This is a genomic window from Pseudoneobacillus rhizolycopersici (assembly GCF_054786815.1).
Map to the genome: position 1 here is coordinate 1 of NZ_JBTOOE010000012.1, position 57671 is coordinate 57671.

General features: G+C 36.1%; 49 protein-coding genes (1 of these 49 running past the window's edge). 37 read left to right on the plus strand and 12 right to left on the minus strand.

Annotated features, from left to right (window positions below; genetic code table 11):
• From ACX9YW_RS13300 to ACX9YW_RS13310, 3 genes are all read left to right on the plus strand, one after another.
• On the plus strand, window positions 1-388 hold a 388-nt coding region (locus ACX9YW_RS13300), incomplete at its 5' end, for a hypothetical protein (protein WP_460347122.1).
• A 389-nt stretch (window positions 389-777) separates the two neighbouring features.
• On the plus strand, window positions 778-1026 hold the full coding sequence (locus tag ACX9YW_RS13305; protein ID WP_460347124.1) for a 3-ketosteroid-delta-1-dehydrogenase: 249 nt from the start codon (window positions 778-780) through the stop codon (window positions 1024-1026).
• Window positions 1027-1218: 192 nt separating this feature from the next.
• The gene (locus ACX9YW_RS13310; protein WP_460347126.1) at window positions 1219-1359 is read left to right on the plus strand and encodes a hypothetical protein; all 141 of its coding nucleotides are present in this window, start codon (window positions 1219-1221) and stop codon (window positions 1357-1359) included.
• A gap of 362 nt (window positions 1360-1721) precedes the next feature.
• Here the strand turns inward: ACX9YW_RS13310 and ACX9YW_RS13315 are convergent, their stop codons facing one another.
• Together ACX9YW_RS13315 and ACX9YW_RS13320 are read right to left on the minus strand one after the other, a co-directional pair.
• Window positions 1722-2534, minus strand: coding sequence for a hypothetical protein (locus tag ACX9YW_RS13315; RefSeq protein WP_460347128.1), 813 nt, complete (start codon window positions 2532-2534; stop codon window positions 1722-1724).
• 19 nt (window positions 2535-2553) lie between these two features.
• Window positions 2554-3402 (minus strand): tyrosine-type recombinase/integrase, encoded by an 849-nt coding sequence (locus ACX9YW_RS13320; RefSeq protein ID WP_460347309.1) that lies wholly within the window; start codon window positions 3400-3402, stop codon window positions 2554-2556.
• Window positions 3403-3671: 269 nt separating this feature from the next.
• On the opposite strand from ACX9YW_RS13320, the gene ACX9YW_RS13325 reads away from it, so the two are divergent.
• Both ACX9YW_RS13325 and ACX9YW_RS13330 read left to right on the plus strand, forming a co-directional pair.
• Entirely contained in the window at window positions 3672-4073 is a 402-nt protein-coding gene (locus tag ACX9YW_RS13325) for a hypothetical protein (protein ID WP_460347130.1), read from the plus strand.
• Window positions 4074-4209: 136 nt separating this feature from the next.
• Complete coding sequence (locus ACX9YW_RS13330; protein ID WP_460347132.1) at window positions 4210-4557, plus strand: YolD-like family protein; 348 nt, start codon at window positions 4210-4212, stop codon at window positions 4555-4557.
• 478 nt (window positions 4558-5035) lie between these two features.
• Here ACX9YW_RS13330 and ACX9YW_RS13335 read toward each other — a convergent pair whose 3' ends face one another.
• Both ACX9YW_RS13335 and ACX9YW_RS13340 read right to left on the minus strand, forming a co-directional pair.
• Window positions 5036-5242: a hypothetical protein gene (locus ACX9YW_RS13335; RefSeq protein WP_460347134.1), complete on the minus strand. Its 207-nt coding sequence runs from the start codon at window positions 5240-5242 to the stop codon at window positions 5036-5038.
• Window positions 5243-5416: 174 nt separating this feature from the next.
• A complete protein-coding gene (locus ACX9YW_RS13340; RefSeq protein ID WP_460347136.1) occupies window positions 5417-5980 on the minus strand; it encodes a lecithin retinol acyltransferase family protein in 564 nt (187 codons plus the stop codon).
• Between the two features lie 122 nt (window positions 5981-6102).
• Here ACX9YW_RS13340 and ACX9YW_RS13345 point away from each other — a divergent pair, with 122 nt between their 5' ends.
• Window positions 6103-6456, plus strand: a complete 354-nt coding sequence (locus ACX9YW_RS13345; protein WP_460347138.1) for a hypothetical protein — start codon at window positions 6103-6105, stop codon at window positions 6454-6456.
• A gap of 68 nt (window positions 6457-6524) precedes the next feature.
• On the plus strand, window positions 6525-7823 hold the full coding sequence (locus tag ACX9YW_RS13350; RefSeq protein ID WP_460347140.1) for a hypothetical protein: 1299 nt from the start codon (window positions 6525-6527) through the stop codon (window positions 7821-7823).
• 146 nt (window positions 7824-7969) lie between these two features.
• On the opposite strand, the gene ACX9YW_RS13355 is transcribed toward ACX9YW_RS13350, so the two are convergent.
• Window positions 7970-9082, minus strand: coding sequence for a hypothetical protein (locus tag ACX9YW_RS13355; RefSeq protein ID WP_460347142.1), 1113 nt, complete (start codon window positions 9080-9082; stop codon window positions 7970-7972).
• 139 nt (window positions 9083-9221) lie between these two features.
• On the opposite strand from ACX9YW_RS13355, the gene ACX9YW_RS13360 reads away from it, so the two are divergent.
• The 4 genes from ACX9YW_RS13360 to ACX9YW_RS13375 all read left to right on the plus strand — a co-directional run bounded on the left by ACX9YW_RS13360 (window position 9222) and on the right by ACX9YW_RS13375 (window position 15232).
• On the plus strand, window positions 9222-9557 hold the full coding sequence (locus tag ACX9YW_RS13360; RefSeq protein WP_460347144.1) for a helix-turn-helix domain-containing protein: 336 nt from the start codon (window positions 9222-9224) through the stop codon (window positions 9555-9557).
• Between the two features lie 122 nt (window positions 9558-9679).
• On the plus strand, window positions 9680-9985 hold the full coding sequence (locus ACX9YW_RS13365) for a helix-turn-helix domain-containing protein (protein ID WP_460347146.1): 306 nt from the start codon (window positions 9680-9682) through the stop codon (window positions 9983-9985).
• A gap of 490 nt (window positions 9986-10475) precedes the next feature.
• Window positions 10476-13334 carry a DEAD/DEAH box helicase family protein gene (locus ACX9YW_RS13370; protein WP_460347148.1) on the plus strand — a complete coding sequence of 953 codons (2859 nt, stop codon included), beginning with the start codon at window positions 10476-10478 and terminating at the stop codon, window positions 13332-13334.
• Between the two features lie 11 nt (window positions 13335-13345).
• On the plus strand, window positions 13346-15232 hold the full coding sequence (locus tag ACX9YW_RS13375) for a DNA methyltransferase (RefSeq protein ID WP_460347150.1): 1887 nt from the start codon (window positions 13346-13348) through the stop codon (window positions 15230-15232).
• 601 nt (window positions 15233-15833) lie between these two features.
• On the opposite strand, the gene ACX9YW_RS13380 is transcribed toward ACX9YW_RS13375, so the two are convergent.
• On the minus strand, window positions 15834-16103 hold the full coding sequence (locus ACX9YW_RS13380; protein WP_460347152.1) for a hypothetical protein: 270 nt from the start codon (window positions 16101-16103) through the stop codon (window positions 15834-15836).
• A 590-nt stretch (window positions 16104-16693) separates the two neighbouring features.
• Here ACX9YW_RS13380 and ACX9YW_RS13385 point away from each other — a divergent pair.
• Window positions 16694-17119 (plus strand): hypothetical protein, encoded by a 426-nt coding sequence (locus ACX9YW_RS13385; RefSeq protein ID WP_460347154.1) that lies wholly within the window; start codon window positions 16694-16696, stop codon window positions 17117-17119.
• Between the two features lie 72 nt (window positions 17120-17191).
• Window positions 17192-17542: an MOSC domain-containing protein gene (locus ACX9YW_RS13390; RefSeq protein WP_460347311.1), complete on the plus strand. Its 351-nt coding sequence runs from the start codon at window positions 17192-17194 to the stop codon at window positions 17540-17542.
• 238 nt (window positions 17543-17780) lie between these two features.
• Here the strand turns inward: ACX9YW_RS13390 and ACX9YW_RS13395 are convergent, their stop codons facing one another.
• The 4 genes from ACX9YW_RS13395 to ACX9YW_RS13410 form a co-directional block, all read right to left on the minus strand.
• Window positions 17781-18032, minus strand: coding sequence for a hypothetical protein (locus tag ACX9YW_RS13395; protein WP_460347156.1), 252 nt, complete (start codon window positions 18030-18032; stop codon window positions 17781-17783).
• 171 nt (window positions 18033-18203) lie between these two features.
• Window positions 18204-18479 (minus strand): hypothetical protein, encoded by a 276-nt coding sequence (locus ACX9YW_RS13400; protein WP_460347158.1) that lies wholly within the window; start codon window positions 18477-18479, stop codon window positions 18204-18206.
• Between the two features lie 187 nt (window positions 18480-18666).
• Window positions 18667-18969: a hypothetical protein gene (locus tag ACX9YW_RS13405; protein ID WP_460347160.1), complete on the minus strand. Its 303-nt coding sequence runs from the start codon at window positions 18967-18969 to the stop codon at window positions 18667-18669.
• Between the two features lie 1465 nt (window positions 18970-20434).
• Window positions 20435-20566, minus strand: coding sequence for a hypothetical protein (locus ACX9YW_RS13410; RefSeq protein WP_460347162.1), 132 nt, complete (start codon window positions 20564-20566; stop codon window positions 20435-20437).
• A 195-nt stretch (window positions 20567-20761) separates the two neighbouring features.
• Here ACX9YW_RS13410 and ACX9YW_RS13415 point away from each other — a divergent pair, with 195 nt between their 5' ends.
• Window positions 20762-20896: a hypothetical protein gene (locus ACX9YW_RS13415; RefSeq protein ID WP_460347164.1), complete on the plus strand. Its 135-nt coding sequence runs from the start codon at window positions 20762-20764 to the stop codon at window positions 20894-20896.
• 227 nt (window positions 20897-21123) lie between these two features.
• On the opposite strand, the gene ACX9YW_RS13420 is transcribed toward ACX9YW_RS13415, so the two are convergent.
• The gene (locus ACX9YW_RS13420; protein ID WP_460347166.1) at window positions 21124-21837 is read right to left on the minus strand and encodes a RipA family octameric membrane protein; all 714 of its coding nucleotides are present in this window, start codon (window positions 21835-21837) and stop codon (window positions 21124-21126) included.
• Between the two features lie 27 nt (window positions 21838-21864).
• Window positions 21865-22281, minus strand: a complete 417-nt coding sequence (locus ACX9YW_RS13425; protein WP_460347168.1) for a TIR domain-containing protein — start codon at window positions 22279-22281, stop codon at window positions 21865-21867.
• A gap of 1350 nt (window positions 22282-23631) precedes the next feature.
• On the opposite strand from ACX9YW_RS13425, the gene ACX9YW_RS13430 reads away from it, so the two are divergent.
• The 23 genes from ACX9YW_RS13430 to ACX9YW_RS13540 form a co-directional block, all read left to right on the plus strand.
• Window positions 23632-24780 carry a ComEC/Rec2 family competence protein gene (locus ACX9YW_RS13430; protein ID WP_460347170.1) on the plus strand — a complete coding sequence of 383 codons (1149 nt, stop codon included), beginning with the start codon at window positions 23632-23634 and terminating at the stop codon, window positions 24778-24780.
• A gap of 6 nt (window positions 24781-24786) precedes the next feature.
• Complete coding sequence (locus ACX9YW_RS13435; protein ID WP_460347172.1) at window positions 24787-24990, plus strand: DUF3006 domain-containing protein; 204 nt, start codon at window positions 24787-24789, stop codon at window positions 24988-24990.
• An 84-nt stretch (window positions 24991-25074) separates the two neighbouring features.
• On the plus strand, window positions 25075-25986 hold the full coding sequence (locus tag ACX9YW_RS13440) for an endonuclease domain-containing protein (RefSeq protein WP_460347174.1): 912 nt from the start codon (window positions 25075-25077) through the stop codon (window positions 25984-25986).
• 613 nt (window positions 25987-26599) lie between these two features.
• Window positions 26600-27352 carry a conserved phage C-terminal domain-containing protein gene (locus ACX9YW_RS13445; RefSeq protein ID WP_460347176.1) on the plus strand — a complete coding sequence of 251 codons (753 nt, stop codon included), beginning with the start codon at window positions 26600-26602 and terminating at the stop codon, window positions 27350-27352.
• On the plus strand, window positions 27345-27671 hold the full coding sequence (locus ACX9YW_RS13450) for a replicative helicase loader/inhibitor (RefSeq protein ID WP_460347178.1): 327 nt from the start codon (window positions 27345-27347) through the stop codon (window positions 27669-27671). The genes ACX9YW_RS13445 and ACX9YW_RS13450 overlap by 8 nt, the downstream gene beginning before the upstream one ends.
• 2 nt (window positions 27672-27673) lie before the next feature.
• Entirely contained in the window at window positions 27674-28972 is a 1299-nt protein-coding gene (locus tag ACX9YW_RS13455; protein ID WP_460347180.1) for a replicative DNA helicase, read from the plus strand.
• Window positions 28973-29342: 370 nt separating this feature from the next.
• Window positions 29343-31112 (plus strand): DUF262 domain-containing protein, encoded by a 1770-nt coding sequence (locus ACX9YW_RS13460; RefSeq protein WP_460347182.1) that lies wholly within the window; start codon window positions 29343-29345, stop codon window positions 31110-31112.
• 166 nt (window positions 31113-31278) lie between these two features.
• Window positions 31279-31428, plus strand: a complete 150-nt coding sequence (locus tag ACX9YW_RS13465) for a hypothetical protein (RefSeq protein WP_460347184.1) — start codon at window positions 31279-31281, stop codon at window positions 31426-31428.
• 1034 nt (window positions 31429-32462) lie between these two features.
• Entirely contained in the window at window positions 32463-35105 is a 2643-nt protein-coding gene (locus ACX9YW_RS13470) for a class I SAM-dependent DNA methyltransferase (protein ID WP_460347186.1), read from the plus strand.
• A gap of 1002 nt (window positions 35106-36107) precedes the next feature.
• Window positions 36108-36545 carry a YkvA family protein gene (locus tag ACX9YW_RS13475; protein WP_460347188.1) on the plus strand — a complete coding sequence of 146 codons (438 nt, stop codon included), beginning with the start codon at window positions 36108-36110 and terminating at the stop codon, window positions 36543-36545.
• 175 nt (window positions 36546-36720) lie between these two features.
• The gene (locus tag ACX9YW_RS13480) at window positions 36721-38484 is read left to right on the plus strand and encodes an S-layer homology domain-containing protein (protein ID WP_460347189.1); all 1764 of its coding nucleotides are present in this window, start codon (window positions 36721-36723) and stop codon (window positions 38482-38484) included.
• Between the two features lie 574 nt (window positions 38485-39058).
• Window positions 39059-39364, plus strand: a complete 306-nt coding sequence (locus tag ACX9YW_RS13485) for a hypothetical protein (protein WP_460347191.1) — start codon at window positions 39059-39061, stop codon at window positions 39362-39364.
• Window positions 39365-39811 carry a conserved phage C-terminal domain-containing protein gene (locus tag ACX9YW_RS13490; RefSeq protein WP_460347193.1) on the plus strand — a complete coding sequence of 149 codons (447 nt, stop codon included), beginning with the start codon at window positions 39365-39367 and terminating at the stop codon, window positions 39809-39811.
• Window positions 39804-40100 (plus strand): replicative helicase loader/inhibitor, encoded by a 297-nt coding sequence (locus tag ACX9YW_RS13495; protein ID WP_460347195.1) that lies wholly within the window; start codon window positions 39804-39806, stop codon window positions 40098-40100. The genes ACX9YW_RS13490 and ACX9YW_RS13495 overlap by 8 nt, the downstream gene beginning before the upstream one ends.
• A gap of 231 nt (window positions 40101-40331) precedes the next feature.
• Window positions 40332-40460: a hypothetical protein gene (locus tag ACX9YW_RS13500; RefSeq protein WP_460347197.1), complete on the plus strand. Its 129-nt coding sequence runs from the start codon at window positions 40332-40334 to the stop codon at window positions 40458-40460.
• Between the two features lie 1146 nt (window positions 40461-41606).
• Window positions 41607-44564 (plus strand): PD-(D/E)XK nuclease family protein, encoded by a 2958-nt coding sequence (locus ACX9YW_RS13505; protein WP_460347198.1) that lies wholly within the window; start codon window positions 41607-41609, stop codon window positions 44562-44564.
• Window positions 44557-47757, plus strand: a complete 3201-nt coding sequence (locus ACX9YW_RS13510; protein WP_460347200.1) for a UvrD-helicase domain-containing protein — start codon at window positions 44557-44559, stop codon at window positions 47755-47757. Before ACX9YW_RS13505 ends, ACX9YW_RS13510 begins: the two co-directional genes overlap by 8 nt.
• Before the next feature lie 355 nt (window positions 47758-48112).
• Window positions 48113-48520, plus strand: coding sequence for a GIY-YIG nuclease family protein (locus ACX9YW_RS13515; RefSeq protein WP_460347202.1), 408 nt, complete (start codon window positions 48113-48115; stop codon window positions 48518-48520).
• Window positions 48421-48999 (plus strand): DUF4357 domain-containing protein, encoded by a 579-nt coding sequence (locus tag ACX9YW_RS13520; RefSeq protein WP_460347204.1) that lies wholly within the window; start codon window positions 48421-48423, stop codon window positions 48997-48999. Before ACX9YW_RS13515 ends, ACX9YW_RS13520 begins: the two co-directional genes overlap by 100 nt.
• A gap of 231 nt (window positions 49000-49230) precedes the next feature.
• Complete coding sequence (locus ACX9YW_RS13525; RefSeq protein ID WP_460347206.1) at window positions 49231-53583, plus strand: PDDEXK-like endonuclease domain-containing protein; 4353 nt, start codon at window positions 49231-49233, stop codon at window positions 53581-53583.
• Between the two features lie 156 nt (window positions 53584-53739).
• Window positions 53740-54732 carry a TM2 domain-containing protein gene (locus ACX9YW_RS13530; protein WP_460347208.1) on the plus strand — a complete coding sequence of 331 codons (993 nt, stop codon included), beginning with the start codon at window positions 53740-53742 and terminating at the stop codon, window positions 54730-54732.
• A gap of 346 nt (window positions 54733-55078) precedes the next feature.
• Window positions 55079-57001 (plus strand): McrB family protein, encoded by a 1923-nt coding sequence (locus ACX9YW_RS13535; RefSeq protein WP_460347210.1) that lies wholly within the window; start codon window positions 55079-55081, stop codon window positions 56999-57001.
• Window positions 56979-57671, plus strand: partial view of a DUF2357 domain-containing protein gene (locus ACX9YW_RS13540; RefSeq protein ID WP_460347211.1) — the beginning only. 903 nt of this gene lie beyond the right edge of the window; the window shows 693 of its 1596 coding nt (coding positions 1-693); its start codon is at window positions 56979-56981; its stop codon lies off the right edge, out of view. The genes ACX9YW_RS13535 and ACX9YW_RS13540 overlap by 23 nt, the downstream gene beginning before the upstream one ends.

Consider the following 57671-nt stretch of genomic DNA (forward strand, 5'->3'; position numbering starts at 1 on the left):
TAAGAGTGTTCAAAATAAATTAGCAAAAAGTGTTCAGAACTACTTGACGGTTACAACAAATAATGACATTAAGGAATTAAAGCTAATGAGAGCTTATTTTAAAGCCTATAAAAATAGGCAAGCAGCAGCACTTTATTATAAGACTATTGGAACTTCATTTCTTAGTTTAGTAATATTTAGTGTTCAAGCGATAATGCAAGGGAAAATTACCGACCAAAATATTTTAGAGCTATTTCATCCCATTAACTCGTGGGGTCTTATATTTTCTATAGTTATGATTTCATTATACTATTTCCTTTTACCTCATAGAGGAGAGAATAGACTTAATTTGGTTATTAATATACTTGATGAGTGTATAGATGAAAAAGTGCATAAAAGTAAAAAATAATTGATAAAAGTGTCTGGTACTGCAAAAGGTAAATCGTCGCCCTTCCCCACCTTAGCCGAAACGTTGAGTGGCGACAAAATAAATAGCCATTGCTGCCGACTTAAGAGAAAACTGCCAAGGGACAAAGGGAAGGTCCATCGTCCGATTGATTTAGTAATCCCTAGTAATATATAGTGTGTATGGACAGAACCTGGCCCATGTTCAGGGACAAGGAATATAATTATTTAGGAGTCTTTTTTCCTTTGCTTTAGTAAATTATACACAAAAATGTACATACACCAACGAAAAAATGTTAAAAATTTACAAAAATAAATTGATAGACATAAATGCCCACCCTGTATGATTTTCCATGCAGTTTTTAAGCGAATTGCTTTATTTGAGGTGATACTGTGGAAGAAAGAAGAAGTATTAAAGTTAATGGTTATGGGGATAAGTATGGTGACTTATACGATATCACAAGATCAGGCAGGATTATAATAAAAAGAAATAACCGGGTACGTCATAGAAATGGTGATGAATATGGATATGCTAATGTCCATCTGACTAAAAATGGTGAAAGAATGCTTTTTAAGACTTTTGAAATATGGAAAGCAACATTTCATGATGCAGATTTAAATGAATATAAGGGTCAAAAGTGAAACTCATGTTGAACTGATAACCAATTGTATAAACCATCTTTTGGTGATTAAAGTGGAAATGATTACTGACATAAGAACAAGCTGCTTCGGCAGCTTTTTATTTTCAGATAGAATTCAAAACCTTGTAACAATTAAAAACAAAAACTAATGAATTAATAGTTAAAATAGACTTGAGTAGAGAGGAGGCACTTTATGGAAGTCTATAAAACAAAAGAGGGTTTTGTGCTCGGTGTTGAAGGTGGAAATATTAATAATCTAAAAAGTGAGCCAGAAGCGGTTCTATTAGTAGATCGTCCAGTTCCAACTAAATGGTGGACCGTCTCAACAGTTTAAGATAAGACACTAGTTAAAGATGAAGAATGGTTCGTAGATTTTGAATGTAGAAGCTTTTCGTGAGATGGGAAGGATGTATTTATTCTTCAGTTTAGTTATCATAGAGAATTCCCCGGATATTGTAGGGGAAATGCAGAGTTCTTTGTATCAGATGATTATGCAAAGCAAAAAATAAATGAACTCAGGAAATTAAAAAAAATCACAGAATATTCATGGGATAAAAATAAGGGCACTTGGGAGGAAGTTCAATATAAGAAATATTACAGAAGTGCCAAATAAAAAAGTGTCTGATAGTTCAGTAATAAAAAAAAATGACGCTCAGGTACAATTAAATATACTCTGAGCGATAATGATATTTATCATTATCTATTGTTACTTTCTGAAAGAATTAAGAAAATCAAATCTGTCTTTACTCCAAATCCTATTCCTATTTGAATGGCTACTGATGATAATTTAAAACAAGTTTTTCGGCATAATAAATTATTGGATTCTACTCTTCTTAACTGTTTACGATAAACTCTAACTAAGTCTTTGTAAATTGTGTGGTGGGCTTTCTTTCCAATAACAGCGTGATCTTTTAATTTCTCATTAAAACCTAATAAACCCTCAATAATACCATTGTACCTATTGTCAATAACCTCGTGTGGACTTGGTAATACATATATGTGATGTATAACTGGAGTTTCTCCTGTTTCAGTAAGTGTTTTGTGTTGCTTTTCTAACATCTTATTTAAATCCCTAATTACCCCACCTTCTTGTCCAACTCTCTTCTTCCACTCTCTATGATTCTCCTTCCATATGTTGTCTTGGGGGGAAAGTAATTCAATAGGAGCATTTTCTTTATCAATAATCCAAGATGGTTTTGTAAATTTTAACTCGATTATGGTTTCGGGAAAATATACAATATCATCCTTTTTAATACCCCTTCCACCTTTTCTTTTTCCATACAAAATACTGACATCATGTTTTTTGTGTTCATGGCTTACATGGATTTCCTTACCATTAAGGTTTTGAGGATTATTGTTCCTAACATAATCACTAATTTCCCAGGTTAAGAGGTTTCGAATAAGTTTTTCGTCTTTTCTGGTTAGCAAATGTTCTGCAAGATACTTGTTTTCATTTAAGTTTTTTGCATTTTTTATTATCTTTATTAATTCGAGTTGAGTAAGTTTCAAATTAATCCCCCTATTGGTATTATAATTTGTTTATTATTTCTAGTAAGTCTTTTTTACTTGGGTTGGTATAAAGCAAGGTTGTATGGATATTGCTATGGCCCGCAAGATTGGCAACTTCGTGAACGCTAAAGCCATTTGAAATTGCATAGCTGCAAAAGAAATGTCGTAGATCGTGAGGGGTGATTTCCTTCTTAAGCAAAGTGGAATACTCCTTAAAAAGCTTATTAACGACAGTCCGATTTAACGCAGTCCCCCGGTTGCTGACAAAAAGATATTCACTGTCAAGGTGTTTCCTCTCCTTAAGCCATTCCTTCAATGAGGTAATTACTTTATCGTTTAAGAAAACTGTCCTTGTTTTATTGCCTTTACCCACGATGATCAGTTCCTTAGATGTAAGATTAAAGTCATTCATTTTGATGTTTAGAGCTTCACTAATTCGTAATCCTGTGTATGCCATGAGTGTGATAAGAGCATGGTTTCGTTTACTTTTTTCATTATCGAGTAATAGCTGACGGAATTTCTCAACATCTTTCAATTCTACCTTGGCAAGGGAGGCATACTGGTTTTGGATTTTGACGTTATCTTTCTTTGAAACCACTAGGTCGTTTTGTATGCCTTTATCTATTAGGTATTCATTAAACATTATTAGAGAACTGATTTTTGCATTAACGGTGCTAGGTTTCGCTTGTTTTATAGTTCTTAGGTAAGAAACGTAATCCTTCACATTTTCTCTATGTAGTTTAACAAAGTTTGTACCTTTTGACTCATCAATCCATCTCATGAATCCCTTAATATGTAACAGGTAACTATGAATAGTGTTTTCACTCTTTTCCGCTTTGTTTAGGTATTGTTCAAACTGTTCAGTCAATACCTGTTGTTTTTCCATTTGTTCTAAAATTTGAAGATCCTCTTGTAATTGCTCTATCATGTTGTCACTCTCCTAAATTATGTTGCAATTTATTTCCTGTGATTCTCGTAAGTTATGTTACATATTTGACTAGTATTCTATCAATCATCATGCAAAAATGCAACATAAATGAAATTATGTAGCAAAATTCCTAGGTCGTCAGTATAAAACTTAATTATTCAACCCATACAGTTAGTGTGCAAATTATTCTTATGAATTGGGGTTGTGTAATGTTAATTGAGGCAAAGGTGAAAAAGGGTTTGGTAGACGATTTGGAAGTTGGACGAATAATAAGTGTAATATTTTTCCCAACTTTAGGTGATGTATATTTCAGACAAAGTACGCAACTCCTCTGGGAAGAAGGCTATAAAGCGTTCGAACTTTTTTCTTTTGAGAAAATAACGTTTCAATTTGAAGCCGAGGACGAAGTAAAAATACTTAAAGAAGTAGCTAACTCAAAAACCAAGATACTATACGGCTGTATTGTTGACCCACCAATAAATGGGGCATATTATGTCACTTTTCATAAAGATTCAGAAATTATTCACGAATTGGCTAGAGTCACCATAGAATCACGCAAAAATATGTTATTAGAAATACAAAATAAGCGTTTGTATGATCGTCATGGGTGATTCTTCATTCGCTACATGATGTTATAGGCAGTACTGTTTTGTCTTATTTTTAGTCACTCTCATGTTTGAGGGTGATTTTTTATTTGGAATTGGATATAATAAGAACGTGTGTTCCTAACTTAGGAGGTGTGTAATTATGGCAATTCGAGATCGAGGTAAAATTAAATGGGGTTCTGCTTTCTTTATGCCTGAACATGTGAAAATGCTCAAAGAAATGAGATCAGATTATCATAAGCAGCAAAAACCGATTCTCGATACTTATCAGGTAGAGGAAATTGAAAATAAGATTCATGAGGCTATGGAGTTTGCTATCAGTGTAGCTATCACGGTATGGCATGATGGCTTTTTTACCAAGTACGAAGGAATGATTAATCGGTTAGATGGAATCGGTAGGTATATCTATTTAGCAATAACAGATGGTGGAGGTTCTTTGGAAAGAATAAGGTTCGAGGATATTGTGTCAATTGAACTCAAAGGGATGTAACATTTTACATTCCTGTTACGATCTTTGTAAAATTACGAACTTGACTGTAACAATACTCGCTTTTTGTTAGCTCAAAGCGTTCCCAATTAAATTGATTGGACCCGGGGGTAGGCCCATTAAAGGGTACTTTGGCTAATATACCCACCCCCGCCTCACATTATTAGAAACTTTCCTCTTAGTTTCAATTAGAATTTTTCACTAAGACGAGAATCATAGTCATTTTTGGGATTTTTAGGTTAGAAATTTAATGTATAACCCCTGTATTAAAAATTCAACGATTAGATAGCGTTAAGGAACTAAGGAACTAAGGAACTAAGGAAAACAGGTTAGTGGAAGAAATAACAATTAGGTCTGACCGGGGAAAAAGGGGGAGAAATAAAAAAAAGACACCGAAGTGTCTTATGTACTTTCAAATCAAGCTCACCGATAAACTGGAATTTATACTTCAATCTTATCGGAACTTGCATTGTAGTTGGGTTTATCTTCTATGGTGCTGATATGTGCAGTCTCTTACCCACCATTTTTTTTTCAAAGAGCAATAATCTTCGTAAGCATTATCAACATCTCCATACTCACGAACTACTTCTTTGTGATCATCAGGATTGTCTGATTGAACGTCAATGTATGAAACAGTCCAATAATCATTCTCATCGTAAGTTCCTGCAGGCGTTTTAGTATGTATCATCTAAATTCCCTCCTGAAAAATTTATTATTGTAATTCGAGTTTTTTCATTCTAACCGTATTATATCAAAGGGTTTCATTAGTGAATACATTGGAAAGAGAAAAATTCTAATTTGTCTGTCAATTTGCCTGTATAATATCATATGTTTGTGAGATATATATATTAGCTGGGCAATTTTAGAATCGGGGGAGTTTGTTAACAAAACGTTCCAGTTTATCAGCAAATTTTGCTAACGGTTCAGCAATAATTATTTCTGAAGCTTTTTCAATTATACCCATATCATCGTTTTTAAAGTTTATTTGCCTTGATGTTTTTCTCCCTCTGGCACACCAGTTTGCAAAGTGCTCGCAGTTGTTATCAAATAAATTATAGCCTCCAAAATCAGAGCCAACTTTTGACAAAGCCCTCTCAACAATTTCATCACGTTTATATGTAAGTGGGGTTGCTAAATCCACTTCAAGGTCACCGCCTTTTAGGAATTTATCTAATGATGTATGTTGAATCAAGTTAGACTTAGAGAAAGCTTTTTCTCCAGTAAAATGAACTACAGTACCATCCCCAATATCAATTCCGAAATGTCTAAATGACAGTGGACCGTCTGTTATTTGTTGTAGCACTGAAAAACTTTGCATTCCAGGAATATTATGACTAGGACTTCCAAATACCTTCATTAGTTCTTCCTGATCGGATTTAACGAAGTCTCTCCAAGACCTAATAACATAAATAATATCGCCTTTCACTTTATCCACATCCTTTTTAATACATAATAATATTACTATTCTATTAATCTATAAAAACCCCTCCTAATATTTTGGATATTCCATGGTAAAATTGAACTATTAGTAAGATTGGGGGATTCTTAATGAAGATTACTTTGGAAATGAGTATAGGTGCGTATGAAATCGCTAAGAAAGTACATTCGGGACAACTGACTAGAACTGAAGGAAAAGTGAAAATTAATAGAGTTACAGGAATGAGTGAAGGTTCTGCTCATGATTTTATAACGATTTTTCTCTCAATGATGAATGGGCAGGAATATAAAAGAGCATTCAATAATGATGCCAATAAATTTTTACTTGAAAGTATAAGAAAAGATTTCGGTGATGTTTACTTTCAAAAAGCTTTAAAGGCAGTGCAAGGACATATCGATTATTACTCAACACTTGGCAAGGGAAATCTATCGGGCTTACAAACCATTGTCAACCAAATGAAGTAATGCTTAGAGGAATGTGTTTCTTAGTATCGAAAGTAGAATAACCAAAAATGTATCAGGGGATGAAACCCATGGTTAGACCACTAGGGATGGATTTAACAGGAAGACGGTTTGGAAAGTTGGTTGTGTTATCGGCTCATCAGGTACCAATTGGGAAAGACCGCTATCGTACCAGGTGGATATGCTTGTGTGACTGTGGAAAAGAAAAGATTATTGATGGCTCAGCATTGTTAGCAGGAAAAACACAAACATGCAACGGCTGTTTTAGAGATTTGGTGTCTATTGGACAACAATTTGGAGAATTAACTGTCCTAGAAAATGTAATAGTTGCTGAGAAAAAGGGTAACCGCTCGATGTGGAGATGCAGATGTGAGTGTGGGAATGAAATTACTGTAAGGGGTACTACTCTGTTAAAAGATAAAAAGAACTGCGGTAAATGCCTAAAGAGTCAAGATTTAACGAACAGAAAGTTTGGGAAATTGATAGTTCTAAATCCTAATGCGAAAAATGGATTTTGGGACTGTGTATGCGATTGTGGGGCATTAACTACAGTTCATTATCACAATCTACTTCGAGGGATTACCCAAAGTTGTGGTTGCCTTTCTAGGGAAATCCTAGTGGCACGAAACAAAAGAAATGCTACACACAATATGAGAAACACCCGACTATATCATATATGGGACACAATGAAAGCACGTTGCTACCGATCTTATAGCAAGGATTTCAAAAATTACGGAGCAAGGGGAATTAGCATTTGTGAGGAATGGAAAAGTAAGTTTGAATTATTTTATGAGTGGGCAATGGAAAATGGATATGCTGAACACCTAACAATTGACCGAATAGATGTGAATGGAAATTATGAGCCATCTAACTGTAGATGGTTAACTGTAAAGGAGCAGGCAAACAATAAAAGAGTAAACCGCTACATTACTATTAAAGGGGAAACGAAGACAATAGCAGAGTGGTCAGATAAATCAGGCATCAGCCAAAAAGCCCTTCGGTATCGCATTGAGTCTGGATGGAGCGAAGATGACTTACTTGTCCCAGTAGGGGTACAGAAAATTTACATCACTATAGGGGATGAAACTAAATGCATTAACGAGTGGGCAAGGGAGAAAGGCGTTTCAGAATATATGATAGGAAGTCGTTATAAAGCAGGGATTCGAGGAGAGGCGCTGTTTGAGAATAAACGTAAAGACATTTTTGTGGAAATTGAAGGAGTGACCAAATCCCTATCAAAATGGGGAAAAGAGAACGGAATTAAACGGAGTACCATATGGAGACGGTATAGGAATGGGATTAGGGGTAAAGAACTCATTGCCTCTCCAATGGGGAAAAAGAATACCGACCAGTTATCGTTTGATCTGTAAACATCCCTTTTAAATGTTTAACTCTTAGATTTAGATGCAAAAGCGAAGGTTACAAGCCTTCGCTTTTGGTATTTCATAACTCTAAGCAAATTATTTTTCCACTTAGTTTTGGATGGTTTACCTTTTGCAGTGTTCCCTTTATTAAACTAAGATTTTTTCGAATTATTTCCTCTTTTGTATTTGGAAAAATGAATGTCACCGTATCGATATTGCCTTGTATAGTGTTTCTCACACAAATTTTTCTTGCTAGTTATATTATTGCAACCATCAACCAAGCAAGTAAGCACCTTCTCTTCTTTACTTAATCGCCTCCCAGGTGTATTATTCTTTTCTTTAGTCCTATATAGGGTTGTTAAAGGCACACCTGTTATTCTACTAATTTCCTTAACTTCAATTAAATCAGTATTATATAATTCCAATGCAATATTCTTAACTTTTTCATAGTAGGCTAGCTTTTCTTGTAAATACATTGATCGAAAGTATTTTCTGTCTAAATAAACTGTTGAGTCTTTATACATCTCGTCAATTAGCCTATTAGCATTTTTACCATAAAACCATATGCAGTATGCTCTTCCTTCTCTCCCCCAATTCGGTTCGGTTAGCTTGTAATAATCCACTATGTAATCTAAAAAATCCTTCGTACCTACTAGTTCAATACCCATTTTTTCTCTTTTTATATGACCATCACCGTCAAAGTAACCTCTAACAAAATGGTTAATCAAATTCTTAGGCAGATGCTTTGGAAATTGTAATGCTAGGGATTTCCTTGGTGTACAGCCCCAATTAATTAAGTCTTGGCACATTTTCTTTGAATGGATGTTTAGGACACATTGATGCCTAATAGCTCCACCAGTAAATTTTTCTTCATACACCACAGGGCTTGTTGTTTGAGTAAATTCTTTAAACTTGTACAAATGTTTTATATCTTGAACATGGAGCCTTAAGGAGACAGTGTACCCCTTTTGTTGATAATTATCTTTGCTCTCAGCAGTTCGTACATTCCCATCCGCATACAAAAAGCCTAACCAGTATGCCTTCTCTTCATTATCGATTACTTCAAATACATCATAGTTAGCAGTGTATTTATTTGAAGTGTTATAACCTTTTTCGTGATAATAATTGTATGTATCCCTGGTGCTCATTTTTAATAACTTTGAGGCTTCATTAGCATTTATACCTTGCTTTGCCAGTTCATCCATCTTTTTTTGTTTTTCTAGCGTTTTGGGAGTTACCTTTTTCTTTATATCTTCTCTTGGCAAAATACAATCACCTCACTTAATGTAAAATAATATTTCAGTAACTTTAATCATTTTAATGATTATTATACTATCAAATAATCATTAATGTATGTTCAAGTGTGAAGGAATGTAGGTTTTACTACCCTTAAGGGGTGGTCAAATGGACAATCTAGTTAAAATTGTTGGCGAGCAAATCCGCATAATTCGAAAGAATAAAGAGTTAAGCCAGGAAGAGTTGGCTGAGATATCGGGTTTACATAATACACATATAGGCAAAATTGAACGAGGCGAAATGAATCTCACCCTTGAGAGTTTGGTAAAAGTTACTAAGGCTCTAGGGGTTTCCTTAGAAGAATTTTTTAGTCTAATCGATCCAAAGTTAAACGTAGACAATGAAGTATTGCTTAAGTTAATAGAGTTGATTAAAAGTAGGAGCTTAAAGGAACAATCGAAAATTTTAGAAATATTGAGTAATATAACTGAGATGGTGGATTAAGTAAAACGAAGCGAAAAATGTAAGAAAAGGGGTGGTTGTAAACTATCCCTTTATTTTAATTATTCTCGTTTTCGTTGGAAAAGTTGAAAAATTTGTACTCCTAAATTAGAAAATAAAGAGGGATGACCCAAGAAAAATTAGCAGAAGTAACAGGTTTACAGAATACTTATATCGGTGGTATTGAGCTTGGGGAACGTAACATATCATTGGAGACATTTGAAAAGGTCGCAAAGGGACTTAATATTGAAGCCAGGTCATTATTGGACTTCCAACATATTGAAATAGAAGAAGATATGACACTTTCAATAAAAGGTTTACTAGATGTCCATAAAAGACTACTGGAAACACGAAGTGAAGATGAGGTAATATTAGTGCATCAAACTGTAAAAAATATATTAAACTTGTTGGACGGAAAAAGGAACAAATAATTGGTAACGCTATGCTAAAATAATGCAGAGCGTTTTTTTTTTGTTTATGATTTCCTTGAAAATGATTTCGTGTTGATATGCTAGCTGTATATACCTTCGTGTTAATTGATATTAAATAGAACTTCTTGGTTAGTAGGAAAAAATTACCTGATAACATTTACTTTTAACAGGTAGGGTATTATTTTAGGCTGACTTGTAAAGAGTTGTAGAAAAAGAATAAAAACCCTTATATAAATGAAGAGGTTAAGCCAAGAGGAAATAGCCCATTTCTTCTCTTAGTACAACTTACTATGGGCAAGTTGAACATGAGAAAACAGATTATTCATGAATTACTTAACAATGTTAAACGGTTTTATTGATTTCTTAAAATTGTTGGGATAGTACGCATTAAGTAAATTTTAATATATAATATTAGGGTCGCTGTTTTCTACTATTTGATGTTAACAAAATAATTAAAGTTTATTTCTTTTAAAAAAAAGTGGGTGTAATAATGTTTTATAAAATGATTAATAAGAAGAGTGAAATGTGGTTTAATTCAAATGATTGTACCGTAAAAGAAGTAATTAATTACATTATCGAACAAGGAAAGTTACGGGATGCTCAAATTGAAGCAATAAAAACATATCTCTTTTTAAAAATTGCTTGTGATAACAAACCTTTATGGGAGTTATTTTGTGAAGGCTATTTTAATAGTGATATTAATCTCGACAAACTACCTATACCATTGTCTACCAGAGAAGTGTTAATGGAAAATAAAGCTGCAATGGCTCTTTATGAATACTCAATAACAAAAAAGGAAAACGGTGAACAACTTTCAAAGTCCTTGGAAATGGAAATTACCAATAATCCAACTTCAATTGACTATACTGATGTATTTCAAAAATTCTTCTATGGAAAATCATATACAGACTATATATTTAGTTTACCAATGGGGGCGGGGAAAACATTTTTAATGTCTGCATTTATCTATTTGGATCTTTATTTCGCGATTAACGAGCCCGAAAATAGATCATTTGCACATAATTTCATAATTTTTGCTCCGTCGGGTTTAAAATCTTCTGTAGTACCGAGTCTTAAGACAATTAAGAACTTCAATCCAACATGGATATTACCAGAACCGTCTGCTAGCAGAATAAAAAGATTGGTGAAATTCGAGGTACTAGACCAACAAAAAACTGCTTCAAAGTCCACTACCACGAAGAATCCGAATGTATCAAAAGTTAATAATTATCAGCCATTTAACGAATTGCTTGGGTTAGTTTTAGTGACAAATGCTGAAAAGGTTATTCTTGATAGAATTGAATTATCAGAGGGACAGATAAACCTTTTTGAGGATAGTGAAGATGAAAAAGATAGGCAGGCAAATGAGCTCAGAAACTTAATAGGAAAAATACCCAACCTTGCAATTTTCTTAGATGAGGTGCATCATGCTGCAAATGATGACATCAAATTAAGAAGGGTAATTACAAAATGGACTGAAGGTAAAACGATTAATTCAATAATTGGTTTTACAGGGACACCATATCTTTCAAAAGTTGAAGTAGTTGATGTTAAAGCAAACCTAGGATTAAAAAATGGGCAACTATCTAATGTGGTTTATTATTATCATTTAATTAATGGTATTAATAATTTTTTAAAACAACCAGTAGTGAAAGTTTCTCATACTAAAGATAGTTTAAAAATTATTGAACAAGGTCTGAGGGATTTCCTTGATAGATATAAGGATAAAAAATACAGTAACGGGACAACAGCAAAGCTTGCAATTTACTGTGGTAAAATACCTACCCTAGAAGAAGTAGTACAACCAAAAGTGATGGAAATAGTTAATGAATATGGTCTTAATCCTGATGAAGTTATATTAAAATATCATAAAGGGAATAAGGAGTATAAAATTTCAAAAGAAGCAGAATTAGAATATTTATCTCTTGACACTCCTCTAAGTAAGAAAAGGATAATCTTATTAGTGCAGATTGGCAAGGAGGGTTGGGATTGTAAAAGCCTTACAGGTGTTATACTATCACAAAAAGGCGATTCCCCAACAAATATGGTTTTACAAACTTCATGTCGATGTCTAAGACAAGTAGATAAAGGTTCAAATGAAACAGCCCTTATCTGGTTAAATGAATATAATTCTAAGATATTAATTAAACAATTAGAGGATGAACAAGATATTACATTAGAGGAATTTACTAGCGGTCGAGAAGGCAACAAAACATTAATTAATAGGTATTCTAGAATTGAACACTTAAAGTTACCACCCGTTGATTTTTATCAGTTAAAGGTTCAATATAATTCCCTGATTGTTGAAAAACCTCGGCTACTAAATAATTTTACTGACGTGCTTTCTCTTGGTGAAAAACAAGCAATAGTAACCAAAACACAAGATTTTAATATGGAGATAATTGAAACCGACATTACAACTGAGTATGGAGATTCAATTGCTAATTTGAATACATGGTTGTTGCAAATTACTAAAGAAAGTTTTGGATTTGTTCCAATGAAGCAGTTAAAGAAATATGAGTTAACTTTAAAGACTATTTTTGATGAAATTACTTATATAAAGGGTGGAGAAAGGTATTTTAACGATGTCTATAATCAATCCTTAATTCGGGAAAATATTCGTAAAGAATTTTATGAAAAACGCTCTTTCCTAATTAATGAGGAGTTGATTCCTAATAATGCTTCCCTTTTGAAGGTGGATAATTTTATTACACCTTTTCAAACTGAAGAGCCTTTAAAGTTTTATCCTAATCAAGATGTGGTTAATAAAATTATCGAGGCCGATAAAGGTATAACCCTTGTAGATGAAGACACAAATAATGCTATTAAAGCCCTTGAAAATATAGGGGAATTTGCTGCAGCTAATGCTCTTAGAAATAAAAAAGGAGCTCCTAATTATAAAGATAAAACATTTCATTACATTCCATACAAAATGGATAGTACTTTTGAGAAATATTTCATAAATCAGGTCCTGAACCTTAGATTATTTAATGAAAAACAACTTGAAATTTATTATAACGGGGATAGGGCTCTTACTGAATTTAAAATCAAGTGTTATAAAAACAGTAATGGTAGTTGGAAGTATATAGGTAAGTACACTCCTGACTTTTTAATAGTTAATCGAGATGAAGAGAAAATTATTAAGTTATTAATGATTGAAACAAAGGGATCAGGCTATTCAAATGATAAAGATTTTCTTTGCAAAAAAGAGTTTGTCGAAAATAAATTTTTAGAAATGAACAATATTGAATTTGGTTATAACCGTTTTGATTATCTTTATTTGGAAGATAGCTTAAGTGAATCAAACAGAATTGAAGCAGTAATTAACGCTATAAATAAATTTTTTTAGGGGGAGTATAGATGGCAATAAGATATGTTCCTTATTTTCCAGAAACTATAGAAGGACAAGCTATTTTAGATGAATTTATCCGAACTAGACGCTTTTTAAAATATAGAGATAACGAAAAGGTTGTTGAGAAAGTTAAAAGGGGTATGCCTCTATATGAACTTGAAAAGGTCGAGGTAATAGGAGACGGTGACAACAGCAAAAACATGGTGATTCGAGGCGAATGTGTATCTGCCTGTGCATATCTTAAAGATCAAGGGATAGAAGTTGACCTCGTTTATATTGATCCACCTTTTGCAAGTGGAGCAGATTATGCAAAAAAAGTGTATATTCGTAATAATCCTGAAGTTGCTAAAGCTATAGAAAAGGCTGAGGATGAACTTGAATTTGAAGATTTAAAAGTATTTGAAGAAAAGATGTATGGAGATGTATGGCAAAAGGAAGCGTATTTAAATTGGATGTACGAAAACTTAATGGCAATTAAGAGTATTATGAGTGAAAGAGCAACTATTTATGTCCATCTTGATTGGCATATTGGCCACTATGTTAAAATATTGCTTGATGAGATATTTGGTGAAAAGAATCTAATAAACGAAATCATTTGGAGTTACTTTGGTTTTAAAAGGAAGACATCCAAAAAATTCCCACAGAAACATGATGTAATATATTCTTATTCGAAATCAGCAGAATATGTTTGGAACACTCAATACAAACCTCATAGTGAGGACTATAAAAAAAGATTTAAGAAAGATAAAGATGGAAGACTTTATAGAGACGATGTAAACCCTACTGCAGGCGGGACAAGAATTATTTATTTAGACGAGATTCCTGGGGATATTGTTGATTCCGTGTGGAATGATATACCTCCTGTAAACCCGGTAGCGGCTGAAAGGCAGGATTATTCGACCCAAAAGCCTGAGGCATTACTAGAACGTATTATAAAAGCTAGTACAAATGAAAATATGATTGTTGCAGACTTCTTTGGCGGTAGTGGTGTTACTGCGGCAACATCAAAAAAACTTAACCGAAGTTTCATTCATGCAGATATTGGAATAAATAGTATTCAAACGACACGCGACAGATTAGCTTTGAATAAAGCTAGTTTTAATGTTTATGAGATAAAAGACGGTGTTTCTCTATATCGTAATCCAGCCCAAACAATGGATAAATTAAAAAGCTTAATACGAGGATTAAAAAACGAGGACAAACTTGATAAGTTCTGGGGGGGAGCAATACAATCAACAAAGGACGGGCTGATACCTGTGTATATTCCCAATCTGTTAGACAGTTCTTCTAAGTTACTTGATGAGTATTTAATGAATCAAATTATTAATGAAGCCATACCTGATTTACCCAATAATATACAAAAAATAATCGTATATTACATTGATATAACTGATAGAAAAGAAATTGAAAAATTTATTAATGACTATAATGATACTGGTAGGGAAATTGAACTACATGATCTAAAAGAAATTCTTGATGATGTAATAGTAAATGATTACGTTGAATATGACCTGATTGACCATCTACAAGAAGATTCAAAGGAATTTATTGTTAAGTTTACAAAATTCATAAGCGAAAGAATAGAAAGGAAAATAGATGAGTACAATCAAAAGGGGAAACTAAATGCAACAAAGAACAAGAAGTTTATTCCTATTACAATAAGTGATAACGGTTTAGAGCTTATTGAATATATTAGTTTAGATTGTAGGAATTCTAAAGGTGTTTGGTGTTCGGATTATGAATTAAAAATCACTAAAACTGGTTTAGTAATAAGAAATGGTGTGCAAACAAAGGATTTTTGGGACGGTACGATTCAATTTCATGAAGCTCCTAAAAGGATTAAAATAAGAAACATTTGTGGGGACGAAACTATCCTATCGATTGAGCAAGACTAACACCTTTTATATCAGACATTTTAACCAATTGCAAAAAAATGGTTATTTTTATTTTCATTATGGAAAACAACCTTAATAATTTGGTAATATTTATATCTACGGCAAAGCCCTAACCATTGGTTAAGGCTTTTTTGTTAGGTCTCTTATTATTAACCAAGGTCATATTTATAACATTTATCACATTATTAAAGTAAAACTTTGGAAAAGCTCTTAATGGTCACATCGTGGTCACGAAATAAAAAATATCGGAGGATATCGAAGGATACTAAAGGAAAATAAAAAAAACGAAAACCTAGTAATACCAAGGGTTTTCGGATGTTATGGGATAATAGAGGATATAAACTTCCTACCTTGACAGGGAAGGGGTCGGGGGTTCAAGTCCCTCACAGGTCATACGGTTGAGAAACCCCAATTCATTGGTAGACCAAGGGATTGGGGTCTCTTGGTATTCTAAAAATTTTTTGCAACTATTCAATACTACTTAGGAATTGCACAATTATTGCACAGATATATTTTTCTATGTTCTTCAGAATACTGTCCTCAAACTTCTTTGCACAGTTTCTTTGCATTTGTATGTTGAAATGTGTATATGTATCCAGAGTTACTTGGACACGTGAATGACCAAGTCTCTCTTGAACAACTTTTGGATTTTGCCCATTTCTATCAGAAAGGTTGTATGAAGATGGCGCAAATCATGGTAAGTAATTTTTGGAAGGTTAGCTTCTTCCATCAATTTGTAGAATTGGCGTAATAAATTTCGTGGATCGATTGGTTTTACATCTTCTGTACAATTAATAAGTCCAAAATCATTATACGATGGACTTAATAGGGCTATTTGTTTCTTTTGCCACAACAAGCGTTCATTTAACATTTGAAGAACATATTCCGAAACAGCTATTACCCGTTTTGAACTCTCAGATTTTTAATCTTTAAAGATGATTCCATTTGTTTTAGTACGAGTTAAACTATGCAGAATATGAATAGTGCCATGTTCCAAATCTATATCAATTCATTTTAAGCCCAGATTTTTCCTCGGCGCATTCCTGTAAAAATAGTTGGAATATACTTGCTTCCCTTATTTCTTGCTGAAACCTAAGACATAAATTTTTTAGTTTGTTCTTCAGTTCAAAGATCCTTATGTTTTGAATTCTTTACAATAGGAGGAAAGTCATCAACCACAGGGTTGACATATTGAGGATTCATATCCCTGGGGGATTATAAGGGATTATAAGATTTTACCCGGCAAAAACTGATGGTTTAGAAGGCACTTTCCCACACCAGAATTACAACGGAAAAGGAAGAAAGGAAGCACCTTGGACTACAGGAAACCTTTGCTTAGACACCAGCTACAATAATTTAAGACACTTGGGATTGGACACAGAGCCGTTTAATTCGGAACAACGGTTATTATGGCATTTTGAAAGAGCGATAAATTGGCTAATGGATGCGAACGAGGGGAACTTGATTAAACCCGGAGATAAATTTGAACTACCAGACTTTAATAAAAGCTTAAACACAATTGCCTTTTGTGAAAGTCCAGAAACCTTCTTGCAATGGCAGGATAGCAAAAAGACTTATGAGCTCGCTGAATTAGTATTTTTAAACAAAGAAGACCCCTTTATTATGGTTCCAAAAAAGTTTGCAACAGTTACCGGAGAAGTAATTTATGAACCAGCTTGGGGTGCGGGCAAATGTGGCAACGTATCTGAGTTAGATAGTGTTTTAGCGTGTTGGGTACTATTAAAAGGTGTGCCAATCATTTCCTCTTGGCAAGCGTCAATGACTGAATACTCCGGGAAATTTATGATTAGGAAGAGTTCTCCATTATTTGGCGATTTTTTCATTTTTAAAGTTAGATATGGATTGGAGATGGTTAGTTTCAGTTAGGGGTTAAACATTTAGAATATTAACGAATTTGTAGGGATAGTTAAGGATATCCGTCGGTACCCTGTAAAATCAATTTTAGGAGAGTCTTTATCATCAACTTCAAGTGACAAGAGAGGTCTCTTTGGAGACCGTCTGTGGGCAATAAAAAAGATGAATCGAAAGTTTAGTAGTGGTAAAACAACACGTCGTTTTCAACAAATCGAAGGTTTATTTAAATATAAAGCAAGATGTGAGGGGACTACTCCAATTCTAACTATGCCTAATGGAACAGATTATCGAGGTGACGATGATACCATCTATGAGGCATTGACTAGGTTGCTCGGATTTCAAGTAACTTTGACAAGAGAAGATTCAATATCTCATTTTGATGAGGGACCAATTAGTATAATTACCACCTCTTCATTATGTATGTTGAGTCAGTAGTTAGGAGAGCCAGTGGAACCTCGGCGTTTTCGAGCAAATTTTTTTATTGATACAGTATCAACGGGTTACCTCGAAAAAGATTGGGTGGACAGACGAATCAAAGTCGGACCCAAAATTATCCTAAAGTTATTGGTCCGCTTGAAAGGTGTATTAAGGAATAAGTTCTATTTAAAACGAATGAACAAAAACCAAAAAGAATAAGACGAGATTCGTAAGATACGAATCTCGCCTATTCTATTTAGTCCTCATATTGGTAATAATTTAAATCACTTAGTTTCCAAATGGCTACATGTGGAACAACTCTAACCCCATCTCTGTGTCGGATTGTAATTCCTGATAGAAGTCCAATCCGAATTTCTCCATTCAAATTATTAATTTCAGGAATTTCCTTTTCAATTAATAACTCTAATTCTTGGGTTTGGATGGGCCGATTTTCTCGTTTTAGAATCATGGGCAACACATTAATGATTTTTTCTGTAGTTGTCAACATACTTACATCACTCCCGTTATTTATTATTTGAACTTTTCCCTTACGAGTTTACTAAATCACTCAGCGTGATGATTTCTTGAACCAGTAGATGGTACTGATTTAGTTTCTCTTTACTTAGTGACATCATGTTTTGCTTAATAGCTGTTTTTCCTCTACTATTTTTAGAAACTGTTAGATTTCTTTTGTTAGAAGATCTACCTTGTCTTCGATATATTCAAAATATAGGACATCGTTAAATTTCGATAAGGTCACATGTGGGATAGGAATTTGATTTGACTGGTGTTTACGAACAATTCCCTGAATGATTCCTGTTCGTTCTTTGCCATCGTCTACATAGCCTGTTACTTCCTTAGCGATTAAGGCACTTAGTTGTTTGGTGGATAACGGGTGTTCTTCCCTCTTTAGAATTTGAGGAATAACTTCCCTTGCCTTTTCTGTGGTTGTCATCCCATGTTGGAACCTTTCTTTAAACGTTTTATAGGTTGTATTCGAGGTATATGTCTTTGAAAGTAGAGTTAGAACTCTAAATTTCAATTTTTATAGAAGGGCAAGTTTTGAAAATTTTTTCTAAAAACTTGCCGGTTATTGAGTTTTAATTAGTTAGATTAGATATTCTTAGCATTGTAATGTTTTCCTAAAAATTTCTTCTATGTTTTGTCTTTTTCAAATATCTAGCTCTCACAAGCCTATGTAATTCATCAGCGCTTTTACTTTTTAATAATGTTACTACATAATCTCGGTCGACCTTACTATCTTTAATTGAGTAACCGGCGTCATTTACCGCCCTAAGAGCTTTATCTATGCTGTTACATATTGCATATTCTTTAATGATGAACTTATCAAGGGTGTTTGGAACATAAGATTCCACAAGATCAATGTACATTTGAATTCTTATTATCTCTGCTTTTGCCTTCTCAACGGTATTAAAAGTTGCCATTTAACTTCCTCCTTTTATGGAGATAGTTCTACACAACCTTCATAGTTCCTTCCGAAAATATTGTGACAAAAAAGTAAATCAGGATTCAATTAGTTTATTAATATGGGTAGGGGTGATTCATAATTCTATTTGAGTCTTATATCAAAATTGTCATATTTCTGACGTAAATATGTTAAAGTTTAAGTAGGAGCTTACTGTTTATACCTATATTTGGAAAGTGTTCGGGGGTTTAAAGTGCTAACAAAATATCGAATATTAACAACTATTTTAGTTCTGAATATTACCAAAGATTATGTATAAACCTAACTATTTATAAATTATTGGCACTGTTAAAAATGGATGCTGAGTTTATGGCATTGAAAAATAGGCGGAAAGCTTCTTACTAAATCAGGAAATTCAAATATTTCCCTTTAAATAAGCGGAACATTTCTTGTTAATCTATACATTTCCGTGATTATAAGGCTTTTCAGGTTATTTAAACGGAAAATCTCTGCCTGTTTTATCTCCTAACCAATACTTTTAAAAATAAACGGAATTCCTCCGATTAAGTGAGCATACCTGCCGAAAATCAACAATGAACAGTAACATAGCCAAATTATTATTAAAAGTTAGGAGTAAGAATAATGACAAATATCTCACGTGATGAGGCTATATATTATTCTTAAATAATTCCTAACCGTCAGCCGATGGGTAAAGGAAACCATTCTATACCTTCTTAAGGATAGGGAATCAACGGAATATAAAAAGTTTATTGAAATATACAAAGGAATAAAAAGCATTCTTTCGGAAAGAGAATGCCTTGTTTTAGACCAGCTTTATGGAGTAAATCAAGAAAGTGTCCGAATGCATACTATTGCTGTGGAGTTCAATATAAAAGCGGAACGTGTGAGTCAAATTAAACTAAGGCAGAATTTCGTTTAGCAGAAGAGATTACTAGAAGGGTTAATATAAAAACGGGTAACTTTAATGCAATTAACATTGATTTTTTAAGGATTTATACAAGATTTATTTTTATGATTTGTAAATAAAAAGTCTTGTTTTTTACAAAAACCTAATCCATTATCATCATTTATTTATCGCTAATTAATCCGATTTCAATATCATTAGGATTGATGACAGTTTTGAAAAGTTAAGAATATATAAACCTTATAGAAAAAGGAATGTGTTTAGCATGTTATTGGGAACAATCTGAATTTGACAAATCTGGGGTGAGTTTTAAAGAACTTTATGATTAAAAAAATGTGGAATTGTCAATATACCCAAAAGAGCCAAAAGACCAATTCCTTAAAGATAAACTCTTCTCAATAAAAAGACCATTAGATAAAGGGATGAATGCACTGTGCAGACTCATCTCGAACGTGCCGAAAAGAAAATTGAATTAAGCAAACATGAGAGCCTTTTTCTAGTTTCGTGAAAAAGGCTCAATTATTGTCATACAAATGATAGTAGTAATTTAATTAGTAAATTAATTATCAGTATTAGCTTCGATGTTACTTGTGTGGATTCTTATCCATTCATTTTCTGATTTAATGCTATCTAATTTATTATCGATAGACTCTAACAATTTTATTATCTTTTCGGCTTGTTCTTCGTTCATGATATACACCTCCTTTTATTACAATATTCGGCAAAAATATAGGTAATTCCCCCCATTTGTCGAATCTCTTTGTTATGAAGGGGAAGGGAAATTCTAGTAAAAAGTATTCTCCCTAGCTATGTTATTAAATCCCACATAGGAATTCCTTGTAATAATATAGGGTAGTCCTTAACTTTATCTTTGAGGAGGATATAAATGTTAGTTTTTGATGGTGGGGGAGTAGTATATGACATAGGTAACATCGCTGACTGGTTACCGGCAATTGGAACCATTTCTGCTGTAATTACGGTGTTATACTTAACTAAGAGGGAAACTGCTTACGGCCAGTGAAATTTACCATCCTTGACATATTTTTTACCACAGTGTGTCAAAAGTGTACCAATGAATGACAGCCTGTTTACCACTTCGTACCATCTGGTTTGATGAACAAAGGAAAAAATCGTCGTATTTGGGATCAATAATGTTAAGCCATATTGGAAGCAACAATTTTTGAGTAAAAAGCCTTATTACATGATAAACAAAAGAGCTAGATACCTACAAAGATACCTAGTTCTTTGCTACTGCTTACTATTTTCGGGTAAAGTATGGTTGGGTGTAATGGCTTTCTTTTTTTCTGGTAGTTCACGGTACTCCTTAGTGAAGCCAATCTTCTCAAGAATAGTCTTAGGCTCAGTAGTTTTCTTAGAAATATCATTAGAACTGAACATTAATATAATTGCCAACATAACATAAATAACAGAAAATATTTTAGGTATCCAGTTCTCAACACGAGTTAGCGGTCGGTATTTTTTAGGATCTTTTCCTTCTCCTAGAATAACCCACTCAGCTGCATATGGTTTAATAGGCAAGTAATTCTCCAATTCATTAACTACTTGATATTTACCTGAGTTAAGTTGTCCATATGATTTCACCATACGCCACCAAGCAAAACAAAGTGTTAATTCAGCAATAAGAGAAGGAAGGAGCCAAGTCAATGAAACTTCTAATTTAGAAATTAATGCTGTTAGCACGGTCACTAGCATCGTATTTACTGTTAGAAAGAATGTGTTAGCAAGCATCCTTCTTGAACTAACTCTATCGGCCATCTCAACATAAAGCTTGTACTGTTCAAAACAATGGATGCTATAGTCTCCCCCATATGTTTCTTTACTAACTGACAATAAATCCACTTTGTCTTCTACTTGTGTTTGCACGGATTGAGCTTGTCCAATTGCTGGATGCGCCTGATTACCTGGTGAATCAGTTTGAATTTCAATATTTCCTTGTGTCATATGATTGTTTCCTTATTTACAATTTATTTATAGTGAATGTTCTCGTATTGCTGCGATTATTGAACTTGTGTTCCACTTAACCATTTCAATTGCAACATTTTGTACCTCAGTAGGAACTTTTTCTTGTCCCCAGGGAACAATACCGATAATAGGCTTATTATACTTTTTTGCAATTTCAATTTCTTCTTGAATCCATTTTCGGTGATTAACATACATTCCTGAAACAACAAGCACACAGTTTACTGGTTGGATTTGTCTATCTAATGCATCACGAAGGTCTTTATCAGTTTTTACTCCTAGTGGGTCATGTTCCGGTACTGAATAATTGCGCCATTTGAAATTATTTGCTTCATTTAGCAAATTCACCAGACGATAATACTCCGAGTTTTGCTCCTTTCTCCAAACATGGCTTATAAATATGTCACGAGTCTTAAGTTCTGGCATCTAATCTTCCTCCTAGTCTATTTTTCATAATTATCATATCATATTAAATTCATATAAATTAACAGTATTTCCTTATTTTTGTTAATTTATTATTTTTTTCAAAAGAATATATACAAAACGGAGGAACTGTAGAAAATCTAAATATCGAACTAAAAAAAAGAGTGGTGGGATTTTAAGCAAAGTAAGGGGGAAGAAGAATTTATCAAGGATGTAACAGCTATGGCAAATACACAGGGAGGGATGGATATATAATTATAGGACTAGATGGAAAAACTGAACTGGTGACTTCTTTAATTTACCTTTTCCACAAGGTAATTATGACGATTCTTCTAGGATAGTTGGTTTAGTATATAAAAAGGTTGTTGAGCCAATGGATGTTGGGTTCTATCAAGAAGAAGTTGAAGGGAAGAATATTGTAATTGTTCATATCCCGAAAAAATAAACCACATCTAATTAAATCTTTTAATGGAAGAGATCATTTTATTCCTGTACGTAAAGGTACTAGTATAAATGCAGCGACAAAATATGATATAGATTTAATGTACAGTGAAAGAGATAAAATAGTGGTTCCACCCATAGGTTAGGAATTCATCTATCTCAGAATACAACTTTTACATAAATTCCAGCGGTTGGGGAAAAAAGAAATAGAACTTTAGGGGTTAGTGGTCATATATTAAATACAGGTCAAAACATAAACATGGTCAAGGATGCAAAATTAGTTTTAATTGAAGCTCAAAGTGAAATATATATGTTTAAACACAATAGCTTTTACAATAAGCCAGACGGTCGTTGGTATCGTTTAGCATATGATGAATATTAAGATACCACCTAATGAAATATTAAAAAGTGAATATGGGGTTTAAATATGAAGGAGTAGAAGAATACTCTGAATTTATGAATAGGGATTTATCAAATACAACAGGGTTTCTTGAGTTAACTGATGTAAGTGGATCAAAAGCTCATGTTGCTATACAAAGACTTTATGATGTGTCAAGGTAGTAGTTTATCTCCATATTTGGACCTCTTTACAGTTCCTTGTGATTCATTTACCCCTAACTTGACTATAACAGATTCATAACAGATAGATTGTGAAGCTTACGTGAATATACTGATACTATCACTATCTACATGTTTCAAATATGCTTAAGTTAATTTACCTTTCAATATAATAGGTATTTTGTTGATTTATCTTTATTAATAAAATTGGAGCTTTACAGTTATTTCAAACTTTGAACGAACTTTAAGTTTATGTAGCCGTGAATATACTTTGGACCTTAACATCTCTATTATACTTGTACTTTATATGATATTATTTCCTTATTAAGTAAATTTTAGGGGAGATTTGGTTATATGAGAAAGATTCATGGTATCTTGATCTTAATTTTATTATTTGCGGTTTTTCCTACCCAGTCAATTGCACATAATGGGGCTAGAGATGAATTAGGAGGTCATTTTAGAACCTCTGATTGCATGTATCTTTTACATTCACCTACTGCACTAGCAAGAACAGCAGCAAATATAGACGAACTTATTGCTTTGATTAAGATCCACAATTCTAATAAAAAATGTGGGGCTACTTTAACTGCCGATAAAATAGATTTGGAGGGATATAAATTTCCAAGTCCACCAAATTCAGAGGATCAGCCAAACACTGACCCACCAAAATCAGATGAACCACCAAAAACTGATTCACCAAAATCAGATGACAAGGTTCAAGTTCAGCCAACCAAAGGCTTGAACATCCATTATATTAATATCGGCCAGGGTGATTCAATCTATATAAAAACTCCAGCTGGTGATGATATTTTAATAGATGGTGGAAGTAAAGCAAGTGGTTCTAAGGTAGTAGCTTACCTCAAAAAACAAAAAGTCGATGACATTGAGGTTTTAATATCAACTCATCCTGATGCTGACCACATAGGTGGACTAGATGAAGTATTGGCTGCTTTTAAGGTCAAAAATGTGTATGCCCCGAAAGTACAACATACTACACAAGCTTTTAAAGATTTCTTGACTGCCGTGAAAAATCAAAAATTAACAATCAAGACAGCCAAACTTGATGTACCTTTACCACTAAATGATAAGAGTATCCAGGCGAAGTTTATTGGGCCAGTTAAGGATTACAATAAAACTGACTTAAATAATTGGAGTGCCGTTCTACAATTAACCTACAATAAGAATAAATTCTTATTTATGGGAGATGCCGAGACTCAAGCTGAAAAGGATATGTTAGCAAAAAAATTAATATCCAAAGTAGATGTTCTTAAAGTGGGTCATCATGGAGCAAAGGAAACAACGACTAGTGAATTTTTAAAAGTAGCAAAACCTACCTATTCCATTATTTCAGTCGGTGCAAAAAATTCTTACAAGCATCCTACAAATGAAGTTCTTACTCGATTAAATACTATTAAGTCAAAGGTTTATAGAACAGATCAAAAAGGAACGATTATTGTTACTAGTGATGGAGAAAAGATTACTATTTCTACAGAAAAGAAGTGATGAAGAATGAAAGGTATTATTGATCGGTTCGAAGGAGACTTGGCAGTAGTCGAAATAGATGGTCAAACGAAGGATTTACCAAGAGAAATTCTCCCATCTGACGCTCAAGTGGGAGATGTCCTAGAAATTACGATAACTTTGCTTAAGGAAGAGACCAAAAAGTTAAAAAGTGAAATTGACCAACTAATGCAAGATGTTTGGGAAGATTAGCACTACAATGCAAAAGGATGAATAATTATTTTGATTCATCTTTTGCCTGTATTGGTTATTCCTTTGTAATATTTGAGGTGATATATGGATAATCAAGCAACTGAACTAGAAGTAATTATGAGGGAAGCTCTTCTAGAAAGCGGTTTTTTCTTTGATGAACAGGTATATGTAAGAAAAGAACAAAAACATTTTCAGTTTGATTTCGTTGTTTACGGGGATTATTGCCGAGTGGTGGTTGAATGTGACGGCCCGCACCATTACCAACAAGAACAATGGTATAGAGATTCGCTTCGAGATGTATGGACAATAACAAACGGTTATCAAGCTGTGTTACGTTTTAACCGCAACCAACTCCGAAACGGAATCAACACCTGTATCCAAGAAATATCTCAAACTATTACAAAACTTGACCAAGCTTTATCTCATGATCAAAAAAGAAAAGAACTAATTGAACAGGAAAAGAGGAAAATTAGGAATAGAAAAAACTCAGTCTTTTTTATTGGAGAACGTGAAAAGAATCCTTTTACGAATAACAGAGTAGAAATTCCTAAGAAAAGTCCAGAAGCAATTCGACAGAAAGAAAAGTTTCGAATGCTGGATGAGAACCCAACACTTTATTGGTTGGAGGAAAGAATTCGAGTAAATTTAATTAAGATGAATTTAAGAAGTAAACTTCAACCAGAACAACACCGTGAAACGAAGAAGAAGCTTGTGATTTCCGAAGAGAAGCTTGAAAGAATGATAAAAAACATAACAACACATGAAATGGAAATATTGTTAAGAATGCTAGAGGGAGCAAGTAAAGATGGGTATTATATCTATCACGGCAGTATCGAATCAATTCATAATTTATTTTCCATAGGAGTTATTGAGAATAATCCAATCTATCGAAGTATTAGACGGGAAATAAGCGTAAGAGTTCTTCCTAATGCTCCTCTACTAAGGGATTATGTGAAAAAAATAATTCAAAAAATTTTAAGCAGGAAACAATTTTGAAAAATCCAGATAGTAAATACCAAAAGTGTAGCGTAAACGGTTGTATAGCTAAAATTCCAAGTCAAAAGGTAATAGAATGGAATGGTCGTTGTCCTCGACATAAAGATAAACATTAAAATATAATTGTAGTGCATGAACAACGATGGTTATTGGAAGAACATTAAATTAGCGCCGCTTTTGAAATCGCGAGTCAGGTACCTCCCGTGGACAAATTACCTGAATTTGTCCACGGGCGGAGGACAGAAAGGACCGTCTTTGTTCCAAAGAAAAAATGCCTATCAAATGTATCACGTAGCATTACCTAATTTTGCTGCTCATAGCGGAAAGAAAATCTCCTACTCCTTATTGCCAATTACAAACCGCGAGAATCTCTGGTGTCACCAAAACTTTTGGTGTCTTCAGAGATTTTTTAATTTTTATGAGAAAATAGTTTCCAGTTATTAGGGTAATGGTGACAGGCACCAAAATTTTTAGAGATTTTTTTATTTTTCAAAAGTTCACCCTGTCCGTTTTGCCCTCTTCATTTGTATTTATAAGGTGAGAGGAGTGGACGGGTCGAGTCGACCATGCACCGATTCGTGGCTCTATCCGAAATAACAAGGAGGAAACAGAGATGAGTAAGCTATTAATCAGTGAGAGTCCGATTATGATTTTGCCGTCCTTGGCGGTGCGGATCGGGGTGAATGAAGCTGTTGTGATGCAGCAGGTTCATTATTGGTTGGTGAAAAGTTCGCATGTGAAGGAAGGGAGAACATGGATCTACAACACGTACAAGGATTGGCAGGAGCAGCTGCCGTTTTGGTCGGAGAGTACGATTAAGCGGGCCGTGAAGTCACTGGAGGAAAAGGGATTGTTAATGACCGCTAATTGGAATAAGGCCAAGCTTGATAATACAAAGTGGTACAGCATTGATTATCAGAAGTTAGCAACTTTTGAGAATGCAAACTCTCTGACGGCTGACCAGACCTCTGTTCAACCTGATTTGGCTAATCGGACAAACTGGAACGCTACAGAGTCCAATTTGACCACACCAATACCAGAGAATACTTCAGAGAATTCAACAGAGAAAAAGAATCCTGTGCCATTCGAGGAGATTATTGATTATTTGAATGCTAAAACCCAATCCAACTACAAAGCGAAATCCAAAAAAACGCAAGAGTTGATTGTCGCCCGTTGGAATGAAGGCTTTATGTTGGAGGATTTCAAGAAGGTGATTGATTTAAAAACGGAGGAGTGGCTAGATGATCCGTATTGGAACAAATTTTTACGACCGCAGACCTTATTCGGACCGAAGTTTGAAGCATATGTAAACCAAAAATCTCCAATTCAAATGTATCGTGATGAGGAGTTTGATCTCAATGACTAAACAGGAGACGTTTGATTTATTAAAATTGATCCACGAGTCGTATCCAAGTTTCCAAATTTCGCAAGCCATTATTGATGAATGGAGTAAAAAGTTTAAATATGCAAGCTTTGAAGGAATGAAGAAAAAGTTAGCGGAGATTGTGGCTGAAGCGAAGCTTCCTCCTCGGGCGGTTGATTTCATGCTCGTTCCCCCGGCAGGTACATATCCAACACCAGAGGAAACGAAGTCGTATCTCTATCTACCTTACAAGCCTGCCTCCGAAAGCAGCATAAGAGAATCGCGAAAAATCATCTCGAAAATTTTAGGGATTCTGAGATAAGTATGGAGGATTTTGGACTTTATCATTTAGAGGCGGAGCAAGCGGTCGTTGGGGCGATTTTTAAAGATGAATCATTGATAAAGGAGTGTACTATTGAGTCGGAGCATCTTTATTCTCGGAAGCTACGAAAATTGTTTATGGTGATGAAGGAGCTTGATCGAGATGGTAAACCGATTGATATCGTATCGGTTGTCGAAAGAGCTGGTTTAATGCTCTTGGATGAGATAGGTGGAGTTAGTTTTATTATGGAGGTTGCGAGAAGTTGTCCGACTACAGCTAACTTTTCTTACTATGAAGGCTTAGTGATGGAATATTTTCAAAAGCGTAAAACGGTCGAGGTTGCCAATCAAATTTTACAAGAAACTTGGACCAATGACATTTCCGATACGATTCAACGTGGGGTTAATAACCTGATGGCGATTGAAGCTGGAAGAGCAGGTGATGATGTCGGATTGATTCGTGATTCGCTGGTCGAGCTATACGATCAAACCGAGCGGGATGGCACGGTATTACCAGGAATCGCAACCGGCTTTGCCGATTTGGACCGTTTGCTGATGGAGGGGCTGAAGCCAAAGGATTTGGTCATTGTCGGTGCCAGACCAAGTGTGGGGAAATCAGCGTTTGCGGTGAACCTTGCGTTAAAGGCGGTCGAGACCGATGTGTGTATCATTTTTTCGTTAGAAATGCCCAAAGCCCAAATGGTTAAACGAGCAATTAGTTGTTTGGGTGGTATTCATAATTTTAAAATGGCTTACCCGAAGAGAGATTTCGATGAGAACGATTGGAAGAACTATTCGGCAGCTATGGGTGTCCTTTCGAAGGCGAACTTGCGCATTATTGATCAGTCGGGCTTAAAGTTAAATGAAATCTGGTCTAAGGTTCGCAAAATTAAACGGGAGTTTGGGGATGAAAAGAAGTTTCTGGTGATCATTGATTACCTTCAGTTGGTGCAGGGCGACCCCAAGCATAAGGGAAATCGCTACAATGAAATCAGCGAAGTGAGCCGGATGTTGAAGGAGATGGCCCGTCAGCTAGATGTCGCGGTCGTCGCTCTTTCTCAGCTTAGCCGAAACCTAGAAGGCAGGCAAAATAAACTACCATTGCTGTCCGACCTAAGAGAAAGCGGCCAAATTGAACAGGACGCCGATATTATTCTATTTCTCCACCGAGGTGACTATTACCCAGGTGGGGACGCGGTCGAAAAGGACACAATGGACATCGTTGTTGCCAAGCATCGACATGGGGCGCTTGGGACGGTGAAGCTTAAGTTTCGGAAAGAGATTGGGCGGTTTGTGGAGTAGGTGCATATCAATGGGACGGAGTGTTGATATAAACCCAATAATGAGGGAACCGGATTTGTCTGACGAAGATTTCGATTCTATTATTAGTATGCTTTAATATTTATCAATATGTTTGAAGGGTTTTGTTGTTCATATAGCGAAAAAAGTACTATAAAAAATTTCGTTACAAATGAGAACCTTTTTAGATGAGAGTTGGAGGAGGGGGCCAAATAGCAAAAGATCATTTATTTGGGGTGAAATATGCAGAGAATAATTTAAAGAATAACGAAAAAGCTACTGAAAGTTCGGTTATCAGGTATTAAACTGTCATATTGACTGAAGTGGGTAACGGATTGTAAATAATGACAAGGTACAGAACGGAGAATAGACAATGGCTACAACAATCGAAGTGAACAAACAGAGTGTCAAACAATTATTAGAAACAGGCAAAGTTAATAAATTCATTATCCCAGAGTATCAACGTCCATACGCATGGACTGACGAACAAATTCAAACGCTCTTTGAGGATTTAGCAGAATACACAAAAAATGATAATGAAAGTACTTATTTTCTCGGAACGATTGTTTCTTACGAGAATGAGAATGATGAACAGGAAATTATAGATGGCCAACAACGAATCACTTCTTTGTTTTTATTGCTTCGTGCACTTTACTCAAAACTTAATTCAATGACAGAAACAAAGGAAGTGAAAAATTTTAAGAGTCAAATTGAATCTGCATTATGGGAACAGGATGAATTAACTGCAGAGGTTAATTTCGAAAAAACGCTTATTGAATCAAGGGTGATGAGAGATGAAGGAAACGAAACTTTCGCCAAAATTCTGATCAGTGGTATGATTGAAGAAGGTTCTAAAGATAACTACTCGGTAAATTACAAATTATTCACTGAGCTAATAGAGAAATATGCTACTAGTGAGCCAGAGTTATTTTTCTGGTTCATCCGAAATGTTTTGAACAAAGCAATTTTATTGCCAATTACAGCAGATTCACAAGATACCGCATTAACTATCTTCTCAACTCTGAACGATAGAGGGTTAGCTTTATCCGATGCAGATATCTTTAAAGCAAAGATTTATAATCACTTGGATTCTGAAGGGAAAGCAGTATTTATTGAAAAATGGCAGCAACTTGATGAAGATGCTACAAATGCGAATGAAAGCATTCAAAAACTGTTCTATTATTATATGTTCTATTTGAGAGCATTAGAAAACGATAGAAATACAACAACACCAGGATTAAGGAAATACTATTCAAGGAATAATTTTGAGCAGTTATATAAGAACGACGTGATGAAAAATTTAAATACGGTGCTTAACCTATGGCTGGTGGTTAATAATCGTGTAGAAATCGAAGATGAAGACTGGTCTAAAAATATTGAAATTAAACAAGTGCTTGATGGTTTAACCTCGTACCCAAATGAATTTTGGAAGTATCCAGTGGTAATCTATTATCTTAAATATCATGATTCGCAGGATTTCGAGGGACTATTTTTGAAATTCCTTAAGAAATTACTTGCAATTTTGGCGGCAAGGTCTATTGTTACGCCAACTATTAATGCAGTAAAACGAGGAATCTTAAATTTAAACTCTGAAATTATTAAATCTTCTAGGCCAATATTTGACTTTGCTAAAGTAGATGAACAGGAATTAAAAGGAAAGGTCAGAGTGGCTCACCGTCATACAGTCCGTATGATATTAAAAATTCTTGCTTATCAAAGTCAGGATGAACTACTTCCTGATAAATGGGAAATAGAGCATATTCTCCCGCAAAAATGGCAGTCAAGTTATTTTCCAAGCAATTCCGATGAAGAAGTAAAAGAGTTAGTAGAACATATTGGAAATAAGATTCCGTTTGAAAAAAAGCTAAACATTATTGCAAGTAATGGATACTTTAAAAAGAAAAAAGATAGCTACAAGAAATCAAAAGTACAGTTATTACTTAACCTTTCTAACCAGCATAATGATTGGGGGCTAAATGAAATTCGAGAAAGAGACATACGAATCTCGGATGAGTTGTTAATACTACTAAATGAATGGGGACTAAATCAATCTGGAACCCCAGTTCAAGAAGGACAATCTCCAGTACCAACCCCTGAAGAATTAAAAATGATTGAAGAGTTTAAAAAGAAAGGTTTAATTTAAGAGAATAAGTTGAATTAACCTAATTGTAATAAAAAACATTCTTGGAAAAAGGGTTGCCTTCACGGGATAAATGTCCCTTTGTCCCATATATAGAACTGTAAAATCAAGTGTTAGCTACATTTTTACATGGTATAATTTCCCTGTAAATGTACAAGGGGTGAAAACAGTGGAATATAAAGGAAGAAGCGATGAGGATATTTTACGAGATGTACAGTCAGCAGGACAGAATTTTCTTGGAATGAGACTTGGAGATATGATTACCAGAATTGCTGAACTTAATGACAAAGGGTTAAAAACGAAATTGATTGAGGAATAATATAGAAACCAAGATGGTTACTTCGATAAGGATGTAACTGGAACAAGGGTAAGAGTTAACTCTGCCGTTCGAATCATCCGGTCTGGTAAAGCTGATTTTGCACTTAAGCAGTTACTGGATGCAGACAGCCGAGTGAGTAAATCGGGTTATAATAAAGCAAAGGAAACCATCGAGCAATTAAAAAATGGTATTTTGCTACTCCCTTTTTAATAATTAGATTTTTATTGAGCATCTACTTCGGTAGGTGCTTATTTCATTCCATTTTGAAGGAGGAATACTCATGAAAATACCAATTATCTTAAGGTTTAGGAAAGAGAGAGAAACCAACAAACTACTACACTGGGTCTGATTATACACATTTGATAGACACTTTGTATTCGGGTCGTGGGACCCATGTCCCCGTTAGCGGTAAACATAAAGTGGAGAGAAGCGACCGCCTACGACAAAATCCTCACACAAGCCTACACCGCTGTCGTTTACATGGCAGAAAATTCATTGACATGTTTGCCACTAGTAGTTGATCCAAAGAAAAAAAAAAGCTAGAGGAAGAGGAAGCTAAGAAATACAATCAACGGGAGTTAGTCCTTTGTTCAATTTGTTGTGCTCCTGTTCCTATTACTAATGGGAAGGGTTATTGTGTATATTGCGACGACTAAATATATGCTGACAGATTATGAAAGCAGGAGTTATACTTCACGAGGGACTGAGGGACAGGTCCATCGTCTCAACCATTGCTAATAAGTATTCACTGTCAATAAAAACTGTGACAAAGAGCCAGTCCTCAAGGACCCACAAAAAATGATGTTTTGGTACCTTCTGTGGAGAAGTTAGTATGAAGGAAATTGGAAAATGTTTTTTCCGTAGGACATAGGGGGGCAGTTCATTAATGGAATAAAATTAATATTTATTACCAAACCCACGAAAGGAAAATTAATGCAATTTTAAGGACGAAAATCCTGTTGAAAAATAAAATTCTAATCAAAATTTCCCACTCATAAGATAAAACAGACATAATATCTTTTTGGGGTGAGGGAATGGATCGACAAGATATTAAATTTGCTTTAACAAGTTTTTCATTAAGATGGAGTCATTACCAAGGGACCGAACGAGAGGAGGCACAAACATTTTGTAATGAATTCTTTTCTTGTTTTGGTCTAAACCGAAGAGAGGTTGGGGCTGTTTTTGAGCAAAAAATATATAGCGACAGCACTAGAGCGGACCTTGTTTGGCCAGATAAATTACTTATTGAGATGAAACGACCTTCAGAAAAAAAACTCTCAAAACATTATGATCAGGCTTATAATTATTGGCTCCGGTTAAATCCAAGTCCTAAATACGTTTTGTTAAGCAATTTTCATAGTATAGAGATTCATGACCCAAGACAACAATATGGGAAACCTCTAAAAACCATAGCAATTGATGAGCTAGAAAAGAATGTTGAATCTCTCTTATTTATGATAGATGGTGAACCGGTTTTTCCGGAAACGCAAATACAAGTTACCGTGAAGGCTGCTGACCATACGATTTGGGTATATAAATCCCTGTTGTCCCGATATTCCCCAGATGAGTCAAGACTTTTTATTTTACAGTGTGTTTTCGCAATGTTTGCAGAGGATATTTCGTTAATTCCCAGACAACATTTTACAAATGCCCTTAAAAATTGTATCCAGAAAAAAGAGCCTACGGGTGATGTGTTATTTTTACTTTTCCAACGCTTAAATGAAATTGATGAGCGTAAAAGAAGGGGGAGGGATATTCCATATATTAATGGGGGATTGTTTAAGGACGTGTTTGTTATAGATTTATTAGATTCAGAGATAAAAAGATTAATAGCTGCATGTGACCACGACTGGTCATATATCAGGCCAGAAATATTCGGCACCCTATTTCAATTTAGTTTGGCCGAGCAAGACAGATCAAAGTTAGGTGCATATTATACCTCGGAAATTGATATTCAAAAAATCGTACAACCAACAATTGTACAGCCGTGGCTTTCTATTATTGAAAGGATTAAATCGATTGAAGATTTAACTGATGCTAAGAGAAGGCTAAAAACCTATAAAATTTTAGATTTTGCATGTGGGTCTGGAAATTTCTTGTATGTGGCTTACAGAGAAATAAAAAAACTTGAAAGGCTAATTCATGATCGTGAAACAGAATTACTTGGCAGTAAAGTAACAAAGAAACCTAATGCGATTTTTCCTATCTCAAATGTATTTGGTATTGATATTGACGAATTTGCAGTAATGCTAGCAAGAGTAACATTATGGGTTGGCCAGCAACTAATTAATAAAGAGTTGAGTATAGAAGAACAAGACTTACCTTTACCAGATTTATCAACAATAAAATGTGGAGATTCTTTATTTATCGAATGGCCAAAAGACGTGGATGTATATATCGGTAACCCGCCTTTTTTAGGAGCAAAGAGAATGAGAGGGGCATTAGGGGATGATTATGTTGATAAACTAAATAAAAGATATAAGGATCATAATAAAAGGGCTGATTTATGTACATATTTTTTCAGAAAAGTCCATGATGAAATGAAACAACACGCTAGGGCCGGGCTAATTGGTACAAATACAATTAGGGAGAATCATAGTAGGAAAGCTAGCTTAGATTATATTCTAAATACTGATGGTAATATTCATAATGCATGGTCTTCTATGGTTTGGAACGGTGATGCTTCAGTTCATGTAAGTATAGTTAACTGGGAAAAAGGAATAAGCAATATTAATAAGGAATTGAATGGTAAATTTGTCCAAACGATATCGTCGAGTTTAACCTCCGAGATAAACGAAGGAACACCCAAAAAACAGAGATCCATATGGTCTGGTATGGGATTTCAAGGGGTTACACCACGTTCCACAGGTTTTATTATAGATTATGAAACTGCCGAAAAATTAATAGTGGATAATTCGAAAAATAAAGAGGTAATACGACCTTTTTTAACTGCTAGAGCTCTTCAGTCAAATCCACTAGTAAAATTCGATAAATATATAATAGACTTTAATAATATGCCTTTGGAAGAAGCGGAGGAATATATTGAACCATTAAAAATAATTAAAGCTAAAGTATTGCCAAGCAGAAAAAAATTACGCGATACTCCTGATAATTATCACTGCAAACTCTACTGGTGGCAATTTCATAAAAGCCGTCCTACTCTTCGAAAACACATCGCAAAATTAGAAAAATATATAGTAGTGGCTAGGCACTGCAAAGAACCTCACTTCACATTTGTTCCTAAAGATATCTTGCCTGATAATGGTGTTGTAGCAATTGCCTCAGATGATTTATGTACTTGTGGAATTTTAAACTCCAAGTTTCACAAAATCTGGGCTTGGATGCATGGTTCAACACTAAAAGGCGATTTACGGTACACACCAACCACTATATTAGAAACCTATCCATTTCCAGAAATAGAACCCGATTTAAAAAGTAAAATTTCCATGATAGCAGAAGATATAATCAACGAAAGAAACAGACTTATGGCACTTAAAGGAATAGGGTTAACAAAAATTTATAATCATGCTTACCCAACTTTGATAAACCTTCATAGTGAACTTGACAGGTTAGTCGGTGAAGCATATGGAATTCCAAAAAAGGCAACTCTAAGTGAGGGTGAAATAAAGGATTTTCTACTAAAATATTCCGTTGAAAAAGCAAATCAGGGGAATTAAGTTGTATGTTCTCTGTTACCTTTGATTGGAGAGTGGAGAAGGGACCAGGAGCGTCCCTAGTACAGTGTCCATCGTCCTGGAGAAAGAGCTATCCATTTGCAAAGGAGCCAAGTATCTTTCCACACATATCTCAGAATATGGCTACCGTCATAAGGTCCAATGTGACAGATCAGTCCACCTGAGTATTGCGGATAGAATGAGCCAGCAGTGCGTAATTTTGAGCCACTGATTGCGAACATCTGAGCCAGTAAGTGCGGTGAAGATAGCCACTGTTAGTAAAGCACAAAATATATTAACAGCCATTAGAACAGAGTTCGTTTCAATGGCTGTTTGTATTCTTTAATTGCTTATCAATAATCTCAATTTCCCCAATGAAAGCGTTGTCAGGTACATTTCATTGGCCCTAATGTTTGAGAGGATGGAAGTTAGTGGATAATAAAAGGCTGATCAGTTGTCCCCAATAAAAGTAGGATAAACTGAACAACCTATTACATCAGCTTTAAATGGAAATAGTTATGTTATGACTTTCCACGATTGCAATATCAGTCATACCTGGAATTGATTTTACAGGGAGAAGCCCAAATTAGATATGTTTTTTTCAATATTTTAGTCTCTCCATTCGAATTCCTAATAGTCATAATTGTAAAATAAAACATAATAATTCAATTATTTTCTATTATAACATATTTGTAATAGACCTTTATTACAAACAAACAAACATACATACATATAATCGAAGTAAGTTGAGAGTTGTGGAAGGCGCAAATGGTGGCTCTTTTATCCGCATCTACTATCTTAAAACTCCGCATAAGTAGCTCAATAAATCCGCAATCATCACCACCGTCCCTGGAACAGAGAACCTGTCCGCGTGGATCATCTTGCGGGTTCTTCTAAGGAAGATGCAAGGTGAAAAAATTATTTGAAAAATCCATTATTTAACAAGGGAATAATGAAAATAGTGTCGAAAATTATTATTAGATTAAATAGTATGGAGGCGAAATTATGGAGAAAGAAGATTTTTATCAAAGTTTTAGAAGAAGAATGCAAGAATGGAAGATAAGTGAAGATGGCAAGATTAACAAGTTTGCTGATATATTAATGTTTGGTCCGGATTTGTTCCATCTTTTATGTAAATTAACAGTTGATGAAAATGTTTCTGTAGCTGATAAAGCAAAGCTAGCAGCAGCAATAGCTTACTTTGTTTCTCCAGTCGACCTAATCCCTGAAGCGTTAACAGGGCCGGTAGGTTATGTGGATGATGTGGCAATAGCTGCCTATGTCTTAAATGGTATAATTAATAATTCTAGCCCTGAAATTGTTCAAAAACATTGGGCAGGTGATGAAGATGTTCTTAAGGTCATAAAGCAAATTTTAGAGGTAGCAGACAACATGGTTGGAACTGGACTGTGGAAAATTCTAAAAGGGAAATTCGGTTATTAAACTTTAATTTGTGAGTCAGGTACCTTCCGTGTTTTAAAATGTTGTCTCATTAGATCAATTAGGGACTTCTTTGCAGGTAAATGGCACATATAGGAAAATAATTACTGAAGTTTCCAAATCTCAAAGGTTAAATGTTATTATATTTAGTAGTTAATCCATTTGGTAGGAGGTTCAAATGAAAAAGAAAAGTATTTCTATTACACTTGTTTCGCTACTAGCCTTAACCGGCTTTTTTGTGACCAGCCCTACGAATATTTTCGGAAATGACACTAAAATAGTATTGGCAACTACCACCACTAAAGTAGGTGAGACAGTACCATTTTCTGATGTACCTCAATCATACTGGGCATACAAAGAAATACAATGGTTAAAGGAAAAGGGAATTGCTGAGCCTTTAAATGACGATCGTTATATGCCTGACATAGTTATGACTCGAGAAATGGCTGCTCGAATACTAGTAAAAGCAAAGGGTATATCGGTTAACGACCCCTCATTAAACTCTATATCTTATAGAGATATAGAATCAAACGATGAAAACTTAAAGTACATACAGGCAGCAACAAAAGATGGTATTTTCGGTGGATATGAAGATGGAACCTTTAAACCGAAAGAACCACTTACTCGTGCTCAAATGGCAACCGTTTTGGTAAAAGCGTTTGGGTTGCCAATTGTTAATTCTAGGTTTTCGATTTCAGATATGAAAACGAATCACTGGGCATATAAATATGTTCAAACCATTATTGCTTTCGGTATTATGCAAGGAAACAGTACGGAAAGTTCATCTGAATCTGAGGTAGATTTTAAACCTAGCGATTCTATTACACGCGCTCAAATGGCTGCTTTTGTTTATCACACTCTTAGCGTGTCGATTGATGATCTTTTATTTGACAGTATTAATAAAGATGACATCGATGAAGTCAGATTTTTATTAGAAATTGGTGCTAATCCCAATGGATATTTAAGAAATTATACTTTGTGGAAATATTTTCCCAATGCTAATTCCGGCGAAGTATCTATGTTGTATCCAGCCATAAATAACAAGAATTACGAAATGATTCAGTTATTAATTGACTATGGTGCAAATGTAAACGACAGAACCTATTTCAACCTTAGACCATTACAAATAGCAATTGATAGTGGAGAATATAAACTGGCTGAATTGCTTTTAAAAACTCATAAAGTTAATCCTGATGGACTTGGCAATTCAGATGGTAGATCCTATTTAGCGTATGCGATTACAAAAAAACAAACAAATATTGCCAAATTGTTAGTACAATATGGCTTCCCACCTTATAAAGATTTCAGTCCGCATAACATTTCAAATGATGACCCAGCATGGAAAGGTTATTCGAATCCCTACGAATATGCTGTAGGACTCAATCGGTCAGAGCTTGTAACTTATTTTCAATCATGGTCTTGGAAAAACGAATATCAAGACAAAAATGTAGACCTTAGTAAAATAAAATTACCCGAACGAGAATTCCAAACAGAAGACGAGGTTTTTAAATTCTTAAAAGAAAACTTTTCTTATTTGTACACGCCAGTTGGAAAAGCGGAGTTTACGTTTGCAGTGGTAGGGTCACATCGAGGTTCTGATTATTGGACATCGACTTGGTTCGATGGAAGTTTTTTCAGAGACATAGGAAAACAAAATCCAAATAAATATTATGATGCATCTACTAGAGAAGAGGTAAAACGTTTATTAAAAGAACATCAAGAAAAAATCGGGACCATCTTAAGCCAAATCAACAAAAATAGTAAAGTGTCTGGGAGATATTATTATCCTGCTCCAGGAGTAATAGTTCCATTTAGTGATATTAGTATTATCAAAAATGAAAATGAGCCAAAGGATCGGAATTATTTTAGCTGGAAAAACTATGATGAAAACTCTGCAGAATATTATTTTAGATGGTACCCGCTTGAGGATGATGAATTGTAGGAGATAAATAGTGGGTGGTTCCAATTAAAATGGTCAATGTACTAAATTAACGATAGAGTGTCCGCTACCATAGCCATCAAGTTAAGTAAATCAGTACCAAATTAATATAAAATGGCCTACCTTTCTACGAAAACGGTGGCCATTTTCTATTTATTTGTAAATCACGAAATCGCGAGTCAGGTGCCTCCCGAGGACAAATAACGAATTTGTCCACGGAGGGAGGACAGAAGGGGACCGTACTTGTTCCAAAGAGAAAATGTCTATCAAATGTATCACGTAACAATACTAATTTTGTTGCTCATAGCGTAAAGAAAGTCTCCTACTCCTTATTGCCAATTATAAGCCGATAGAATCTCTGGTTTCACCAAAACTATTGGTGACTCCAGGGATTTTTTGATTTTTATGAGAAAAAAGTTTCAGTTATTAAGGAATGGTTACAAGCACCAAAATTTTTAAAATTCACCCTGTCCGTTTTGCCATCCTCATTTGTATTTATAAGGTGAGAGGAGTGAACGGGTCGAGGCGACCAGCTCCGACTCGAAGCTCCATCACCATGAAAAGGGAGGAAAGAAGTATGAGTAAGCTATTAATCAGTGAGGGTCCGATTATCATTTTGCCGTCCTTGGCGGTGCGGATTGGGGTTAATGAAGCGGTTGTGTTGCAGCAGGTCCATTATTGGTTAGTGAAAAGTTCACATGTGAAGGAAGGGAGAACTTGGATTTACAACACGTACAAGGATTGGCAGGAGCAGCTGCCGTCTTGGTCAGAGAGTACGATTAAGCGGGTGGTGAAGTCACTGGAGGAAAAGGGATTGTTAATGACCGCCAATTGGAATAAGTTCAAGCTCGACAATACAAAGTGGTACAGCATTGATTATTAGATGCTATCAGCTTTTGAGGATGCAAGCTCCCTCACGGCTGACCCAATCTCTGTTCAACCTGATTTGGCTAATCGTACAAACTGGAACGCTACAGAGACCGATCTGACCACACCAATACCAGAGATTACTTCAGAGAATACAACAATGAAAAAGAATTCTGTGCCATTCGAGCAAATTATTGATTATTTGAATGCTAAAACCCAATCCAATTACAAAGCGAAATCGAAAAAAACGCAAGAGTTGATTGTCGCCCGTTGGAATGAAGGTTTTACGCTGGAAGATTTTAAAAAGGTAATTGATTTAAAAGCGGAGGAATGGCTGGATGATCCATATTGGAACAAATTCTTACGACCGCTGACGATATTTGGACCAAAGTTTGAGGCGTACGTGAACCAAAAATCACCGATCAAGATGTATCTTGATGAGGAGTTTGATCTCAATGACTAAACAGAAGACATTTGATTTATTAAAATTGATTCGTGAATCGTATCCAAGTTTTCAAATTACCCATTCCATTATTGATGAATGGAGTAAAAAGTTTAAACATGCAAGCTTAGAAGGGATGAGGAAAAGGTTAGGAGAGATTGTCGCTGATGCTAAACTTCCTCTTCAGGCGGTTGATTTCATGATCACTCTTCAAGAGGTAATAGGGGACAGTTTCGTGTCCCAGCACTTCAATACTATTTTTCTGACAGATGGGAAAAGGAACCTGTCCCCATGGATCTGGAAGAACTAGCACTAGAGATCCGTTTCATATAATAAAAAAAGAGATCCCGGAAGCGGTTCAAAGACGAGTATTGACCTGAGACCGCATCCAGGAAAACAAGGTCCGTAAAAGTCTGGAGAAGTTGAAAACAGAAAAAGACGAAAAGGACGAGGATCTAGTAGTCTTACAATCCGTTCCTAAATAAATTTAAGCAGTAGCAGGCGGACGAAATAAGGACGCTATTTCCAGGAAGAAAAAAACTTGATTTCAAGTAGTGCCTTTGAATATATAACCACAGCCCAAAAAGCCTATGCAGACACTATTTTCAAGGAATTCGATATCCTTCATGTTTACGGCAATTTAGAAGTAGAATTCAACAAATTGAAGTGAACGACAACCGTCGTAAATATGTTGATACTGTTTTTTTCATCGACTTTTTAAAGTTTCCTAGTTTATCTATAAATACAAATGACATAATAAAAATTACAAAACGACTAAAATAATCTATCGTTACAAATCTCAAATGATGTGAACTGTTACTAAACAAAACCCCTTCCAAGCAGTTTGGAAGGGGTTAAAATTCCTCTATAGAAGCTTCGTTTGAACAACCCAAATAATTAAAGCAATAATTACCTTGGCAGTTACTTCCGCCCAGAATCTCTTACTAATCATAGTACGTTTAATACGAGTGAAGAATGGTTTCATTTTATTTTACCCTCCGAGTTTATTTTCGGCGTGATGGGTAAGGGAAAACAGTTCTTCTCTTTTTAATTTAATTTTTATTTTGCCTGTTATTAACCACTCTTCACTTTTTATGTACCTATTCTTTGTATTCGCCCTCTTGGCTTGGTTATGTAGGATTTTACTTATCTATATCGTGGATTTATTCTAACGGCTACTTAATTATGTTTTAGCCTTTTTAACCACTCTTCACTTTTATGTACCTACTCTATTATTCGCACTCTTGGCTATTAGTTTTATTAGGATTTTTATCTTTTTCTATTAGTGGATTTTCTTTTGACGGCTTCATAATAGTTTTTTTAAAAGAACTAAGCAGACCCTAATCTTCCACACCGTAATTAAATTATATTACACTCAAAATTCTCATGTCTACTAAAAAGTTCCATCATAACCGAAAAAGATCCCCCCAGGAACTTAGGGACAGGTTCTCTGTCCCTAATCCATTTAGTTGATGTTGACAGGATACCTTCTTCACTGAAAACAGCATCTGAATAATCCGATGCTGTTTTTATACGATGGTCCAAGGGGACAGTCGTACGGCCAAGGGACATCCTCCCAGGGACAGACCTGTCACACCAGTTCCATATAAAATACTCTCCAACTAGGAGTACCAAATACTCTTTCAACTAAATGATGATAGCAGAAGTTATACTTCACCAAAGTTGGTGATAGAACTTCTGCTTTTTATTATATAAAAAATGACTCGATTTTTGTAAATAATGGTAATATTAAATAGAGTTTTAAATCTGATTTCCCCTTCCATCAGCCAATTTTACATATAAAAGGAGGCCAACCATGCAATCACTAATAAGTGAACTAAATCAAATTTGTACCAAGTTCCCCTTCCAAGAAAAAGTCGTCATTGTTGATTCTCACTCCATCGGTGAACAAATCATCGAAGCATATACAAAGGCAGGCCATCGTGCGATTAATCTTAAATATCGCACGGTTTTGGACCTAGCTCAAAATGTAATTGAGCTTTCATCCTCACAGCCAATGGATTTATTAGACCACACAGTTGGCGTGCATTTTACCTTCAGTCTTTTAAAGAATTTGAAGGAAAAGGGAGCTCTCCGTTATTTTAACAATATGGAAATCACTCCCTCCTTTAGCCATGCGATTTATAGCATGATTCAAACCTTGCGACTTGCAGATTATACGAAGGACAGTTTGAATAAAGCAATGTTTATTACAGCGGCGAAAGTAGCTGATATTGCTGAAATTCTTACCGAGTACGAAGAAATTCTTCAGGCACATTCTTTTGTGGACAGGGCCGCTCTTTTAACCAAAGCCACTGAAAATGTAGAAATGGATTCATCTAAAGTGTGGATTCTACAGTCTCATTTACAACTCACCCATTTAGAGGAGAAATTTCTTCATAAAATCCTCCCAGAGTCTGTCGTGAAGCTGCCATTAGCACCTGTCTTTGGAATGAAACCTCCGGAAGGGACGAGCTTAAGCTCTATTCGAATGGGGGAGCCTACACCGCTCAGCTATCTTTACCAGCAGGAGGATGCTAGCGTACAGCCTAACCTACATATCTTTACGGCTAAGACGGAGGAATTAGAGGTCAAACAAATTTTAGAAAAAATCAAGAAGGAACGAACACCTCTCGACAACTGTGTTGTCTATTACACGAGTTCAGAATCCTATAGCACCATTTTTTATCAGCTTTCGCAAAAGCTAGCTATTCCTGTGACCTTCGGTGATGGGTTGTCGATTGGGTTCAGTCGTCCTGGTAAATTGTTATCGGGAATGATTAGTTGGATTCAATCCAATTACAGTGTTCAAACCTTTATTCAGCTGTTAAATGAGGGGGTATTGGAGTTTGGGGAGGGAGCACCTTCGAAAGCTAGGATTTCTAAAGTGCTTCGTGACCTGCAAATTGGTTGGTCACCCGAACGATACATTAGCTTCTTGAATTCAGAATTAGAACGCCTGAACGAACGAGAAACAGACCCACCTTCCTATGAAACTCTTATCCGTGAAATAGCTTGGTTACGCGAATGGTTTGCTACTATTTTTAAAAAGCTACCATTATTAGAGTCTTCCATGAACTTTCAAGCTTTGCTTAAGGGGATGGAGTTTCTATTAAAAAATCATGCTAAAACAAGTTCTGCCTTAGACGAAATCGCTAAGTTCACCTTACTAGAGGAAATCGGAAAAATACTTCCGTACGCGGATGAAACGCTTTCGAGCTATGAGGTATTTGAAAAGGTGACTGACTTGTTGCTGTCTTTGAAAGTGAATGCTTCACGTCCGAAGCCAGGTCATTTACATATTGCTTCTTATAAGAGTGGGGCGTACAACAATCGATCACATCTGTTTGTGGTCGGCTTGGATAATAAAAAGTTTCCTGGTAACTCAGGTGAAGACCCATTACTGCTCGATACTGAGAGAGCTCAACTATATCATGGCCTTCCTTTGATGGGTGAGAAAGGTCAGGAAAATCTTTACGCCTTGCTACAGGTATTGGCTGGTTCGACTGGTCCAGTAACGGTGAGTTATTGTCATTTTGATATCAATGGCAATCGTGTTATGAATCCGGCTTTTGTTGTTTTACAATGCTACCGAATGATGACCGGTAACAAGGAAGCAGAGTTTAACGACTTAAAGTCTCTTGATTCCACTCTAGTAGCCACGGATATTTTAGAAGAGAAGGATTTCTGGTGTGATCAGCTTACCAATGAGGATGCAACCACTATTACTGGAAGTGTTTTCGAGCATTTCGCAAATATCCGGCATGGGTTAACAGCGGAGAGGGCTCGAACGGAGGAAAGTTTTTCAGAGTACGATGGCAAAGTGACTATTGATGCTGCCCTATTTGATCCGTGTCTCAATCAAGAGAAGACGATGAGTTCTAGCAAGCTGGAAACATTGGCGAAGTGTCCGTATTCTTACTTTTTAAAGGAAGTGTTACGACTGAAGCCTGTGGAGGATGTTTCCTTTGATGCGAATCGTTGGCTTGATGCCGCAACAAGAGGAAGCCTGCTACATCGTATCTTTGAACAGTTTTATAAACAACTACAGCAAGACAAGGCGAAACCGGTCTATGCCATTCATGTGGATAAGCTCTTAGCTTTGGCCTCTCAGCTTATTGAGGAGCAGAAGGAACTGATTCCACCTCCTAATGAAAGAGTCTACCTGCGAGAGTTAACGGATATGTTGGAGTGTTGTAAAATCTTTCTACAAGAAGAAGAGCAACATTCCAAATATTATGACCCGTTGCATTTTGAATATTTGTTTGGTAGGGACGGAGTGGAACCAGCGGTGATTACTCTCTCATTAGGAAAAATGAAGGTTTCTGGTATCGTAGACCGGATAGACCGAGCAACGAACGGGTCTTACCATATTATTGATTATAAAACAGGAAGCACCTATGGTTATGACAAAAAAGGTGCTTTTAAGGGTGGTCGTCAGCTGCAGCATATGATTTATGCGTTAGCGATTGAACAGCATTTGAATCTCGAGGAAGGTGCGGTTCAAGAGAGCTCCTATTATTTTCCGACCGTCAAAGGAATGGCCGATCGCTATAATCGCAGGCAAGACCAAACGCTTCGAACGAATGGTATGGAAATTTTGGAGAAGTTAATTGACATCATCCGCCATGGTCATTTCGAAATGACGGATGATGAAAATGATTGTAAATATTGTGATTACCAGTTGGTTTGCCGACGTCATTTCTACGACGAAGATACACTTGAAGCGAAGCAATCAAATCAGAAACTAAAGGGGGTGCGAATTTATGACTAAAACAGTGATTGATCAAGCGGCACGCGATAAAATAAAACACGAGTTGAATACGAATTTTCTTGTTGAAGCGGGAGCGGGTTCAGGAAAGACAACGAGCCTTGTTGACCGAATGGTGAATCTTATTTATACAGGAACCGCCAAAATAGAGGAAATCGTTGCCATAACATTTACCCGTAAGGCAGCGGATGAGTTGAAGGTCCGGTTTCAAGCTAAGCTTGAGGATGCCTGGAAAAAGGAACAAGACCCTGATATACAATTTCGTTTAGGAATGGCGATGCAAAATATCGAACGCTGCTTTTTAGGAACAGTTCATGCTTTTTGTGCCAAACTGCTTCGGGAGCGCCCAATTGAAGCAGGTTTGGATTTAAACTTCAAAGAGCTTGAAGATGCAGACGATGTCGATGTTTTAGAGGAAGCGTGGCAACTTTACTTAACTGACATGATGGAGAATGCACCGGCAAAGATAAAAGAACTAGAGGAGCTAGGAATCTCAGTAGATCAGCTTTTTCCATGGTTAAAAGACCTGAAGGAATATTCAGATGTGGAATGGGTGACGGAAGAGCTTCCAAAGCCGGACCTAACTGCAGACTATCAATCTTTCAACAATTTGATAAAAGAAGCGAAGAAATGCATTCCTGAAGAAGAGCCAGATAGGGGATATGATGTCTTACAGGCTGCCGTCTTAACGGCTTTAAAAAAGGATAGATTTTTGGATTACTCTCATGAGAAAAACATCTTAACCATTTTCGAGCTTTTTAACAAAAACCTTTCTGTTGTGCAAAATAGATGGAGTACAAACGAGGATGCCAAGTTTTACCGAGATAAAGTGTCCGACCATTTCGATGTAAAAATCAAACCTCTGATTCAAGCATGGAAGGAGTATGCTCATTTTAGAATCGTTGGCTTCATAAAAGATGCTCTGCAAGGGTATGAACAGCTTAAAAAGGAACGTTCGCTATTAAACTTTCAGGATTTAATGATTTATACTTCAAAGCTATTAAAAGACAATGCCGAGGTTCGTGCTTATTTTCAGGCAAAATATCATTATCTACTAGTTGATGAATTTCAGGACACAGACCCGATTCAGGCAGAGATTATGTTTTATTTAGCAGCGGAGGATATCCATGAAACGAACTGGACAAGCTGTAAGCCGCGCAAGGGTTCCTTGTTTGTCGTCGGTGATCCCAAGCAGGCCATCTATCGTTTTCGTCGTGCTGATATTGATACGTACAATAGGGTAAAACAATTAATTGAAGAACATAATGGAGAAGTTCTTCAGTTAACGATGAATTTCAGATCCCTTGATTCGGTAACGAGTGAGTTAAACAGCGTATTTGTGAAGCATTTACCTGAAGTAGAATCGAATTATCAAGCTGCTTATCGACCGTTAATTTCCTATCATGAGGATCAGCGAAACGGCTTTTCAGGCATCAAACGATTATCCGTACCAGCCTCTTTTACGAAAAAGGATGAAGTGGTTCTTCAGGATGCTGAGAATATTGCCGTTACGATTAAAAGCCTCATCAAACAAGGCTATAAGGCCAAGGATTTTATGGTACTTACACGATATAACGACGGGGTTGCCTCCTACTCGAATATGATTGAATCAATGGGAATAACGGTGAGCGTAAGCGGTGAGGTCATCCTTGGTGAGACGAGAGAATTCCAAGATTTATGGATCCTATTAAAATCCTTCGTGGACCCAACCGATGAAGTAGGCTTTGTCTCTGTTTTACGCGGGATATTCTTTGGATTTAGTGATGAAGAACTGTATCAATGGAAGCTGGCTGGAGGCAGATTCTCGATCTATTCCGATGTACCTGGAGAGCTGTCTTTTGAAATAAAGTCTAAATTTGAGTTAGCGTTAAATAAATTGCAGCTTTGTCAAAAGCTAATTCGCAACCTAACACCTACATCTGCCATAGAGAGAATTTTAGAGGAAATTGGATTTTATCCTTTACTCCTACATAATGGCCGAAAAAAACGTACCTTTAAGAGTTTGCTCCAGATTGTGGAAAGGCTAAGAAAGCTAGAGGCTGAAGGAAGTACAACCTATAAACAAGCGATTGACACGTTAACGACATTCATTTTTGAAAAAACAGAAGTGGCTAACCTTGAGGAAGAGGCGGATGCAGTCCGAATCATGAATGTTCATAAAGCAAAGGGGTTAGAGGCTAAGTTTGTATTTCTTGCTCATCCGGCTAAAACGGTTAATCCTGAATCATACTTAAGTAAGCATATAAAACGCGAGGACGAATCCTCTAAAGGGTATTTTATGTTTCAAGTAAAAAGTGGATACCAGAGCAAAGAAATTGCCATTCCATTAGAATGGGAAGAACATAAGGCCGAAGAATTAAAGTATTTAATGGAAGAAGAGTTGCGCATTATCTATGTTGCTGCTACTCGCGCGGAACAAGCCCTCATCATTAGTTCGAATGGTAACAACAAAAAGAATCCATGGAATCTTCTTTTTGAAATGGAACATATGGAGGAGTTGGAAATACCAGAGTTAGAGGCTGATAGCAGAGAACGTTCTGTGCATGAGGTAACCTTAGCGGAATTCCAAGCGAAAACAGTAAGCAAGAATCTTTGGCTCGAATTTAGTAAAGAAAAAACCTATGAACATTGGAGCCCTACAAAGGATAAGGAGGGCATTGATTTTACCATCGAACGTGAGTCTGGTGGCGGTAAGGAATGGGGAACTTTGGTACATGATGTCATGGAAAAAGCTGTTCAAGGCCATGATTTATCTAATTATGTGAAACTAGCATTACATAAGTATCATCTCCCTGTGGAGAGAGAGGAGGAGGTTTGGGCGTACCTCCAACAGGTGAAGGAATCTTCCCTTTGGAAGGAGCTTTTCATTGCAGAACAAGTGTTAACCGAGGTTCCGTTTTCGCTAAAGGTTGAGAAGAGCGACCGACTTTATGGCTTCATTAGTAAGGACCCAGAAGGGAAGCAGCCATACTTGGTAAAGGGTATCATTGATTTAATTTATAAAAAAGATGGCGCTTGGACAATTGTTGACTATAAAACAGACCGGGCTAAGCATGAGGAAGATTATGAGAAGTTAGTAGACTATTATCGTGACCAGTTAACCTTTTATAAGGCTGCTTGGGAAGAAATGACTGGGGAAAAAGTAGAGACGGTATATCTTTACTTTTTGGAAGTTGATAAATGGATTGCTTGCTAGGGTTGTGGTCCAAGGGGACAGGTCGTGCGTTCCAGAATCGCGTGTCAGGTACCTCCCGTGGACAAATTGGCTGTATTTGTTCGCGTGGAGAGGACAGTTGCTGGGACGTAAGGACAGGACCGTCCCAGTCCAATGCTAATAAAGAATAACCTAATGCAGCTGGGACATGGAACCTACGTCCCATCTGATGATCTGGAGTGGTTGCATGAACATCAAGGATATTTTTTCTCTAAGTGGCCTAAAATAAGCTTACATAATAGCGGGAATTGATGGTTTGGACAATAAGGTATCCTCCGTGAACGTCTTAAAGGCGAGTTCGATATCTAGGGTGCGAAAGAATAAAGGGGACTGGGTTGTGGCTGCAAGAGGAAAAAGCATAAATCTATATCTTATGGATGGCGAAGCAAGCGGGCGTATTAAATGTTCTTTAGCAAACTGGACAGGTGTTGCGTACAAAATTCCACGGACGGAATTGGAAAAGTGTAAAGAGCGAAACGATTTGAAACAAAGCGGTGTCTATTTCCTATTCGGCATCTCTGATACTACCGGTGAAAATATGGTATATATCGGACAGGCAGGTGCAAGGAAAAATGGCGAAGGTATTTTGAATCGCTTACAGGAGCATAAACGCAATATAGATAAAATTACTGGACAGAGGCGATTGTGTTCACCACCTCAAATAATTCCTTTGGCCCAACGGAAATTAGCTACCGTGAAAATCGCTTTTGTAATCTTGCAATTAACGCCAAAAGATATGTTATAAAGAATGGCAACGACCCTTCGCAAGGTCATATCACAGAAGAAAAAGAAAGTGAATTAGAAGAATTCATAGACTATGCCAAGATTATTATGGCTACGTTGGGTCATAAAATTTTTATTCCGGTCGATACGGTATCAACTATTAGTATAAATGACAACAGTATTAATGAAACTGAGCCAGTTCTGTATCTGAAAACTACGAAGGTAAAAGCAACTGGACGTCGTACCAGTGATGGGTTTGTGGTTTTCAAAAACAGTGAAGTGTCTCCCAATCCTACTAAAAGCTGTCCAGATACTATTCATCATCTGCGTGAGCAAAATGCTGAACGGATCAACGCAGACTATTTATTGACTGAAGATACCCTTTTTAGTAGCCCGTCGGCCGCTGCTGGCTTTGTAACATATGCAAGTGCCAATGGATTGATTATGTGGGCCGCCAAAGATGGAAAGACTTTGCGCGAGTTAGAAAGTGAAGATAAATAAAATGCTGTAAGTGAGTTTCCGCTACCAATAAAGAAATTTGTGTATTGCGAGTCAGGTACCTTCGGTGAAGGAAAACCAAATCATAGAGATTATTAGCACCCCATAAAAGGGTGCTTTTTGTATGAAATAAAATCCCCCGTCCATAATTGTCATATAGCTTATATTAGAGAGAATATAATTTATGGTAAAATATGACTAACAACAATGACGGAATCGAGGTGAATGGAAAGGATGGCTCATCCAGACTATTCAAAGGTTATTCAAATATTTGAATACCTATTAGCTGTGAAAAACTTGAAAGAAAAAATTACGAGAAGTGTTAGTGAGTATGACCGTGTGTGGTGGCAAGAAGACATCCCTAATTTAGAAGGATGTCATCTAGGTGGAAACGGTCAAGATGACGAGGCTTGGTTAGAGGTACATAAGCAAATCATTCCATCTGTACCTGCATTACCAAGAATATTAACTAGTTGGGTAAACAAATGGGACTCACCGGATAAAGAGCCAGTTTATGCCGCTAGACAATTAAGAGGAATTGATCCGGAAACGAAGGAAGAAATATATGAATTATTTTCGGATGATCAAGAAAGAGAGCATACATATAAGGAATGGTTAACAGGGAAGTGGAGACCATGGGCTGCAGAAATCTTACCAAAATTAAAAATTCAAAAGCTTTATGACGAGTTTTTTGCCCTCCATCAACAGATGCAAAGAGAAGGTGATATTCTTGAGATTGGTTGGGGACATGGACTCCTATCGTGGAATGTAGATGGGGAAACAATCCAAAGACATCTACTAGTAACAAAAATGGAACTACAATTTAATGCCAGAAAAGGGATTTTTACTCTCATTCCTACAAGTAAAGGAACCCTACTAGAAACAGATATGTTGACAAATATCAGCATTCCGAACGCAGTGCGACTTCATGAAATGGAATTACAGCTTGCTGAAACGGAGTTTTCAACTTGGGAAAAGAGCACTGTTACACCCATTTTTAAAGAAATTGCTCATACAATCAGTTCCTATGGGGAATATCTGGATTCAGATGATAGGTTAACGAAAATAAAGGCAACTCCGGTTGTAACTTTTTCTCCGGCCATTTTTTTAAGAAAAAGTGGTGGACGTATTTGGCAAAAGGAGCTTTCCACGGCGATACAAAAAATTAGAGAGGGGTTTCCAGTTCCTTCATCAATTATTAGTCTGACAACAACAGATGAAAATGTAATCAATTCAGCAAAGAATTCTACTCTTGCTGAGTGGGGGAAAGTTGCAGAGGAACTTCTTTTTCCATTACCTGCAAATGCTGAGCAGAAGCTGATTGCAAATAAATTGGCTTTTAATGATGGGGTCATTGTTCAGGGACCTCCAGGGACAGGAAAAAGTCATACGATTGCCAATTTAATTTGTCATTTATTAGCTCATGGGAAGCGAGTGCTGGTTACTAGTGAAAAGGAAAGAGCTCTTCAAGTATTACGAGATAAAATACCTGAAGATGTAAGAGCCCTATGTGTAAGTGTACTTGGAGGAGATTCGAAATCGGTTAAAGAAATTGAAGAATCGATTAGAGTCATTGCGGAAAATCTAGATAACAAGCAAACTGAGGTACTTGCTAAGAACATTGAGAGATTGACAACGGAATTAGATTATACAAAGCGGATGATTGCAAAATACAATAAAAGGATTAATGAAGCCGCGGAAGAGGAAAATGAGGAAAAAACTTTTGCTGGGCAGAGACTTACGCCATTAGAGGCAACCAAGTGGCTAAGAGCTAATGAATTGTATTCTTGGTTACCTGACCAATTAGATATTTCCGTAACTTATCCTTTTACGGCAGATGAAAGCAGGTTATTCTTTCAATTATTAGGGAGCATCCTAACCCAAGATCAGCTTGCCCTATCGTTGTATCGTCCTAAATCGGAGGAAATTCCATCTCCTTCTGTTTTTGAGCAACATGTAAAAAATATTATCGAAATTGAGCGAAATATCGAGCAGACGAAAGTGGACTTAAAAGGTTGGAACATCCCGGAAAGACTTTCATTCTCACTTGATGAATTTATCAGTTTTGTCAAAGATACATATGAAAAATTAGAGCAATTGATTCAAGAAGGCTGGCTCAAACTCATATTAGAGGAAGCATTGGCGTTTCCAAATAAGCATCAGGAATGGCAAGCATTTTTTAACGAAATTGAGGAAAGAGTTGGGCGAATCAATCAACTTTCCAATCAATTAATTGAGGATGAGATTGATATTCCAGTGGACCAAAATCTTACTTTGTTAAAAGAGGATCTATTACCATTGAAACAAAGGTTTGCAGAAAGCAAAGGGAACAGCTGGTTTTTCAAAACGTTTACAGGGAGAAAGTACAATTATATTTTTGAAAAAGTTAGAATAAACTCGTTGCCGATTCGAAGTGTTGAGGATATTAACAAAATCCTTCAATACATAGAGCAAGCTGAATTAAGAAAAAAATTAGTATTAAAATGGAATCGCAGTTTGGAAGAAATACGTGGACCCCAATTGGAAGCGTCTCAAGCGCGTTTAACGGCGGTAGTAATGGAATATTTACAATCTCTGCAAAACGTTTTACTTTGGGAGCAACGGGTGGTAGTACCGATGAAACCGAAAATACAGGCATTAGGGGTTTCTGGAGAGGTGGATTGGGACAGTTTAGAATGGTTTACAAAAGTGAAAGCAGGTCTATTGGCCTTACAACGTAAAATAAAGTGGAAAAAGACACAAATCTTCTTTGCTGATACATTTGACCAATTTCAAAAATATTATGCCCATCCCAATGGGCATGTTGCTATCGAAGAGCTTTTAAAGGCGTGTAAGACAAGGGATACACAAAGTTGGAAGCAACATTATCAGGAGCTTGTAAGACTTGAAGGTATCCAAGAAACGTATAATCAATTTCTTTCGCTAAAACAAGAGTTACAAGTGGTTGCTCCAAAGTGGGTTCAGAACCTATTGCTTACTGGTGGCACTGGTAAGCCATTATTTCCTCCAGCAGATATTCATGAAGCATGGATGTATAGCCAGGTGAATAAGTGGATTACCGAGCTCCAAGCTAAACCAAAAATTGAGGAACTAGAGCAAGAACTGCAGCGAGAGAGCCGTAAGGAATCCCAATTAATTCAAGAACTTGCTGCCGAATCTACTTGGAAAGCACAAATAGAACGTACGACCAGAGAGCAAAAGCGGAGTTTACTGGCTTGGTTAAATGCCATCAAACGAATCGGAAAAGGGACTGGAAAGTATGCTAATGTGTATCGGAAAGAAGCGAGTAAGGAAATGAAAACGGCTCGAGGTGCTATTCCGGTTTGGATCATGCCGATCCATCGAGTGATTGAAAATATTGAGTTAACAAATGAATTATTTGATGTTGTCATTGTTGATGAAAGCAGTCAAAGCACCCTGTTTTCCTTAAGCGCATTATTAAGAGGAAAGAAAACTGTAATTGTTGGAGATGACAATCAAATCAGTCCAGAAACGGTTGGTTCGGATATAAGTGAGGTCCATGACCTGATTGAAAGACATCTTTACAACATTCCTAATAAGCTGCAGTTTGAGTTGAAAACTAGCCTATATGACACAGCAAGCCGAATTTTTGATAGCAAGATTATCCTTAAAGAACATTTCCGTTGTGTACCCGAAATCATTCAATTTAGTAATGATCTCATGTATAACGGCATGATTGATCCGCTTCGTTTGCCATTAGGAAGTGAAGTATTAGAACCACCTGTAAAAGCGGTTAGAGTGGAAGAGGGTTATCGTAAGGAAAATACAAGAAAGGCTCTGAATGAACCAGAAGCGGAAGCAATCGTCCAACAAATATATGAATGTTGTTTCGATAGCAAATATAATGGTAAGTCGTTTGGTGTCATTTCTCTACAAGGTTCGGATCAAGCAAAACTAATTGAAAATCTTCTTCGAGATAAGATTGGTGAGGAAGAATACCTAAATCGAAATATCATTTGTGGGGATTCCTATTCCTTCCAAGGAGATGAAAGGGATGTCATCTTCCTGTCGATGGTCGCTGCAAAATCAGAAAGCTCTAGAATAGGGCCACTTACCAAACGTACAGACTCCCAGCGTTTTAACGTTGCCGCAAGCCGGGCTCGTGATCAAATGTTCTTGTTCCATTCAGTGGATTTGAAGGATTTAAACCCTGAGGATATGCGTTATCGTTTACTTCAATACTTCCATGACCCACATAGAGTTCAAAAAGAGGTAGACGAAGTAAAGAGTGAATTTGATTCACAATTTGAGGAAGATGTGTTCAGGATCATTTCCGCCCGTGGATATAGAGTTATTCCACAAGTCAAAGTTGGCACACTTGGTAAGAGAATCGATTTAGTCATTGAAGGAATGAGAAGCCGGCTAGCCATTGAATGTGACGGAGATCAGTGGCACGGAGTCGACAAATGGGAAGAAGATATCGAGCGCCAACGAATCTTAGAGCGCGTTGGATGGACCTTTTGGCGTGTAAGAGGAAGTCAGTTCTATTGGGATCGTGAAAAAGCGATGGAATCTTTGTGGGTGAAGTTGGAGGAGATGGGGATAACCCCGAGGCAGATGGTTTAAATAATGCATAGAAAAGAAAGTGGGTTTTTTGTAATCCTGCAAAGAAGTAAAAGGCGACACAAACTAATCCTGTGTCGTCTTTACTATTCTTATTACAGTCTGGTTCTCAGAAGAAATGCATATTTAGGTGTCATGTTATTTTTTAGGAGGATACTGATGTATGAAATAAAAAGTAAAACTGTTGCCTATTTACTATGGTTATTCCTAGGGATATTTGGGGTTCATCGATTTTACACTAGAAATTATCTTATTGGAATTTTAATGTTACTTACTTTAGGTGGAGGTGGGGTATGGTGGTTTATAGACCTATTTTTTATTGGAAAAAGAATTAATAAAATAAATGGGGTAGTTCATAATCGTACCTTAGAACCGCTAGATATAAAGAGTAGTAATTTTTACCCTTCAACTCAATTGTCAAATGAAAATAATTCGAGATTCTTAATTGATTTTGTTAGTTTTAGAGCGGAACAATCTACACTTAAGAAAGTTTATGTTGAATTTGTTGATGATTATCAAAAGATTTACATTGATAGTAAAGAACACTATTTTGATGCTTACTATGTTGAAAATGAAGGGTTAAGTAGTGACCGGAAATACTATCGTATAGCAACACCAGAATATAAATTTTGGGTTAATCCCAAAGACCTTAAGGGTTTTATGAAGCTTGCAAAAATCAGGCAGTTGGATTTAATTGATTCCAGAATAGATCGCCACAAGAGTATTCTAAAGCAAATTGATGTTCCTTTTGAATTCGATGAAATTGACCAAGACATCTACCACTGTTTTATAAATAATAAATCTGGTATGACAGAAGAAGTTGGTACTCATCAGCAACTTATCAAAACGGAGGAAAAGATTAAAGAAATTTGTGAAGTAAACGGTGGAAGATATTTTAAGTCTAAAGCAAAGTCAGCTAAATTTGCCATTATTTTTAGTCCCTATAGTCGTACCTATTCGAATTATAAAAGTCTTAAAGATAAAGGGTACAAAGTCACAACCTTTGAAAAAGCAATAAAATATTTCAAGTTAACTGAAATGTGGGATTGCGACAAACTATCTAAACTTGCTAAAGAAAACTTAGATTATAATATTAATCATTCAAAAAAAGCTTTAGAAAAATTAATTCAAAAAAGAAATAGCATAGATTAAGTGCTGACATTGTATTTATAGGTATTTCAACTATAATCAGTAATTTATGGCCGGGTACTTCGTGTGACGAGGGCACTGAAAGAGTCCTTTTTATAAACTGGGAAAGAACCTTGAACTCAATCAATTTGGAGATAAGGGTGCTTTTTTGTCGAATATTTAAAATATGGTTGTTAACCATGATTCCAAACCAACAATCTAGCAGAGTGATATTCGCGTCCCAAGGGAAATTAGACATGACCCATTAATTCCTCAAGGAACAATTTGTTAGAAAAAATTAGTATAATAGGGCAAAGTAGGTAAATAAAAATTATACTCCATAATTCAAGTACAACAGAAGGTGACAAAAATGGCTATACCTCACACAACTAGAGAAAAGATAGTGAGAGCATTCAATCAATTCGATCAATACGACCGCTACACAAATAAATGGACTGGTTGGGAGCAAAAGAAGAACCATAAATTTGCTATATCCTATGAAGGACAACTTTACCCTGTTAAAGCAATTATCCGCTATGCAACAGATGGGTTTGGAAGCTTCGGGGGAGGAAATGAGGCTAATAAATACATAAGGGAAAGGGGGTTCACGATTGTGGCGCTTCATGAAACTGAGGAAGAAGAAGCGGAATTAGTCGAAGATGAATGGACACTAGAGGACAATGAGTTAGAAGATAAGTTCCAAGAGTTTCTTGCCAATCCTATGAATCAACTAATTCTTGCTGTAAGACATTATCGTGCTGCAGAGCTTAGAGAATTATTATCTGACCTAATGGAAATTGACCTAGCTACTTTTAATAGGGAAGTCTGGAATCTTGGATATATTCTTTTAAGTGGCGAGAAGATTAATTTTAATAAAATTGAAGAACAAAGTCAGTCAACAATCAATGCGATACATAATTTGGTCGGGAGTAATAAGCTTGAATACGTAGGTAATTCCATCTGGGGAACGGCTAGCCGTATTTTTGGCAGTAGTCTTCCTACTGCAACAGAAGAGGAAAAAACGGACTATATACGCTCTGCTCTGGAAATATTGAATGATACCGAACTGGAGCCAATTGATAAGGTTAAAGCCATGTGTAAAATCAAAGGGTTTGGTTTCAATATCGCTACTGGTCTTGCAATGGTTTATCATCCGAATGATTTTGCTCTTTTTAACAGTGAATCCAAGCAGGCCATCTCCTCGCTAGGTTATCAATTTGCTAATCTCGATGAATTTATGAGCTGTATTGCTGAAGTGAAGGACATGGTAAAGGCAGAGAATTACATCGAGTTAGATGCTTTTCTGTATTATTTAAACCGTCAAACTCCAGTTCCTAAACCCGAATCTAAAAAAGGATATGTCGAACCGCATTGGGCTGATATATTTGCACGGATTCAGTCAAAGGGTATGAAGGTATCGGAAAGAATGCTGCAACGCTACCATCTATCTCTCAAAACGAGGGGATTTGTTGTGTTATCGGGAATTAGTGGGACAGGTAAGACATGGTTAACGGAGAACTACGCGAATGCCGTTGAGGCACAGTATTTACTTGTCCCGGTTGCGCCAAACTGGATGACGAATGAGGATTTGTTAGGTTACTATAATCCGGTTGAAGGTGCATACAAGCATACAGAAGTAAGCGAATTTATCGCAGAAGCTGAAAAGGCTTATATTGAATCCATCGCCTCTGGTGTGAAGCCCGAGCCATTCCACTTAGTTTTGGATGAAATGAATTTAGCTCGAGTGGAATATTACTTCTCCAAATTCTTATCGTTAATGGAAACACGCGCTCGTGGTGAATTAGCCTATTTAGAATTAGCGCCGGACCATTCTATGTTATTACCGCCAAATTTAGTTGTCATCGGTACGGTTAATATAGATGAAACGACTCACGGTTTTGCTGACAAGGTATATGACCGAGCTCAACTGATTGAAATGACAGTGGAGGCTGCTGATATTTATGAGCATATTGGCAATGTTCCTTATCGAGCAATTTTAATGGATTTATGGCGTAAGCTATGTTATATTGCTCCATTTTCCTATCGAGTCATTGACGAAATTAAAAGCTACGTTTCGTTATCTAGCGGGGTCGGGTTAACCTGGGAAGAAGCATTAGACGATCAGATTGTCCAAAAAATTTTACCAAAGATAAAAGGTACTTCTCAGGAAACGGGAGTCGTGTTGGAAGAATTATTGGATATTGTGGCAGTGGAGCGGTTCCCGATAAGTCACGAAAAGATAACCAAAATGAACAAAGGGTATAAGGCTTATGGAATTACATCCTATTTCTAAATTCTCTTTTCTTGATAAAAATGGTGCCATTATCAAGCAACCAATCGAATGGGAACCTACATTAGTGCAAATCAATGTGGATCCCATTGGATGGGAGGACCTCCTAGTAACGTTTCAGAATCAACCTCTTGAGCCTTATTTAAAAAAGCTGGCCGGTAAAGTGGCGATTATCGTTGATTTACCAAGACTGAATACGGGAATCTATCAATTACAGACTGGTTATCGTGGGGAAACAGAAGATTGTACGTTTACCGTTTTTCCTAGAAAAATATCAGAGCCGGCCTATTATCAGTTAATAGAGGACCTTAACCAAAACTTGCCCCTGGATATAGTGATAAGTCTTGATCGCATGTCCGGCTTTGGTGCGGTTAGGGTGGCTCAAAAGCATCAAGCAAGGACATTGGCACAAGAGCTAGAACGATTTAAGCGAGCATTAGAGGGCACAAAAGATAGACTTGGATTATTAGAAGTTGTTAGGCTGTTACAAAAGAATCACCATCAAGTTCTAAGCCAACGGCATGAATGGACACCGAGGGAGCGAGTGAGAAGACCTCATCCAGCCAAACTCCATTATGCCTTTACAAGGCCTAGAAATCTCGAAGGTCATAAACCTATCGAAGTAATCGATACTAAAATGGTCCACACCGTGGATACGTATGAGAACAGGTTA

Excerpts from the sequence above, each read along its gene's own strand:
- ACX9YW_RS13475 (WP_460347188.1), top strand. The coding sequence starts at position 36,108 with ATGGAGAAAGAAGATTTTTATCAAAGTTTTAGAAGAAGAATGCAAGAA.
- ACX9YW_RS13365 (WP_460347146.1), top strand. The coding sequence starts at position 9,680 with ATGACCCAAGAAAAATTAGCAGAAGTAACAGGTTTACAGAATACTTAT.
- ACX9YW_RS13370 (WP_460347148.1), top strand. The coding sequence starts at position 10,476 with ATGTTTTATAAAATGATTAATAAGAAGAGTGAAATGTGGTTTAATTCA.
- ACX9YW_RS13505 (WP_460347198.1), top strand. The coding sequence starts at position 41,607 with ATGCAATCACTAATAAGTGAACTAAATCAAATTTGTACCAAGTTCCCC.
- ACX9YW_RS13485 (WP_460347191.1), top strand. The coding sequence starts at position 39,059 with ATGAGTAAGCTATTAATCAGTGAGGGTCCGATTATCATTTTGCCGTCC.
- ACX9YW_RS13360 (WP_460347144.1), top strand. The coding sequence starts at position 9,222 with ATGGACAATCTAGTTAAAATTGTTGGCGAGCAAATCCGCATAATTCGA.
- ACX9YW_RS13350 (WP_460347140.1), top strand. The coding sequence starts at position 6,525 with ATGGTTAGACCACTAGGGATGGATTTAACAGGAAGACGGTTTGGAAAG.
- ACX9YW_RS13395 (WP_460347156.1), bottom strand. The coding sequence starts at position 18,032 with ATGTTGACAACTACAGAAAAAATCATTAATGTGTTGCCCATGATTCTA.
- ACX9YW_RS13400 (WP_460347158.1), bottom strand. The coding sequence starts at position 18,479 with ATGACAACCACAGAAAAGGCAAGGGAAGTTATTCCTCAAATTCTAAAG.
- ACX9YW_RS13530 (WP_460347208.1), top strand. The coding sequence starts at position 53,740 with ATGTATGAAATAAAAAGTAAAACTGTTGCCTATTTACTATGGTTATTC.
- ACX9YW_RS13460 (WP_460347182.1), top strand. The coding sequence starts at position 29,343 with ATGGCTACAACAATCGAAGTGAACAAACAGAGTGTCAAACAATTATTA.
- ACX9YW_RS13470 (WP_460347186.1), top strand. The coding sequence starts at position 32,463 with ATGGATCGACAAGATATTAAATTTGCTTTAACAAGTTTTTCATTAAGA.
- ACX9YW_RS13525 (WP_460347206.1), top strand. The coding sequence starts at position 49,231 with ATGGCTCATCCAGACTATTCAAAGGTTATTCAAATATTTGAATACCTA.
- ACX9YW_RS13325 (WP_460347130.1), top strand. The coding sequence starts at position 3,672 with ATGTTAATTGAGGCAAAGGTGAAAAAGGGTTTGGTAGACGATTTGGAA.
- ACX9YW_RS13490 (WP_460347193.1), top strand. The coding sequence starts at position 39,365 with ATGCTATCAGCTTTTGAGGATGCAAGCTCCCTCACGGCTGACCCAATC.
- ACX9YW_RS13375 (WP_460347150.1), top strand. The coding sequence starts at position 13,346 with ATGGCAATAAGATATGTTCCTTATTTTCCAGAAACTATAGAAGGACAA.
- ACX9YW_RS13510 (WP_460347200.1), top strand. The coding sequence starts at position 44,557 with ATGACTAAAACAGTGATTGATCAAGCGGCACGCGATAAAATAAAACAC.
- ACX9YW_RS13330 (WP_460347132.1), top strand. The coding sequence starts at position 4,210 with ATGGCAATTCGAGATCGAGGTAAAATTAAATGGGGTTCTGCTTTCTTT.
- ACX9YW_RS13310 (WP_460347126.1), top strand. The coding sequence starts at position 1,219 with ATGGAAGTCTATAAAACAAAAGAGGGTTTTGTGCTCGGTGTTGAAGGT.
- ACX9YW_RS13495 (WP_460347195.1), top strand. The coding sequence starts at position 39,804 with ATGACTAAACAGAAGACATTTGATTTATTAAAATTGATTCGTGAATCG.
- ACX9YW_RS13450 (WP_460347178.1), top strand. The coding sequence starts at position 27,345 with ATGACTAAACAGGAGACGTTTGATTTATTAAAATTGATCCACGAGTCG.
- ACX9YW_RS13345 (WP_460347138.1), top strand. The coding sequence starts at position 6,103 with ATGAAGATTACTTTGGAAATGAGTATAGGTGCGTATGAAATCGCTAAG.
- ACX9YW_RS13335 (WP_460347134.1), bottom strand. The coding sequence starts at position 5,242 with ATGATACATACTAAAACGCCTGCAGGAACTTACGATGAGAATGATTAT.
- ACX9YW_RS13435 (WP_460347172.1), top strand. The coding sequence starts at position 24,787 with ATGAAAGGTATTATTGATCGGTTCGAAGGAGACTTGGCAGTAGTCGAA.
- ACX9YW_RS13480 (WP_460347189.1), top strand. The coding sequence starts at position 36,721 with ATGAAAAAGAAAAGTATTTCTATTACACTTGTTTCGCTACTAGCCTTA.
- ACX9YW_RS13405 (WP_460347160.1), bottom strand. The coding sequence starts at position 18,969 with ATGGCAACTTTTAATACCGTTGAGAAGGCAAAAGCAGAGATAATAAGA.
- ACX9YW_RS13420 (WP_460347166.1), bottom strand. The coding sequence starts at position 21,837 with ATGACACAAGGAAATATTGAAATTCAAACTGATTCACCAGGTAATCAG.
- ACX9YW_RS13380 (WP_460347152.1), bottom strand. The coding sequence starts at position 16,103 with ATGTTAAATGAACGCTTGTTGTGGCAAAAGAAACAAATAGCCCTATTA.
- ACX9YW_RS13430 (WP_460347170.1), top strand. The coding sequence starts at position 23,632 with ATGAGAAAGATTCATGGTATCTTGATCTTAATTTTATTATTTGCGGTT.
- ACX9YW_RS13440 (WP_460347174.1), top strand. The coding sequence starts at position 25,075 with ATGGATAATCAAGCAACTGAACTAGAAGTAATTATGAGGGAAGCTCTT.
- ACX9YW_RS13455 (WP_460347180.1), top strand. The coding sequence starts at position 27,674 with ATGGAGGATTTTGGACTTTATCATTTAGAGGCGGAGCAAGCGGTCGTT.
- ACX9YW_RS13445 (WP_460347176.1), top strand. The coding sequence starts at position 26,600 with ATGAGTAAGCTATTAATCAGTGAGAGTCCGATTATGATTTTGCCGTCC.
- ACX9YW_RS13535 (WP_460347210.1), top strand. The coding sequence starts at position 55,079 with ATGGCTATACCTCACACAACTAGAGAAAAGATAGTGAGAGCATTCAAT.
- ACX9YW_RS13425 (WP_460347168.1), bottom strand. The coding sequence starts at position 22,281 with ATGCCAGAACTTAAGACTCGTGACATATTTATAAGCCATGTTTGGAGA.
- ACX9YW_RS13410 (WP_460347162.1), bottom strand. The coding sequence starts at position 20,566 with ATGAACGAAGAACAAGCCGAAAAGATAATAAAATTGTTAGAGTCTATC.
- ACX9YW_RS13415 (WP_460347164.1), top strand. The coding sequence starts at position 20,762 with ATGTTAGTTTTTGATGGTGGGGGAGTAGTATATGACATAGGTAACATC.